The following is a 57,671-nucleotide window of genomic DNA, read 5'->3' on the forward strand; positions in this document are numbered from 1 at the left end:
AATTTCTCCATCTACAATAAACAACCCATTCGGTATGCCTGTTGCTACTTCATAAAAGTCACCATTGATACCAGAAATTACGCGGTTCCCAGGCCTGTCCACATCCTCTGCCATTTCAGTCAATGTGTGAAAACCACGCACTTTGTCTTGACTTGTCCCACCTTGTAGTTGTAAATCCTCGTTTGCAGGGTCAAACTCGACAAAATGCATTTTTTGCAAGCCATGTTCTGTCTCCATATTACGCCAATTGTAATTTACATTTGGAACCAGTTCCACCTGCCGTGTGTCCAATACTTCGCCATATTCTGTTTCAGGCATTGGAGCAGCAGTTGTCGTTATTAGTGGAAAAGAAAGTAAAACCCATGCCAAAAAAAGAAGTATGTAGAATACTTTCGCTTTTTTCCTCCACCCATCTTTGGTAAATTTAAGATCCATCCTTTAACCTCCTAAAATTTAATATTATAATTTCCAACATCTATTCTAGGAAGCTAATATTAAGTAGAACATGTATTTGTATGAATTTTTTGTAAATGTTTACTCATTTGTCAACAAATAGGTAAAATGACATAGGTATAATGTTTTGTTTGTGTTTTTCTTTATACAAGTAATAAACCTGATATGGGAGAATGAACATTCCTGTCCTTTTTTCTAACTTTAAGGAATTGTAGAAACTTACTTATGAGAGGTTTGGTTAACTTCTGTGGTATGTTAAAAATGAAGAAAGTTTTCTAAAATCTCATGAAATACAGACGATAGATCTGTGAAAACGCAATTTAATAGTTGACATTTCTATTTATTTGTGAGACTATAGATAAGTTAACAAAGTGAAGTAACAAATAAGTGTATCTGGCATTCTACGGAAAGTTTTTCGAAGATGCTTATTCACACTGGCGCGACTAAGGGGTCGCAAGGACGTAAGAGCAGGTAGGGCTTATGTTGCTTAAGTTAGAAAATTCCCAGTGGAACATGTACCGCGGTTAAGTGAAATTCAAAAAATGAAATTTCCCACCCTAATTTATAGGGATATTAAAAAATAAAAAATCTTATGTGTTACTTTAGAAATCAAAGGGGTACTCTTATAGTAAGAGTACCCCTTTTCCAATACATATAAATGAAGAAAGAAGGTTTTAACATGAATAATCAAATAGGTACAATCCAAACGCTGGAGGTGCTACGAAAAATCGATACTGGTTATGTTTTAGAAAACGACATACTCCTTCACCATAATGAAACAGCGTCGGAACTTGAAGCTGAGCAAACTGTTGATGTTTTCCTATATCAGGATAAAAAAGGACAAACTGTTGCAACTACACAATTACCAACTATTCAAATCGATACGTATGGCTGGGCTGAAGTTGTGGAAGTCTTACCACACTTAGGAGTATTTGTTAATATTGGTACATCAAAAGAAATTCTCGTATCAAAAGATGACCTGCCATTGTTTGAAAACGTATGGCCAGCAGTAGATGACAAGCTTTATGTTACATTAGGAAAAGATCGTAAAGGACGCCTGCTCGCAATCCCTGCAACAGAGGGAATTTTGGAAAGGGAATTTGAATTTGCACCGGATGATTTATTAAATACAACCATTAGTGGTCGCATCTATCGTACAGACAGAGAAGGCTCTGTATGTATAACTGCTGAAGGTTATCGCGGATTTATCCATCACACCGAACGAAAAGAAGAACCACGATTAGGTGAACTTGTGAAGGGTCGCGTGATTGAAGTGAAGCATGATGGCACATTAAATGTGTCACTAAGACCATTAAAACAGCACAGTATGGGTGAAGATGCTGATGCGATATTAGCACGATTAGATGAAAGTGATGGTGTTATTCCGTTTTCCGACAAAAGTGACCCAGAAGATATCCGTGACACATTTAACATAAGTAAAGCAGCATTCAAACGTGCACTTGGTAAGTTGATGAAAGAAAGAAAAATTGAACAACGTGATGGAAAAACTTATTTAATCACCAAATAACTGCACTTGTCTCAATATTTCGCGCCCTACAAGATCGGCATCTATCGTCAAATAAATAAAATACCTTTAATAGGCAGAAACTGTTGTATCAAAGTTATTTTTGATACAACAGTTGATAAAGTGGAATATATGTATATAAGAAAAGCGCTGAGCACCCGTTTAGAAACGTACCGACTGGAGCGCACCAACTGAGATAAAGGAATCACGTTGAGTTTACGAACCGATGATGACTTATCGTAGGGCGATTCGTGAAGTCGCTAATTTCTGGGCATTTGAAGCTAGACAGGCACCCAATTTTCATGCTTTCTTTCCTTATTATATTAAATGCCACAAGTCTATTCCTCATAGCATGTTTCGTACCCACTCTTCATTAACCAGCTTTGACAAGCCAATCCTATATCGTGAAAAATTTCTGTTTCCACGTTTAATTCCATACTTTTATCTGAACTTGGATATTCAGGTGATTCATTGATAATAAGTAAAGTCTCTTCATCTACCCATTCTATATCAAATTTATTATGGACATCACAATATTCAGTTTGAACAGATCTTATAGACACTTATTCTCGATTTTGCTTTATTTTGTCTATAAGACTAATTCTTAGGGACACTTTTCCTCGGTTTATCTTCCTTCTGTCCGTAAGATTGGTTCTTACGGACAAAGATATCGAATTCATTTCTTTTTTGTCCATAAGATTGATTCTTACGGACATTTATTTTCCATTTGACTTTCTTCTGTCCATAAGATTAGTTTTCACATACTATCGTCTACACTTTATTCTCTCGGATTATTGGCTATACTTTACCAAAACATACATTTTTCACTGCATTCAACACAAGTTTTTGCTCAGTTGGGTGCATTAATCCATCTTTTAAATGTGCCGGAGCTAAACATAAAACATGACCTTTCCCATAATCATGGTACCACCCAGCTATTGATGATCCATCTACCGATTTAGATGTCAAAAATACATTGGTTTCGGCTTGATCACACTCCACAAAATAGTGCTCATCAATTATGGTAAAGCTATCTCCTTCCTCGATTAAATCGGAATTCGCTTCAGGATAATACGTAACATGTTGATGTTCAGTCGGGTGATATTTAAAATAGCCATGAAGCATGGAAGTGTATGGACTGATCTCTTCATAAGACGCCATCCCAGAATGCCAAGCTAACCATCCACCACCATTTTCAACATAGCTGGATATAGCAACTGCTGCATCATCATCCATCCAAGTCTTTACCTCTTCGTCTTCAGGATTTATTCGGTTTTCAGCAAATAGAATGACCGCATCTGGTTTACTTGCTAAACTTTCAACCAATTGATCTACTGTTCGGTATTCTATATCTAGTTGCTCCCTTATTGGCTGGATAGCAGATTCTAATGCTTCCACCGCCCAACTTCTTCTGTGATAAAAGTCACCAAGTACTGCTGTAACTCGTTTGGCCACTTGTGATCCCTCCACTGTTATGAATCATTTTCTAAAAGCTCCGTAATAATCTTTAAATCTTTCAACGTATCCATATAAGCATAACGCCCACCTGGATATTCACCTTTTTGCTGCAATGTCATCCCTTTATCTTCCATCACTGTCACTTTTTCTTTTAAATCGTTGACTACAAAGGCAATATGATGTGGGCCTTCACCATGTTGATCTAAATATTCACGCCATGTACTAGGGTGTTCATCAGGTTCGATCAATTCCAGTTGTAATGAACCCATATCAAAAAAGGCTAGCTTTGCTCTAGCAGGCGTGCTTTCCCCTTTGTATTTCGTTTGTGACTGTTCCAGAGCATCTGTCAGATTAATGGAAGGCTTTTTCATTCCAAAAAAGTCTGCATATGTTTGTGCTGTTCTTTCAATGTCATGTACAAGAATCCCTATTTGAGTAATCACGTTTGTTCCTAACATATTTTTCTCCATTTAATAACCTCCTAAATTTATAGACTAGCCATTTATTGACTAACAGCTGGCTTCACTTCTTCCACGAGCACTTTTTCTTGCCATTTCTTACTACGCCAACGAATGAACATTAAACCGCCACGGAACCATTCATCGACAATTATTCCAATCGTCACACCGATTAATCCATAACCTAAAGGCAATCCTAATAGATATGCTAGTGTTACACTTACTCCCCACATCGAAAGAATTCCTACCATAACTGGATAAGTAGCATCACCTGACGCCCGCAAAGAACTAATAATCACAAGGTTAAAAGTTCGACCTGGTTCCAATATCATTCCTAAAAATAGAATGATTGAACCTAAAGCAATAATATTGGCATCGTCCGTAAAAAATCCAAGTAAGAATTTCCCGGAAAAAGCGATCACAGCTCCAACACAAAGTGCAACAATAGTTGCTATTTTCAAGCCACGGTACATCTCCATGTATGCCTTCTCTAACTTCCCTGCACCGACAAGCTGACCTATGTATATTTGCATCCCCTTGGCAATGGACAAGGAAAATACAGTCATAAAATTCGTTAAATTCTGTGTATATACCCTTGTTGCCAACGCATCAGCACCTAGCATGGTAATAAAGACGGTGATCGTTAATTGACTTAAATTATGTGATAAATGCTCCCCGGCACCAGGTACACCAATACGTAAGATCTTTTTCACATATGCTTTCTTTAACTTGAAGTAATCCTGCACTTTGATTTTGACTGCTGTTTTCTTGTATAACAGGACAAAGATAACAACCATTGCCAATGCTCGACATACAGCAGTTGAAATAGCCACCCCCATTACTCCTAACGTCGGTAATCCGAATGGTCCGAAAATAACGAAGTAGTTTCCGATAATGTTGAGAATATTCATCCCTAGAGCTACATACATTACTTCTTTAGTAAAACCTTGTGCCTGTAAAACGGAGAAAAGAGTCATCACCATTGCTTGAGTAAACAGTGTTCCACCAACAATCAAGATATAAATATCTGCATATTCAATCAATTCTCGGGACATATGGAATATATTTAGAAATTGGTAGCGGAATATGACGATCATGCTACTGATAAAGAAACCAAACAATAAATTAATAAAAATTGCATTCGCGATCGTTTTACTAACATCATTCAGTTTGTTTGCTCCGACAAACTGTGCTACAACCACACCTGACCCCATCGCTGTAAAGTTAAACAATACAAAGGTAAACATCATCATTTGATTGACGACACCAATAGCAGCAACTGCTTCATCTGACACAAAACTGAGCATGAAAATATCTGCTATTCTCATGAAAGTGTTTAAAAATACCTCAATAAAGATTGGCCATGTTATCGCTAGTAAGCCGACCTTTTTCAAAGTTTGCTTTTCGTTGTTCGTTTTTGACATTTTACCCTCACCACTTCAATGAACCGACATTGTAACTTCACCTTTGTTTAACGACTAAACTAAAGCGCTATCATTTATGATTTTACATGATATGATAGATTTACTCTAGCATAATGCTTCACTAGATTTTTCTTTATTGGTTTAGATAAATTCTATTATGCTGTTCATTTACATGAATTATTGTTATTCTTTCCTTAACACTTCTGTCTATTTTGTCTAAGGATCCTGCAAATAGGAGAATACAAGAAGGAGAGTGGGATATGAAGAAATTTCCATTAGTTGCTATGGGGAGCTTATTCGGAATAATGCTAGTTGCATGTAACAATGATAGTGAGAATGAACGAGAGGAAAGTAATTCCAAAGAGGAAACGGTTGCTGCTGATCAATTTGCAGACGAATTTCTTGCAGGAAATTTTGATGTGATTTATCACCAGACAAGCGAATCGTTTCAAGATATGGTGACATTAGATGAATTCCGTGAAATAGGTAGTGAATTTAATAGTGGGGTCACTAACTTTGAACTTCTATCTGAGATGCCTATTCAACATGTAACAGAATACCAATGGATCAGTGACGAAGGAGACAAAGGTATTGTAAGTCACTTTGCAGACGATCAAACAATCGAGGGGATTCAACTTACACCTATCAGTAGTCACCCGAAAAATGATGAAGTATATACAGAAAATACATATCAAATGCCCATGATCGGAGAGTGGTTCACCTTTTGGGGTGGTACAAATGAGCTTGTCAACTATCATTATGCAGTAGAAAGTCAGAGATATGCCTACGATTTACTTATTGTAGAAGATGGATTCACCTATAATGGCGACCCTACAGATAATGAAAGCTATTATGCATTTGGGCAAGATATTGTCGCACCTAGAGAAGGAACAGTTGTCTCCGCAGAAAATGACATACCTGACAATACACCTACAGTTGATACTAATGCTGAGGAGCCACTTGGAAACCATGTTATCCTGGAGCATGAAAATAATGAATACAGTTATATTGCCCATTTCAAACAAGGATCTCTTGAAGTGGACGAAGGCGATCAAGTTAATGCTGGTGATTTGTTAGGAAGCGTGGGGAACTCGGGGAATTCCAGCGAACCTCACATACATTTTCATGTGGCGGACGGGACTGATCTAGAAGAATCTACTTCTATCAGAATAAAGCTAAAAAATGAAGAAGAACCTGTTCGTGGTGACATGGTTGACGGATTTTAATCAGTTATCTTTTATATAATACTTCTAACAGGGGACTAGGAATTTATTCAATAGATAGTTTGGTTTCTCGTCGAATAAAACTCATCTACTCGACGGGAACTCCTAATTTTTTGCGTCCTCCTGTCCTTTAGATTACTTCTATTCGACGCCTGTACAATTTTTACCCTCTTGTCTTTTAAGAAATTCAGACAAATATATGGATAGCATTCTATTACGTGCCCGATATACCAAGAAAATAGCTATCTTTTAATACAATCTATTAATAACTCTCTGTCTTCTGGAAAACTTAATTCTAATTTCTCTAATTCATCTATGTTTATCCAAGCAATATATATCAATTGATCTTGATTTTGAATTTTTCGTTCACCTCCAACAATCTTCACTAAAAAATATTAAACTTCAAAAGAAATGCCAAGTTCCTTATGGCTACCTTTTTTAACCTTTAATTCATCCACTAATTCAATAATGTAACCTGTTTCTTCCTCCAAACTCCCGAATACAGCATTCTTCAAAAGCGTCGTTTTTTTCTTGTCCTTCTGATGGTACAGACCATTCTTGTTTCCCCTTGTAATACCATAAGCAATTCGGCATTTTCATTGATACATACACCTGAGGAACCAAGTCATCTTTGTATGTTTGAATCAACTCCCATCCATTTTTAAATAAAAAACGGCACTAAAAAATTTATCAAAAGAACGGGTAATAATTACTAACCGCGATAATTTCCTTTCTATTAAGAATATCTGTCATTCAAGTGATTTTTAGGTGAATGACAGATACTCTCGCATATTGTATTCTGGATACTTTTTTATGAAAGTTTCTAATAAAAAGGGAATTACAAAATAGAATAGACAAGTCCTGTCAAAAACTAATAACCTATTTCTTCTAAAAACACTTTCCGCTGACCACTTTCCCTTTCTGTCGCACTTTGAATGACAGGATTTTCTCCCTCCACCTTAAGAATGTAATCTAATAATCTCTTCCGTAAATATTTTTTTACCTCCCTGTGAGATTTTAGTTCAATTAAATTGGTCAGCTCATAAGGATCTGCTTCAAGATCATATAAAAATTCTTCCTGATAAACGGATGCTTTATCATGCTTAACAGGGTCGATGGACAGATTGGAAACACTGTACTTCCATCTCTTTGTACGAAGTACTCTACCTACTTGTGATTCACTGATTTGAATAAACACTTCATTCTTCCAATCCGTGTCTTTATTATTTACCAAAGACAAAAAGGATTGTCCCGACAATTCATCAGGTACAGTGATTCCAGCTGCATCTAATAATGTAGGTGCAAAATCAATTAAGCTTACTAGTTCTTTCTTTCGTCCACCCTGAACAAAACCAGGTCCGGTTACAGCTGTAGGTATTCGTACAGAACTCTCATGGCAAGAGCGTTTATATTCTTGGTTACGTGTTTTAAAATGACAGCCATGATCTGAAGTAAACAGTACAATAGTATTATCCTCTATTTGCAAACTTTTAAGTATATCCATTAATCTCCCTAATGCTTCATCAAGTCGTTTTACCATGCCATAATAGCCACCTAATTGCTGAAAAGCCGTGCCACTTAATGCCTGAAGGTCAGGTGGTGTCCATTTAGACGTATATCTTTCACTATATCCTGTTGGTGCTGGGTAATTATCTGTACGATTTTGATGGTGTGGCTCTAAGAAGGATAAAAATAAGAAAAAAGGCTGTGATTTTTTCTCTTCCTTTTCGATAAAACGAATCGCTGCATCTGTCAGCGCATCAACACGATAACCTGGTAAATCAACAGGTTCTTGTTTGTTATTATAAACTCTTGTTTGATAAGGTTCGGACGTATGCTCTAATCCATTGGCCGCAAGCCAGTAATCATAGCCACCTTGCCTTTCTTCACTTACTGGTTCTTCCGCAGCTAAATGCCATTTTCCGATATATCCGGTATAGTAGCCATCCGCTTTGAAGTAATCCGCTAAAGTCTTTTCCTCCGCCGGTAATGGAATACCATTTTTAAAGCAACCTGTTTCTGTTGCATATTTTCCCGTTTGAAAGCAAGCACGTGCAGGCGCACATACAGGTTGGCAAGTAAAAGCATGATATAAGTGTGTGCCTTCTTGTGCAATTCTGTCAAAATTAGGGGTTAAATCTAAGGGATTACCATGAACACCAGTGGTATCCCAACGCTGCTGATCAGTAAAAAATACAATGACGTTCGGTTTAGTAGATTGTTTTTTCAAGTGATTCCCTCCTTATTCCATTTCTGTCACATCTATCAGTTCATGTTTCTTGTAGTCAAAATACTTCCCTTCCAGTAGGCCTACTAACGTATTCGTAATCCGTACCGTAATTTTATTTGCACCTTTGTTTAACTGATCCCCACTCACGTCCCAAGTATAAGGAGTCCAAGCTTTTACACCTAATGGAACATCATTAACCATTACTTCGACAACATCATGTATTTCGTCGATCTCTTCGATATTTATTTGATAAGTAGTGTCTTCAGTGTGAAGCTCTATGTTTCTAGTGAATTCAATGGTCCCTGCATAAAAAGGTAATCGTTCAAAAGGTCCGACCAATGAATAAGCTGTAGTTGGTTTTTCTACCAGAATAGGTGTTTTCTCTTGATTAAACTGAATTCCGAAATCTCCTCTGAAATAAATAGGATCGACAACACCATCCCAATCTTTCTCTACTATTCCTTTGATTGTTATAACATTTCCTCCTTTTTCCAAATAATGTCTTATATCCGCAACGATATTACAGTGATCATAAACAAACACATCTTCAAAAGACTCAGAATCTATCTTTCGAGCATTTATATAGATCGACAATCCTTCTGATATCGCATTGCGATCCATCACAAGTGTACAGTCAGGCGGCATATTATCAACAATAAACATTGACTGATAGTTAACGTCGATCGGATAATTTAAACTAGCTTTCATTGGTGTACCAAATAACTGTGTAAAGGAAACAGGTAACGTATTATTTTGAGCTAAATCTTCGCATTGATCAATGAAAGTTTTGGCAGCTACTTGACTTTGTTTGATATCAGAACCTGCAATGTTCAAATGAAAGGAATCAAATCTCACGATGTTCTTATCCTTTGTATCCAATTGCCATTGTTGCTTACTCTCTATTTCGATGTTTTTCACTTCTTTTTTGCTTATTGTTATTGGATCGGAAATTTCCTCAATTTGAACCATATAGGATTGATACGGTTCAAATGACAAATCGATTTGCCAAATCCCTTCTCTCCATATCGATGTTATGGGTGTTCTTTTCCCTGTTTCTAAATCTATCAAGTAGTAGAGATAATCCTCTGTTGCTTTATAAAGTCCAAGCGATACCCGGTGTCTACCATCTTCCTGATTGGTAATAAAAATCAATTCAGAATCATCCAATTTCCGGTGCTGAACTAAAAAGCTTTGTGATTGATCTTTTACATCCATAAATACTTCGGCACTTATAGTTTTTTCTAGTAAAGATATGTTTGCAGAAATAGGTAGAAAGTAAGCAGCTACTTCATCATCCTCAAATAAATACTTCATTTCTTGATAATGATCAGTATCTCCTTCAATCTCTTCGTATGGTAATAAACCGTTAGCAATAACAATTCCGCCTTGATCGAGAAATTGTTTAATTTTTTCCCAAGCCTGTTTTTCTAAATTTGTCATTGGCGGCAGAATTAATACTTGATAGGTTGCTTTGCCAATTTTGATGTTCCCGTCTGCTATTTCTGCCTTCGCTAAAATTTCTGGATCTAGATGATCATAATCTTTATAAGCCTTGGTTAGCTCCAGACAAATAGTTGCCCAGTCATGCTTTAGACTTTCCAGCATAGCCTTTTCCTTATCACATTCCCCTACATAGGAAAAAGAAGCAAATGGGTTTGCCATTTTAGTCCAGAAGCTTGTTGTCGGATCCAACACAGCAATCGGACGAACTACTTCTCCTTGACTCATGAGATAACTTATTCGCGATACATAATCACCAAGCTTTCGATAATGCTTCCAGTACGGATTTTGGATAAACTGCGAAGGTGGTGCATCATGTTTCACTAAACTATTTAGTGTATAAAAAAACGCATGAAAATTAAAGAAATTAATCCCTAATACTGCTAGTCGATCAATCATCCACTTCGCATCCTGCAATGTCATCGACCAGCCTACACTATGAAAACATTCGATTAACGCCCGATCTCGATTTAGCTGATTACTCAAGGCACTTATCATTTTTGGATTGGCTCTCATACTAAAGAAGTACCTTTTCATAATCCAGTCAAGTGAACGTCCCAGCTTCTCATGTGCACTGTCCCCACCAGGAACATGACTGTAAACTTGCCCTGACATCCTTGCAGACGGCACTTCGGCAACATAGTCGATGCCTGCTTTCTCACACCAGTCGTGTATTTGCTTATGATAATTATCTCTTAGCAAGACATGGATCGACTGAAAGTAATGATAGCGAACTTTAGCATAATCTTTCGCATCAGTGATTAGTAAGTATAAATAGTCTCTAATATCATATCCATAGGTATCTTTTATATATGGAACTAGCTGCGGTGACCATGGAAATCGCCCTAATAAATGGGTTTCATCAGTAAACATTCCCTTCACTGTCTTTCCAAAATGTGTACCCATTTTTTCTAAGTAACGATCATGTGTTACTTGTATAAACGTTTGAATGGCTTCTTTATGCAATGGATCCACAAAAGTTCCATAGTATTTAAAATCTTCTATTTCCTCTTCAATAAAGCAATGAATCTCCCAGCTTCCAATAGGTGCATCCCACTCTAATACTTTCTTAGGTCCGTAAGTAAAGAAACGCCTTTGATTATAGGTAGTTAATCCCGTTTTTTGATAAATATGTTCTACCTGTGAATTGCCAATATGCCCTTTTAAATCAATTGCTTTGTCCCATAGTAGTTTCTCTTCATTTGAAGCCATTGGAACTGCTTTGGCATATAATATTTTCCCCCAAGAAAATTGAATGCGCACCTTCTGTTCTCCGTTAATTTTTTCAGCATGATGAACCAGGTTTGTTTGTTTAGCATCCTTATGCTCTAATGTCACTTCTCCGCCAGCCATCCCGCTTGGATATGGATACTCATCATATAACCAAACATCCATACCATAACTTGCAGCAATCTGGATCGCGTATTCTACCCTGACAAACCATTGATCAGACAAGTAAGGTACGTCCATTCCTTGTCTTGGACAAATATACACGCCTGTCACATGTTTATCTGCCATTTCTTTCAGTTGATGGGAAATCTCTTCTTCTGACAATTCTCCATTCCAAAACCAAAATGGATGGATTCCGTATTCCGGATGTGGATGCTTAAAATCTTCCAGATTCATTTTTTCACCTCTCCGTTAAGCGTTTTCAATTTGAACTATATCGGTTATTCCCATTGCTGACAATAATACATTTTTGATTGTACATAAGACTATTTTTATAAATTTGTCTTATATTGATTACTAAACTTTGCGATAAAGCGAGCGATACTCACTCGGAGTAACCCCTTCGTTTTTCTTAAAAAGGCGATTAAAATAACTATGGCGATAACCAATATTTTGTGATACTTGATTAATTTTCAAATCTGTTTCGATCAGCATTTCCTTTGCCTTGTTTAAGCGAATGTTAGTTAAATAATCAATAAAGTTCCAACCCGTGATGTCTTTAAATACTTTACTTAAAATAGATGGATTCAATTTTACTTGTTCAGCACACTCATCTAATGAGATATCATTCATATAATTTTCTTCTAGTAATTCAATGACTTTCTCGACGATGATTTGTAATCTTTGATTTTTCTTTTGTGACAACTCATCAATCATCGGGTCAATTACTTTCACTTCAAACCAGTGATTGATTTCTTCCATATCTTTAATCGCATTCAATTGCTGATACAAATTAGCCCCTTTATAGACAAAATCGTTCATTAACCCGGATTGCATCGCAACCTGTAGAATACTGCCTAATAATTGAAATGTAGTTTGTTTAAAGAGTGCTTCGTTTGTATACTTAGAATTAATCGATTGAAAAAATGCTTCCAATAACCATTTCGTCTCTTCTTTATCCCTTAACCTGATAGATTGGGATATTTGCTTTTCGATATCAAAAGGATAATCAATAGCTTCGTTTTTCTTCGTTAAATAATCCATTTTTTCAATCTCAATGATTTGATTATTTTCATGGACATTGCGAAAACTCAAGGCATTTTTCGTTTCTTCAAAATGGTTATGAATCTGTTTAATACTTTCAATTCTTCTGCTGATACCAATGGATACGCCCATCTGGCATATTTGATTGGTATATTTAATCAGTTCACTACTTATATCGACAAGCTCTTTTTTTAATTCATTATAAGAGTTGCTATTATCATAAGTAATAAATATACCTAAAGACAGATCGTGAAAATTAATGACATCTGCTTGGATGTTTGCGTTTTGCATCAGTTCTTCGGTAATATTACTAGCCACAAACGTAATAAGCCCTTCATCTTCTCCAAACTTATCCTTGATTTTGGAAAAGCCAAACAGTTGAATATACATTAAGATATAATGATGATGTTTAACTGCCCATCCAAAATGTTCCATCCGCTCGATTAAGGTCCGCTCAGGATAAGAATAGAAAAATCCTTGGATTAATTGTAATAAGAAGCCCTGACGTAAATAAGGAAGCTGTCCTTTTATCCTTTTTTGTAGCTGTTCACTTTCCGTTGACAGATTCTCCCACGCTTGCTCTATTAGTTCAAATTCACTAATGGCTTCCCTGTCGCGATTTCGGTTCATTTTTTCTAATAGCTTTTTTACCGGTGCATACAGTTTATTCGAAACAAAAATAGTTAAAATAATAGCAATGAACAACATACTGAGGCTAATAATGAGAAATAACTTAGAAATAAATACAACTGGTTCGGTAATCGTTGATAAAGGCGCAACAGATATATATTTCCACTCTTCCTGTAACCGCGAAATCGAATCATATGTGACCGTATATCGAAGCCCATCCCATTCTAATACAAAAGGCTCGTTTAAAAAGGCATCCTGATTTAATTCAGTTAATACTTCATTTTCAAGAACAGTTAAATTCCTTCGGCCATCCTCTGTAAAAATCCAATCTGTTTCATTTCTTTGAATAAAAACAGAACCTTCATCATATGGAGATTTAATTAATTCTAGTAATGCTTCTTTGTTAAGAAAAACAATGATAGAAGCTGATTCAGGGGAGTTTAAGGTAGTAAGTTTATGTACTAATTTAATCGGAGCATATCTGCTTTCATATCCTGATTCAATTGGTGTTAAATCTGAAGTCCAAAAAATATTTCGATCATATTCATGTAATAAACGTTCATAATTTTCTTTTTGTTCATCTGTTGTTAAGTGAAAATAGCCATTTTTCGAAAAAACTAACGGCTGAGGTTCATTGATAAATAATTCTACTCTTCCAATTAAAGGGTTAGACCCTTCCATAATTAATAATGTATTATAAATTCGATGCACACTTTCATATTCGGTTACGACATCCACACTATTATACGTATTCATGAAATTCGAGTCAGATGCCCAATGTCCGAGTAACAGCTCAATATTAGTTAAATGCTCATCAATTGTTTCAATTGTTTTATTTAAATAATTTTCATGGACTTCATGCAACTCATTTTCCATTTGCGTTTTACTGACAATAAATAATACAAACGTAAAGATAATGCCTGGAAGACTTGTAACGAATAAAAAGACAATTAAATTTTTGCGGTAATTCTTGTTTAATAGTAAATGAGCAATATAAGTCCGATAACTTCTTAGTTTTTGCTTCAATCATTTTTCCTCCTTCTGCATAAAATGAGACTTACATCATTAGACATTCCTTTATATCCTCCGTTTCTCCCCTTTTCATAAAAGCGTTTTCATTATTTTAGCATACCTATTACTATAAAAAAATCTCTCTACTAGTATATTAGCAGAGAGTTTTTTTAACTCTATTTTTTAACGCGCTTGATAAGCCTCATTCATTTCATCAGTCATTGCTTGCATGTCTAGATCTTGCTCAAGCTCTTCAACAAGGCTATCCCATGCTTCGATTGTCTCTGAACCTAGTATAATCTTTGTTTTTAAGTCTTGTAAGCTTTTCTCTAGCTCTGGTAAATATGTTTGAGCAGTTTCAGAATATAAACCTAAACTTACATCTGGCACACTAGTCTCTTCTCTGGCATCTTGAATTTCCTTGTACAGCTCTTTAGCTTCTTCTGGGAAGGTTTCTTTTACGGAGCTTGCGTAAGGATCAGACACATATACGATTTGGTTAAAATCACCAATCGCGTCTTCTTGTGCCTTCTCTGTATTAATCACTACTTCTCCGTCTTCAACAGTGTGGTGTACACCTTCAATACCATGGCGATGTAATTGGAATACATCATCTTCCATCCAGTCATTAATCATTTGCAATATACTTTTCATTTTTTCTTCCGGTACACTTTTCGAAATTACGTTAACACTAGCAAACCCTGGTCCTGCTGGATTATATCCGTTCACTTCTGGTAGTGGATACAGACTAGTAAACTCAAAATCCGGATTGATACTCTTTAATGTGTCATATACTTCTTGGAAAGCACCTGCTTTTTCACTTATCATACCAGCTTCCCCGCTTTTAAACATTTCCTGTGCCTGACTATTCTGAAGTGATGCAAAATCTTCTGGAATTAATCCGTCCTGATAAGCATTACTTAGAAATTCAATAGCATCACGGGTTTCTGGCAATAAGGATGTATGGATAAGTTCACCATCTACATCTTTCCATTGACCGGTAGCGCCGGTGAAGATACCTTCAAAAACTCCCATATTCCCCATATCTGTTGGGTTAACATAGCCTGCATAACCAATGGTATCGTCTTCACCATTCTGGTCAGGATCATCATGAGTGAATGCTCTCATTACTTCATATAACTCATCTGATGTTTCAGGGATTTCCATTCCCAGATTATCTAACCAATCTTTCCTTAAAGAGAAGAATGTTTCACCTTCAGAAGGCCGTGGACGTGGGATACCATAATTTGCTCCATCCATACTAGTCAATTCCCAAGCGATATCAGCAATACCTTCTTTTATATTTGGGTAATCATCAATATAGGGAGAAACATCCCAAAAAGCACCTTGCTGTGCAGCTTGACGAAAAACCGGGCTAAATGGATCTGGTACTAACATTAGGTCTGGTAAGTCACCTGAAGCTAACATAACATTAAATTTTTCCTCATAGTTATTTGCTGAAACCCATTCAATACTCAAATCAGTATTGGTTCCCTCTTCAATTAGTTGCTCTATTTCACCATCTTGTTCAGGCGGTGTGGGGCTAAAGAAGTGACTCATAATCCTTACCTCAGCAGGATCAGCATCATTTGCAGCTTCTTCTTCACCATTTTCTTCATTTTCCGTTTCATTACTATTCTCATTATTATTGCCACTACTTTCTTCATCATTGCCACTACACGCTACTAAAATGGATAAGAACAATACCGTTAACATAAGCAAAGCTTTTTTTAACATATTAACCCTCCTATTTTTGAACTTTTTTTATTCATACCGATACCTTATTTATTCTTTAATCGATCCAATCATCACCCCTTTAGCAAAGTGTTTTTGTAGAAATGGATATATCATAAGGATCGGTACAATCGCAATAACAACTGCAGCCATCTTTAATGTTTCACTTGGTGGTGGCTGCAGAAGTGGGTCGACATCCCCTAAACTACTGCTGGATGCATCAATTAACATATTCTGCAGCAATACTTGGATGGGCCACTTACTTGATTCATTTAAATATAACAGGGCATTGAAATATTGATTCCAATATTGCACGGCAAAAAACAACCCAAATGCTGCTATCGACGGCAGTGATAACGGTAAAATAATTTTGATCCATGCTGTAAAATCATTACATCCATCGATAGTGGCTGCTTCCACTAACGTATCGGGAATACTGTCATAAAATCCTTTCATTAAAATCACAAACCAGCCATTGGATAATGAGACTAAAATGACTGACCATAAACTATTGATTAAGCCTAACTCTTTAACTAGCAAGTAGTTAGGGATAATGCCAGGATTAAATAAAATCGTAAATAAAACTAATAATAAAATAAATTTTCTACCTTTAAACTTCTTTCTTGATAAGGCATAAGCAAATGATGAAGTGATTACTAAACTACATGTGGTACCTACAACAGTTAAGAATGTACTGACACCCAATGATTGAACAAATGCTCCGGATGAAAGTAAATATTCATAGGATGCTAATGACCAATTTTCCGGGAAGAGAACCATGTTCTTTTGTAAGTATTCAATAGGATCTGTAAAGGACACCACGACTACGTAATATATGGGAAAGATCGTCACAATAGAGATGATTCCCAGAAAAATCAGATTGGAAAAATCAAATATTTTATCGCCTAAACTTTTTTTAATCATTCTCTTACACTCCTTTCCTAATAAATACCTTCTTCACCGAATTTTTTAGACATCTTGTTGGCTATCACTACTAGAATCAACCCTACAAACGATTTAAACAAACCTACTGCTGTACTGTAACTGAACTGACCTTGTTGTATACCGACTCGGTACACATAGGTATCAAATACCTCTGCCACCTCGGAAACAGCACCATTATACATAAGGAACACTTGCTCAAATCCTACCTCCATCACATCTCCTAAGCGCAGTATTAGTAAAATAATAATGACATTTCGAATCGCCGGTAATGTTACATGCCAAATTTGGCGAAATCTATTAGCACCATCAATTCTGGCGGCTTCATAAAGCTCGGTATTTACTCCGGCAATAGCTGCCAAAAAGATAATGGTTCCCCAACCAGCTTCCTTCCAAACCGACTGTCCTGTAAGTAAGAACCAGAAAATATCTGAATTGGTGAGAAAATCAAATTTCTCGAACCCAAAAAACACAAACAGTTGATTTACAACCCCTTCAGATTTCGACAAGAGCATAAAGGTTAAACTAGCAATAATAACCCATGATAAGAAGTGTGGTAAATATACAATCGATTGTACTGTCCGTTTATAGAATTGATTTCTCACTTCATTTAATAAAAGTGACAGAATAATTGGTAAAGGAAAAAAGAAGATTAAATTCAAAAAGCTAATCGCTAAGGTATTTCGTAATAACATAAAAAAGTCTTGATTTCCAAACAACCTTTGAAAATGCTGCCAACCTACCCATGGACTTTCTACATACCCTAAAAAAGGAGAAAAATCTTTAAATGCAATAGTAATCCCCCACATAGGTACATATTTAAATAGAAGAAAATAAATAAGTCCTGGTAGTGCTAACAAATAAAGATATTTATCCTTTGCAATTTGCGAAAAAAACTTCTTTATTTTACTTTTCGATTTCTCCCCCTTTAATGCAAGTTCATCTAATTCTTTAGCCTTCTCCATATTTAGATCCCCCTCCTCAGCTTAAATGGATACGCTTACATAATTGTTCATAAAGTATGATTTAACTGTAACGAGCTGTAATATTTCCTGCAATAATACTCTTTTTATTTCTTGAATTTTGGACATAATACTTTTTTTATTTCTTTGTCTTTTTTTAATAAATGTTGCTCTATCAAGGGAGTACAACGCTGGATAGAGCATAATTAGACTATTCCACGAGAGAAGTGCTCCACTGGTCTAATGGAAAGAAGCCACAAAAAATAGGCCCTTCCAGTAGAATAGAAAGCTGTCTTAACGACTGGAACAGCCTAAATTAAATGAATGTGTTTGTTGTTTATATTCATACATGATGTTACTCTACAATCTTCAATTTGGAAGTGAACCTGTAGAAGCCCATAAAGGATACAAATGCAATGGTAGAACCGATAAAAAACGGAATAAGAAATGAAAAGTAAGTACTGCTTAAATAAATAAGTAAGCCACTTACCACGATAATTTCCATTGTCAAAACTGGATTAATGACTGTAAATAACATAGCATGCTTTAACACAGTCAGTGTTCGTGAATGGAAGTGAACTGTAATAGAGAAGAAGTGAATAGTAAACACAAATAACAGGGCAAGCAAAAGGTAAAATAAATAGGTGAATATCTCAAGAGAATGGAACTTTAAGATGTAATAATAAAATAGCATGGAACACCAAATTAATGTAAGAAAAATCCCACCTTTTAAACTTTCGAAATAATTTTTTTTATAATATTCCCAAAATCCCTTTATTATTTTTATTTCTTCACCTATAATCCATCTTCTAACTATTGCAAATAAAGCTGTAGTAGCAGGAAAAGTAACAAATGGCATTAAAATAAATAACAGCCCTAGAAAAATGAATAATTCCTCTATATCATTGACCATTAACAGATTATACACGACCATTGCCACAGGTAAATTAAAGCAAAACCACAAAAAATTTATACCGGCCATACGAGTTAACCAAAGCGAAATTATGTAAAAAACACCCCAAATCCCTCTCATTTCCATACACGGCACCTTCTTTGAGCATTAGTTTTAAAACAGATAACCGACTTTCACTTACACTCATAGTTCTCCATATAATGTATATGCAAGATTAAGCTTGATAATGGATCCAACTAAAATTGTAAGCGATACCAACTCAGGTTAAGAGTAGCATATACAAGCTAAAAAAGAAAGTTATCCAAGAAGGGCGAAAATCTATGCTGATTTTTTGAATGTCCGGGTTTCCGTACATTTATTTTTGTCCATTCTCTTTATTTAATGTTGAAAGCGATGATGGCATATTTATTTTACTACTTCCTCTACTACTATTTCAGAGCAATCGATGATCGATAGCAACTCATCTACATTTGTAATGTCAAATGGACAAACAACACCTTTTACATTTTTGTGATAAACTACTTTTGCCAATGCCGCTGTTACCATTGCTGTTGTATGATAATCAGAAAAAGTAGATAAAGAAAATATTTTTATTCTTTCTTTGTTATCGACTATTCCTTTTACCTCAACTGTAAGAAAAGCTTGTTCATTTTTATTAAGGTTATGTTTGACTACCATGGAAAGCAATTTGTTATTCACCTTATGCATACTCCCAATCAAGCCCATTTTTCTTAGTAAAGACACTTGTTTATTAAAAGCTTCCTTATTCCAGGAAGTCCAATAATTAATGGGCTCTGCAGTAACATTATCTTTCAACAGCATTGTTTCTGAATGGTAGATTAATCTTACCTCTTTTTCCTTAATAGTAAAAAAGTCCATACTTCTTTTTTTAGAAAAACCAGCTACAACTGTGTTTTGAAATTTTACTGGTTGAGCAATTATCGTCAACATGTCTAATATTCCTGATAACCCCGCTTTAGCATTGGTATTCTGGAGTAATCCGACATTCACTTCCGTTACATCTTGAAAATTTGAAACAGCTGCTTTTACCATTAGACCAGATAATCCAGGAAAAAAACCTGACATAATAACCGAAGCTGTATGATTATTTTCTGCTCTTTCATTTAGCTCCATTACTTTCTCAGCAAATTCATAAAATGGTGTAACGTCTACACATAAGATCCTATTTTCAATACATGATAGTTGAATATTAGGCATTTTCTGTCTTACTAAAATGATGACAATATCAACATTTTTAACAACTTGATTAACATTTTCCTCCATATTTACATCTAAATACTGAAAATGAATGTCTCCATTAAATGAGTCAGCTAACTTCTTTCCTCTTTCAGCTTTATTATTGGTCACAATTAAATGGATGTGATTTTCAAATATCCTTAATAACTCCGTACAAACTAATTTTCCGAGAACACCAGAGGCTCCTACAACCATTATTTTTTCCATGATTTTAATGCCTTCTTCCTGTTATAAACTCAACTTAAATTTATTCGTAAACCAAAATGGATAAACAAAATCATTTTTACTCATACCAAGCCTTAGAAGGTCTATCTTCAGGAAATCCAACTTTTTGACGATAGGCTTTTCTTTCTTCAGTGAAATCAAACCATTGTTTATTACTCTTAGGATCATTTGCATAGTTAACGACACAACGAATTTGATCTTCCACACAAGAATCAATCCAAACACCTAGGGTTTGTTCTAATTGATCAAAAAGTTCTACAGCATTCTTTTCCTTGATTTCGGATAACGAAAAGATATTCAATTGATAAACTAGCCTTTTAGCTAGTTTATCCCCAACTGAAGGAACACTTTGAAAATCAGCTAACCCCTTTAGATTCTTAGCTTTGTCAACTGAAATATCTAGCATCTGAGCAATCTGTTCTTTATTGAAAGTATGTACTTCACTCATTTTCACTTTGGATCTTCTAAGTTTTGATTTTTCAACATCTGTTAAGGGTAATTTAGTATTAGAACTCACTAGTGTACCTCCTTTTGTCCGAAAAGTGTCTGTATTTCTAAATCTATTTTAACATAAATTTACATATGCGAACCCTTTGAAATCAAAGTAAAAGAGAAAACCATACCACCTCTAAATATCAGTGGCATGGTTTATTTCACAGAGTTTTCCCTATCCCTTATTGATCAGTTTCTAATTGGATATTTGTAAAGTTCGCTGTAGTGTAATGGATTAATTGATTAGGGTTTTGGGAGCCATCAACTGCAAATCCAATATAAATGTTGTCGGACATATTGATTTGCTGCTGACCAACTTCTACCCAGTTTTCTCCATCTTCAGATGCATATCCTGTCATCTGATTACCTTCTCGTTCGATTTTTAACCAATATGGAATATCAGTGTTTAATAGTGATGGAACGCCATTTTCTTCCGGTCTATCGTGTTCACCCGGTGCGATGATATCTGCTCCTTTCTCATCTCTCGATGAAAAATGTATCGCATACAATGTATCTTGACGGTCTGCCTTTACAACAGAAGTACTGATCATCGCTGTTTTAGCATCAGGTGATAGTTGATCTCTTACCATTAAACCAGATATCGCATTGTTATTTAATTTGGTGATACTAGAAACTTTTGCAGTTAAAGACCCATCACCTTTCAATTTTTGATAAGCAAATTGAAATTGATCTTGATCTCCGATTATACGACCGGTGCCTTTTACTGTTAGAGCATCATCTTCAAGACTAGCGTTACCTTTAACCGCAACCCCTCCGATATCTTTCGATTTCCATTCACCAGATTGGTTTTTCGTATTCACATAAATAGGAGTAGATGTAGTTTGGGTAGCATTTCCGTTTTTATCAATTGCTTTAGCAGAGACATACCATGTTCCCTCGAGAGCATTTTCCCATGTGAAGGAGAATGACTTTCCTGTACTTTCTCCGATTTTTTGATCATTTCGATAGTATTCTACTTTCTCAATGTCTTGTTTATTTTCCAGTTTCACGTTAAACGTGATATCCTTATTTGTCTCATGAATACTATTTACACGTGGAGAAACTAACGCTACATCCGGATTTTCTGGTTCGTGTTCCATATCTACTAAGGAATTCAGATACAGCTCCAAATGAGAATATCCAGATTCCGTGATCTCTTTTCCATCCTCTGAATTTTCAGGATCGAGTCCATTTTCTATCTCCCACACATCCGGTATTCCATCATGGTCGCTATCCATTGGCGCTTCTTCTGATTTCATTTCCGGGAAACCACCTACCTCCCATTCATTGTTAATGATCCGACCTGTATCATTTTGGACATCGTTAACGATACGTGCATCTACTGGATCTCGTTTCGGCAAAGTAGCACCCGCTCGTTTTAACACGAGCTCATATGCTTCCTCTGCCGGTTTCACATTTAACTCATCCTGATAGGCAACTTGATAAGGTTCGTCTCCAAAGGTAACATCCTCTTTAACATCTTCTACCCCTAAATAATTATCAGCTGTGACAGCTTCATTATGATGCATTGCATTGCCATCAATATAAAACCAGCCTGGTTCACCATCACGGCCAGGACTGATAATTCGCTGGCTGACATTGTCATAAGTTGCCGGACCCGGCTTAAAGTAGTTGTTCATAATGTTATTCCGCTGGTTTTCCCCTCCATACATAGAATTAAATCCCCAATTATAAATAACATTATTAACAAGCTCATCATTTGCTACTGGATGAATCGTATTGCCACCATTACCAAGTGCTGGCGTACGACTAATATGAGTTGCGATTAGATTATTGCTGAACGTCGCATTATGTCCGCCCCAGATTCCGCCATAGCCATGTCTGCCTTTCGAATGGCCAGAGATTAATAGACTCTCACTTATCATACTCCATTGTACCGTGGTATTTTCATTTCGATATAAAGAAAAAGCTTCATCAATCCCCCAACTTGCAGAAACATGATCAATCATGGCATCTTTTATATCTCGTCCGCCAAATGCATCAAACTCGGTGTGAATATTAGCACTACCTGGGCGAAATCTCATATATCTGATAATAATATTTTCTGAATTACTAATATCTGTACCATAGCCTGCTACGGTAATACCGTCCCCAGGTGCTGTTTGCCCAGCGATCGTCAGATTTTTCCTGTTAATTCGCAATGGTTGTTCCAAATGAATAGTACCTGACACACGAAAAACGATCGTACGATTATCTTCACTTACCGCATCTCTCAGTGATCCTTCGATCGGTTCTTCCCCTACGCCATAGTCCTCTGTTGTTGTGACTTCATACACATCATAACCTCTTCCTCCAGATGTGTATTTCCCTCCGCCTTCTGCTCCAGGGAACGCAAGTACTTTCTCGTCTTCAGCTTCTTCTGCTTGTACCATATCAACTTCCATCAATGGAACCAGTAAGATCATGATGATTGCAATCATCCATATGTTCCTTACTTTCTTCAAGTTTTTCATTTCAGCATTCACCTCCATCATTGATTAACTTTATTTTATCAATCGCTAGATTACATTTTTTTATGCTTTGTTTTTGAAACGCTTACATTTCGTTGTTTCTTGTTGCCGATAGTTATTTGGTGACATACCGGTGAATTTCTTAAAGATTCTCCAAAAGTGAACATGGTTAGTATAGCCAACTTTCCTCGTAATTTGATTGATTTTCAGCTTTGTTTCCGTTAGTAACCTCTTCGCTTCGGTAATCCGTACCGCATTCAAGTATTCTGTAAAACTACAGCCAATAGATTGCTTGAATAATTTACTTATCGATTGCTCATGAAGAAAAAACGCATCAGCAAGGATCGACAATGTGATATCTTGATGGAAACGTTCATTGATATAGGTGATCATATCATTTATTAATGCATGTTGATGACGATTTACAGTTGCATGTTCTATAGAAGTTTGACTTCGGATCAGTCGTTCACATTCCATTAGAAGTTGTGACAGAAGTAACTGTAAGTAACGATCACTGTCAGGATGATCGAGGAAATATTCTTCTAACATCTTTTCTAATATGGTTTGAAATATGGTTGGGTTCTTTACAGAGAGCAGATGAGGGCCATTGTTAAACAAAGTAGAAAGAAGGATTTGATCAGCTTCCAAAAGAAAACAATCACGGAAATTCAAGACGATTCGTTGATAGTTATGATCATTAACGATGGTTTTATGTAGGATGTTTTTATTAATCAGCATCATAGTATCTTTTTTTGCTACATATTTCTCACCATCTATCAAGAAGATTTTCTCCCCTTCAAGCAAATAAAAAATCTCATAATCCTGATGAAGATGATAATGTTGCATATCACGGCTATTTTCATACCCACGGGAATAATCGATATAAAATGACTGATTTCGTAAAGACACATTTACCTTCTCTGCCAAAGCTATTCCTCCTCTATTTTTATTCTAGAAAGTAATTTTAGCATATCGAATTACCTATCATATGGGAAGTGCAATAATACCTAAGTCTAAGGTATTGAAATCGTCAGTATAAAAAGGGAATGTCCCGCTTACCTTCAATTATAACCATTCATGAAACACATACTATTCGCCGGACTACTGCCCTTTTTCAATACCTGTTTTCATCTATTTGCTAACTGGAACATATTCCTCCCTCAAAAATATAATAATGTAAGTTTATTTTTGTGATAAGGGGTGCAGCAGTATGCCAGCAATAACAGGGGAAGAATACCGAAATCGAATAAAAAAACGACAAGTAGCACTTTGGCACAATGGAAAAAAAGTTGTTAACATTCTTGAACATCCTGCCTTTAAAGGGATCATTAACAGTCAGGCCACCCTTTACGACCTACAACATAAAAAAGACATCATGACCTATCCTTCACCTGTAACAGGAGATTTAGTTGGTACCTCTTACTTACAGCCAACCACAATGGAAGACCTTATAAAACGCAGAAAAATGATTCAACAGTGGGCGAAGATGAGTGGAGGTATGCTTGGCAGGAGTCCTGATTATATGAATACTGTTTTAATGACTTTTGCTGCTTCGGCTCAACTATTGAATGGTAAAGAAAATTGCTTCCCCCAACATTTAATTCATTTTTATGAAAAGGCAAGAGAAGAGGATTTTTCTTTTACACATACATTTATAAGCCCACAAGTTAATCGATCACAACTTTACTTTGAAGACACTGACGAACCAATCGCAGCGAAAGTGGTTGCCGAGAATGAAGAAGGAATTGTCATTAAAGGAGCTCGCTTACTAGCAACCCAAGGTGGCATTACCGATGAAATAATTGTCTTTTCTCCTGGCGGTATCTCTGATAAAGCTTACGCATTTGCTTTTTCCATTCCAAGTGAAACAAAAGGATTGAAATTCATTAGCAGAGATTCCTTTGTTGGAGGCGAGTCAACTTATAATTATCCACTAAGCTCTCGGTTTGAAGAATCAGATAGCATGGTGGTATTTGATGATGTAGTCGTCCCATGGGAAAGAGTATTCTTTTATAACAATATCGAAGTATCCAACACCTTTAAGAATGCAAGTGGATTTGCCCCCTTTACTTTACATCAAATAGTTAGCAGACAGGTTATTAAAACAGAATTTATGTTGGGATTGGCAAAGGCTATTGTCAATACCATTAATATTAGTGAATATCCCCATGTTCAAGAAATGATGGCTGAAATGATAACAGCACTAGAAACGATGGAAGCCTTATTAATCAAAGCAGAAACCAATGCAAAAAGAGACGAATTTAAACTAATGCGTCCAGAACTCACTCCATTACAAGTAGCGACCTCTACTTTTCAAAAAGTATATGCTCGACTAGCTGAAATTGTCCAACTATTAGGATCTAGTGGGCTTGTGTCTATTCCAACCGAAGCCGATTTTGAGTCCGAGATTAGAGACGACCTAGATCAATATTTGCAAAGTGCCACACTAGAAGCAAAAGATCGTGTGCAATTATTTCGCTTAGCTTGGGATGCAACAATGAGTTCATTTGGCAGTAGACAGACCCAATATGAACGCTTTTTTCTCGGAAGTCCGAATCGATTAGCAAGTGAGTTATACAAACAATATGATTTTACAAAACATACAGACTATATTAAAGATCTTTTGACATACGATTAAAGACGGGAGATGAATGGCTGTTCCCGTCTTTTTTGTACCTTCTAACCGTCTACTGAAGGCTTAAAATGGAATGACTAAGTTCCTATCAGTTAGTGATTTCTGCACTCTCACTCAACCCCAGAACAAGCTCCTGAAAATACCGAAACGGGCCACTTATCCATAGGTTACGATGGTAAACAAAATGAATTTGTCTTTCTAAGTCTGGATTTTGAAATTCAATATATGCTAAATGATCTTCTTTCTCTATTAATCTTTTCGAAATCAGTGCTACGGTTTTCCCGTAAGACAGCATCTTAATAATCGTCGAAACAGAATCTAGTTGAATCATTTCCATTTGTAGCTTTTGTTCTTGCAACCATGATTTGGAGAAATGTCCCGTTGAACTTGATAACCTATGCACGAGCAATGTTTGATGAGATAAATCACTTTCGCCTAAGCCTTCCTTCCCAGCAAAAGGATGTGTCTTGCTAAAGGCCAAGACAATTTTATCACTCGTGATTGGTTCATATACAAGGTCTGGCTCCTTATTTCCCGTTTCCATTACTAACCCACAATCTAGTTCTTGAAATAGTAGTTTTTTCTCTATTTCTGGGGCTGTTTTAACATCCAATGATACCTTGATACGCGGATACCGTTCAGCCAACTGGTGAATTAACTCCGGCATAAAAAGCTGGGCAGGTACACCACTTGCCCCTAGTTTAATCGAGCCGTTTTCCCCATTCTTATAATCTTCCACACTTTTTTCTAATGCATCATTGATTTGACTCAATTGCTTGGCATAATGATAGAGCATCTCTCCCGCATCTGTCAGTCTATACCCTCCCGCATTGGTACGAAATAGCTTAATGCCGTACTCTTCCTCCAATGATTTAATATGGAAAGATACAGTAGGCGTAGATAAACCTAGTAAATTGGCTGTATCCGTCATTTTTCTCGTTTCTACTAATGAGATCAAGACATGTAATTTTTGAATATTCACTTTATCCTCCTAAAGTATTTTAGATTTTCTCTAACAATATGTTGATTTTATCAGATTCTTTTTAATTTAATGTTAACAGTTAGTTAATATTCTCTAAACAATTGTTCTCTACACTTAATAGTGAGGTGAAAATGAGGAGAGGATAACATGATTATTCGCTTAAAAGGCATCGAGAAGATATATGGCAATATCCAAGCAGTAAAACCGATTGATCTTACGATAGAAGACACCTTTGTTACGATTCTCGGTCAATCAGGTTGTGGCAAAACAACATTATTAAAAATGTTGGCAGGGCTGACAGAACCTACAGCTGGAGACATCTTTTTCGATGACAAGACCATCTTTTCTAAATCAAAGAAAATCAATGTAAAACCAAACAAGCGCCAAATCGCCATGGTATTTCAAGATTTTGGGCTATGGCCACACATGACAGTCTTTGAAAATGTTGCATTTGGTCTGCGAGGAAAGGTACCCAAGTCTGAACGAGCTGATATTGTTCACGACGCCCTGTTAAAAGTAAAACTAGATGCAAAGGCAGCCATGAAACCTGGGGAATTATCAGGAGGACAACAACAGCGTGTTGCACTGGCCCGAGCTATTGCCATTAGTCCGAAACTTATCCTTTTCGATGAAGCGCTCAGCGCACTCGATGCAATCTTACGTGAACAGATGCGTGAGGAGATTTTAGCCATTGTTCAATCGATTGGAGCACAAGCGATCTTTGTCACACATGATCAAACAGAAGCAATGGCGATGTCAGACAGCATGATTGTGATGGATACTGGAGAGGTTGTCCAAACAGGTTCACCTGAAGAAATCTATCATACTCCAGCCAATCCATTTGTAGCAAACTTCATTGGCAAGACCAACTGGGTAGAGGATAAAGAGAAAATGATTCGTCCAGAAAATGTTCATCTTTATCCACATACAAATACAACATTAAGATCGGGGGTTGTGAAAAAAAGTACGTATGAAGGTGACCGTTATGTCATCTTTGTCGAAACAAATGGTCAGTTGTGGAAATTTTATGACCATCATCCGCATGAACAAGGCGCTAAAATTAAGCTTTATGTCGAAGAAAATAATATTCATTCTTTAAGAAAACAGGAGGCGTAACCTATGAAAAAATTAAAACGAACTGCAATGGCAGGAATCTTTACTTCCGCATTACTATTAAGTGCTTGTGGAGCTGACTCTGAGGAAGCTTCAGGTGCAGAAAATAACACTTCTACTGATGAGAATACGATTACCGTTTATTCTGCTGGGCCAGGCGGGCTTGCAGAAAATATTCAAGAAGCTTTCGAAGAAGAAACAGGTATCAAGGTCGAAATGTTCCAAAGTACTACAGGAAAAATTCTATCTCGTTTAGAAGCAGAAGCAAATAATCCAGTTGCTGATGTTGTTCTACTTGCTTCTGTTCCATCAATGGAAGGATTAAAATCCGAGGGTAAACTTCAAGCTTATGAATCAGAAAACGGTGAAAGCATGAACCCTGAATGGAGCGATCCTGATCATTATTATTATGGATATAGTGCTGCCGCTCTTGGTGTTGCTTATAACACGAATCAAGTGGAGTCACTTGACGCAGATTGGGATGAGTTTAGCGATCCAGAGTGGCAAGGACGTGTCGCAATGCCTGACCCTACTTCTTCTGGTTCAGCTGTTGATTTTCTATATGGCTTAACGAATCAAAATGATGATGGTTGGGACACGATTCAAAGCTGGCTAGACAACGATTTACTAATAGCAGGAGCGAACAAAGAAGCGTTAAACTCTGTTATCACAGGAGATAATGATGTCGCTGTTTCTGCAGTAGATTATATGACTTATAAAGCAAAAGACAGTGGCGAACCAGTTGATATTTACTATCCGGAAAGTGGCACAGTTATCAGCCCACGTGCTGCCGGTATACTAGCAGATGCCCACAATGTAGAAGGTGCGCAAGAATATATAGACTTCCTTTTATCTGACACTGCGCAACAATTGGTTGCAGATGCTTATATTTTACCTGGTAATAATGAGATTGAATTGAATAACCGCGCTCCTTTAAGTGATATACCTACACTTCCATTAGACTTGGATAATATCGAAGAAAAACAGGTAGAAACATTAAACAAGTTCACATCCATGGATTAAAACTTCTACGTGATGACGTAAGATAATGGAGGAATACGTATGATTCTACGTAGACATGCCCCTTTTACGGCGTTGTTTATCATACTTACTATCTTAGCTGTAGCACCACTTATTGCGGTGCTCGGCTATACTTTTTTTGAGAATGGCACGTTGTCCTTTGACTCATTATTATCGGTTCTACAAAATAATAGCATTGTTCAAACCATGAAAAATTCTCTATTACTAGGTGTATATGTCATTGCACTTACAACATGTATAGCGCTTCCGCTTGCTATTATCAGAACCAAAACCTTCCTGGTCAAAAATGAATGGTTAGATATTATCTTTATCATTCCTTTTATGACACCACCATATATTGGCTCAATGGGTTGGATTTTGTTTATGCAACACAATGGTTATTATGAGCAAATCTTTACTACAGAGGCACCATTCACCTTTTTCAGTGTAGCTGGAATGGTCTTTATTATGAGCATGCACCTGTATCCTTTTCTTTATTTAATGCTGAAAAATGCACTGATGAGAATTGACGGTTCTTTTCAAGATGCAACAATGATTTATGGTGGTAACCCTGTCTTGAACTGGATCCGAGTGATTTTACCATTACTGATTTCAAGCTATGTGATGGCAGCCTTACTCGTCTTTATCAAAACATTAGCTGAATTCGGAACACCTGCAACTTTTGGAAAAAGAATTGGCTATGACGTTTTTACAACAGAGATTCATGCCTATTTATCACGTTGGCCGATTAATATATCAGCAGCCACCAGCTTATCTTTACTATTGCTAAGCGTCTGTATGGTGATTTGGTATATCCAAAATGTAATTAGTCGTAAATATACGTTTGGCACCCATTCTGGTAAATCGATGAGTTCTAACCAGTTGAAAGATTCACTATTGATTCGAGTCTTTTCTAGTGGATATGTACTGATTATCATCGGGCTATCAATTGGTGTACCCTACTTTTCAATCATTGCTACTTCCCTATTAAAAGTTCGTGGAGAGCCTCTCAGTTTAAGTAATGTAACACTCAGTCACTATGCTGAGCTATTCACTGTTGGTTCATCTAGCTTCACAGCGCTTATGAATAGTATTAACTTTGCCTTTGTTGCTTCTACTATAGCCGCTCTTATCGGATTTTGTGCAGCACTATATATTAGAGATGCTAAAAAGAAGTCACAACAGTTCCTTGATTTTACAAGTCTATTGTCCAATATCATTCCTGGTATTGTCTTTGTCGTTGGCCTGATTCTATTCTGGAATGCAGGATGGCTTCCAGCAACTATCTATAATACTAACTGGATGCCTATCGTTACTTATATTGTGCTATTTTTACCTTATTCTGTTCAATATACGAAATCAGCATTGTCTCAACTTCATCCATCTATTCACCATTCCAATGCGGTTTTCGCTCACAACTACTGGATGATTTTATTAAAAGTATGGTTACCGCTATTGGGACAAGGGATATTAGCAGGCTGGATGATGACATTTATTATTTCAATGCGTGAATTAGTTGGTTCTTTACTTATTCTCCCTCCATCAGTGGAAACTAGTGCCACCTTTATTTATAGCCAGTTTGAACAAGGTGATGTATCAAAAGGAATGGCAATGGCAGTAATCACAGTATTATTAACGGTAATTTGCATTTTTCTGATTGAACTCTTACAACGAAAGGCGTTACACACAAACTAATGATTGATGTAACCGTGCTTGGAGGAGTACGAGAATATGGTCGAAACTGCTTTTTAGTAACAGACCAAGCAACCAACACACGCATTATGCTGGATTGCGGCGTCAGAAATGGAAACCCAGAAGTATATCCAGTCATTACAGAAGAAATAGCACAATCGATTCAAGCAGTATTTATCTCTCACATTCATAACGATCACATTGGTGCACTGCCCTTATTAGCGGAAAAGGGCTACCAGGGTGACGTATGGATGAGTGAAGCCAGTCTACAGCAATTGCAAAACATCATACCAAAATGGCAAGGTACATCACTAGATGCTTTGCGTTTTCGCTCTTTTGACAAATGTACAAGAGGGAAGTCGATTACTATATCAGACAGTCTTTCATTCATTTGGGGTTATAGTGGACACATGCTCGGAAGTGTATGGTACAGCTTTTATATAAATGAGCAATCTATCTTTTTCTCCGGGGATATCGCACTTGCTTCCCCGCTATTAGTAACAGATACACCTGCTATGCTTTCTTATGATATCGCATTGATAGATAGTGGGCATGCTACTCAAACCATGCCTTATGAGAAAAGTATCCACAATATCTTGTCGATAGTAAAAGATCCATCTGAAAGCTATCAGATTCCGATTACGATCTCTGGAAAAGCCTGTGATTTGTTATTTTTGCTCTATCAAGCACTTCCTGATAGAAACTTTGTGATCGATCATGGATTAATGGAGCATTTACAAAGTTATCTCCAAAATCCTGATAACATACGGAAAGAAAAAATCAATGAATTAGCTGCACTGATGCACAGTGAGCGTGTAACCATCTATGAGGGAAAAAAAGAAACGGGGATCTATCTATTATTAGATAAAGTAGCTGGCTTTCACGAAATAAAAACTGGTGTTTATCAGGATGAAAAATCACCTTTTTATAAATCACATCCTGATAATCGGGATTTAAAGACATTGGTGAGAACAATCGATGCAGAAGAATATATTTTTTTCCATAGTGTAGAACGTGATTTTGAAATGATTGTAGATCAGTTATGTTCGGAAGATTATATTACTAGGGTACTTGCATGATGAAACAATAATCATTTTATTTTGAGAGAAGAAGGGAGAAGAGCAAACACTCTCTCCCTGTCTATTAATTTAACCGCTCACCAAAAGCCTCTACTGCTTCCACTAATGCTTCTTTGGCATCTGTTGTTATATGCTTCTGCATCGATCTTTTCTCGATTTGAGTTAAATACTTTTCAATAAACTTACTTGCTTGATCTATTGAACCTTTTTCATAATGATGAACTGCTTGTCGATACGTATTTGTCAATTGCTTCGCTAATGGACCAGATAAATCACCTGTCTCCATATAACGATCCATTAAATCCTGCAGAGCTGATGTATCGATCGGAAGCCAAACATCTCTTATTGGTACTTGAGACCAATCCATGTCAGAAGCGAGATAAAAGCTCGTATACGCCGGCTGATTATAGCTCGTATTTTGTCTAGCTACTTCAGCTCGATATTGAGGATCATGCATTAGCGTATAAAGCTTGCGATCCGTCAATTCTGTACTTAAGTAGATTCGAATTGCTGAGCTATCTTCCGTTCTTACAAGTAATTCTTCTCGCCAATCTCCAAAAATATCAGCTACTAAGCTCGGGTTCCCTTTTGTCCAGTTGTTCGTTCTCGTTCCTTCAGCAGTTAGAACTGTTCCCTTTTGCCAGTGGTCAATTGTTGGTGTTTGATCTCTGGAACCGTTAATGATTTGAGTTGTCATATCTCCCGACCACCTAATGCTCATGTTCGTTCCCGGAATACCTTGCCAGCTATCGGCAATTTCTCTTCCATCTGCTGTATGCATACCGACTGCCCATGTTTCTAATCCAGGTTCATCAGGAAGTACGTCACCAATCATGCCACGCCCAGTATCGCGACCAGTATAATCACCATAAATCACTTCACCAGTTGCTGCATCACGGAGTGCGTAGCCATATGGTGCCCAAGCTCCACCTTCAAATACCATGAACATTTCCAAACCAGGCCGATTTGGATCAATGTTAGCTACATGCATTGCATCACCATGGCCTAACCGTGCCATACCCTCCGCTGCTCCTTCTTCTGGCATTTCAGCGAACGTACTATATAACAATGATCCATCATGATCGATTGTTGCACCACCGTAAACAATTTCATGCTTGCCATCTCCATCGACATCTGCTGCACTTAAAGAGTGGAACCCTTGTGTTGTTATCGTTCCAAACTCTTCATCTGTTCCATCTACACCATGAGGCCCATCATTAAAAGGATTACTCATTGGTGTCCAGCCACTATCTACATACCAATTTTCCTTTAAACTCTCTCCATCCCAATCATAAGTAACAATGGTAGATCTCGTATAGTATCCTCTCGCAAAAACGGCTGACGGATTTTCTCCGTCTAGATAGGCGACTCCAGCCAGAAAACGATCAACACGATTTCCTGGTTCAATACGAGACATCGCATAATCTCCCCATCTCAATCCATCGTCCTCACGTGCCGGCTTATAATGGATCGTTTCTAACTCGTCTCCTGTTTCACCGTCAAACACGGATAAATATTCTGGTCCTTCTAAAATAAAGCCCTCGAAGTTTCGAAGATCATTATTGCCGCTCCGTGACGGGGCATATTCATCCATGAAGTAATCAGCTAAACTCTCTGCGTCCTCTCTAGATAATGGATAATCATATTGCGGTTCCATGTCAAAAGCTTCTTCCAAAGTAGCTGGCCAGTCACCTTTTTCTACTTCTTCTTGGTCATGCCAACTCATAAATAAATCAACAACATGCTCATAATAATCATCGCTACTCATCCGGTAATCATCATCGTGGCTAAATCCTGCTTCGATATCTTCTCCAGGCATTGTAATATATTCTTCCGAAGCTACCTCGCCAGCTTCATCGTACTTAATTACCTTTGTTCCAGGGGCAGTTTTAAACATGATTTCCGACTTACCATTCCCATCAAAATCATAAACTAAAAATTGCGTATAGTGTGCTCCGGAGCGAATATTAACGCCTAAATCAATTCGATAAAGTAATTCTCCGTTAAAAGTATAGGTATCTAAGTAGGTATTGCCTGTGTAACCCACCTGTGATACATCCTTAGCGTTGCTCGGCTCCCATTTTACGACATATTCATATTGACCATCACCATTCACATCACCAACGCTCATATCATTTGCATGATACGTGTATGACTCCCCGACCGGTGTTTCACCGTCCGCTGGCTTTTGTAAAGGTAAATCATAATAGCCTTCATCCCATGGAATAGTTGTTTTACTCTCATCGATTTCTTCTCCATCTACTGTTGCACGGACGACATATTGATCATCAGAGGAACCTGCCGTATCTAAATAATTCGTACTATCCTCAACTGTTGCCAGTTTTTCACCATTGCGATATACGTTAAAATCCACACCTGTTAGACCATTATCTGAATATCCGGATACTTCATTTGCTAGAAGGCGCCAGCTTAAATAAATACCTTCAGAGGTAGAAGCAGCTACTAAACCTCTGTCTAAATTCTCTAACTGGATACCTTCTGTTGCATCCGTTTGGTCGTTTGTGTTATGTTCATTTGCTGATACACTTGCTGCACCTGATAGAAGTAAAGTCATTGCTGTGATTGAACTAAATACTTTTTTTGTGAACGATCGATTTCCCAAATAATCACTCCTCTAATTTTTTGAAACTTTTCATACCACACAATCTTAGTAAACGCTTACATTTGTTGGTATAATAAAGTTTGCTTAGCTCAACCTACTCGCCTCCCTCCGTAAACACGATTATATCAGAGAAAGCGGATTCAGTAATTCCAAATATCAGAGGAAAATGATGAAAAAACAGAGGTCAAGCTCTTATAAATAGAAATATGTTAAACTAAAAATGAGTTTGCGTTTATAAAGGGGAATTTGATGACAAAACATACTCTGTTCGGCAAAGTAATTTTTTGGTTAGGTTTTCTTATATTTATTCTAGGCTTTATGTTTAACGAGACATTAGGTATCATTCAAGATGTACCTGCGAGTGTGTATTCCTTCTCTATGCCTGCAATAATCATTGGCATCATTCTAATCATTATTTCTAATGTTTTTAAGAAAGAGAACGATTAGTTATTTTTGCGACAAAACTTAGGAGAGAATGCTTAGATTTACGCTTCCTCTAGTGGTTATTATGGAATAATATCAACTGCTTGAGCACCACTCCGGCTGCCCACTTCCCTTTCCGTGGGGTTTGTCCTTCAGCTAACTTTTTTGAGCAAAAACCCGCTCAAAAAAGTGGATCTTCAGGTCAAACAATTCCCACTGGAGTGGAAGTGGACGGCCTTCGCTATTATCAGTCTCTACAACGATAGCATGGAGTAACTCAGCTGCTTTTATACCCACAGATAACGGTCCATTGTGAAAAAAGTCAACCTATTACTTATGACAAGAATTGTTGCACCTTCTCATAGCGGAGTCTAATTACGGAGACTCCTGCGGGAATAGCGCGAGCCGAAAATCCACTTTGCAAATTGTTCTTCTTTGTAAAGTTAGTTGAGGCCGTGCCTGCGGAAAGCGAAGTAATTAGTCGGAGCGTTGCCAATATACATCAAACATTTCAACATAACTACTTGGCTTAACGCAGTCATTACACTGATTTTATACTTATAAAAAAATGCCCCGGCCAACATTAGGATGGGGCATTTAACTTTAAGTCTTTATTTTCAACTCTCGGTAGGATGCTTGAATATTTCCTTGTTTATCTGTCGCAAATAAAGCAGATCGTTCTTTTTCCAACATAAACTGATATACTTTCCCAGTTGCTGGGTCCTTTATTTTTACGTGACTATCAACGGCATACTCAGAAACAAATGTATACAGATATCCATCTCGGAAAGCCAATTTCCTTCCATAGATCCCCGGAAGATCACCACCTTCAAGCCATTCTAGTTCTGCTTCTACACCTGCACCACTTAATGCTTTTTGGTATAAAGCTATTAACACATCCGTTCGCTCATTCAATTCAATTGGCAGTGGAGACCATAACAACGTACCCTTCCCTATTGCTATTTCTACTAGATTAGTATTTTTACATGCTATTTCTTTATTTACTTCTCCGATTCTGCGATCACCGAACGAAACGGGATAATCAATACCATCAATCGTTAATACTTCTTCACGTACAACATTAGATAATTGATAATCTCCTAATTGTTCTGTTAACTTCTGTGAATGCTTCCAGTACTCATCAAGCCCTAATGGCCCTGTCCATAAAAGGGTTGCACCGGTTTTTTTAACATAGTGAAATATTTTCTCGGTTGCTTCCTTGCTAAAATTATGGGCACTAGGTACAATTAATAATTTCGGCGGTTGTTCCTCCAATGCCTCCAGATGATACTCACCCATTGCTCGAAATGGTACATTCATTTGATAGGCAAGTACCCTCGTTAATTTTGTCGTAGCGTCAAAAGCAAATTTACGATTGGAAAAGTCATTTGAATAAGGAAACACTACGGCAACTTTTTCTAATTGACGATCAACAAACAAATCACGGATTTCACCGATAAATCTTCCAAAATCATACGAGACATCTGCTTCCGGTTTTTGTGTACCATCTGCTCGCAGTGCACCGATATTGGATTCATTGGTATTATTCATGTAAAAGTTCGTATTCCACAACCACTGTACAGCACCAGCCCCACCAGTAGAAAAGGAATAAGCATATTTCCGTTCCAATATATTACGTAACTCTTCTTCTGATCGTTTCGCTTTACTGTCTGCTGTTTCCACATACATAATTCCTGTTTCCTGAATCAGATTCGGTTTAAATGGGGTTTTTGTGAAAATACCATCCCAAACAAGCTGATCCATCAACCACCATGAATGGACTGTTGTATAATCTACAGCTTCCTGATAGAAAAAAGGTGTCGGTCGCTGACTGTATAATGCTTCATCCTGACCGACCGTTACTAATTGCTTGGAAGTAATCGACTTAATCTTTGCCGTTAGTTCTTCTGCCCACTGATTATGCATATCCATCGTAAATAACGTATAATCCAGCCAACGCAGACCTTGCTTCGGTTGCTTCATATCCTCCATGTCAAAATTGATCTCTTCCTGTTCTGGTAATTTCACGGACTCAAAGTTCGGTAATTCCTCTGGTGTCATATCCCAGCGCTCCTGAAGTTTCGTAATCGATTCGTGCCTTTCATGCAACCATTTCACAAATGCGGCATGCTCAAAACGATCCTGTGCCGAGCGTGGACCTTGGAAAAAGCGCTTCGGATCAAACATCGACGGTTCATTAATTAAATCCCATTGCACATTGGTTGTTTCTACATGTCTTGCTACCAATGCACGAATAAATCGTTTCTGTGCTTTTACGCTACGAGGATCCAGATACGGATTCTCACCCTCATAGGCAATAGGTGTAAAAGCGAAGAAATTAAAGGTTACTTCGATATCATACTTTTTAGCAGTAAGTAGAAAAGCATCAATCGCCCGCAATACTTCTTCAGATGGGTGACCATCGATAAACATCATATGGCGCCATGCCGTCCACAGCCCTGTGCGAATAAAATTAATCCCTGCCTCTTTCATCGTAGCCATATCCTGATCCCAAGCTGCTACGTTTGGCATAAAGATAAACTTACGTGCAACATCAGAAGTCATATAGGTTTGCCCAACTATTGGAAAAGTTCTTCCATCTTTCCAAAAGTAGTCTCTTCTAGCTTCCATCACACTTCCCTGCTGTAATAAATTCGGATCATTTCCCCAGAAGCCTTGTGTAAAAATACGCTTTTCACCTGACTTAGAAGTAGCATGACATTCAATGAGGTACTGGCCTTTTTGAATAGGTACATCTACAGGTATCCGCAAAAATTCTAGTTCATCTGTAGCTGTTATTGTTTCACTCCCTGACCAGACTAATTCTGATTCGTGTGTGATTGTCATATCAAATTGCCATTCCTCTGTTTGCTGAACCATTCTCTCGATTTGAATCGTAATGGACGCCTTGTCACCTGGCTCATATGTTGCATAATTTGGTTTTAGCCAGATTTCCGTCACACCTTTTCCAACGAAAGCTACCCATTCCGTAATCGCCTCTAATCCACCATTTTGCCAAAACCGATCATCAACCATTTGATTGATCAATAACCACCTGCCACCAACAAAATCACCCTTCGTATTTTCTACTAATACTGCCGGTGCAGCTACTTCTCGATTATCTTGGGAAATTCCTTTCAACAGTGGATATATATGCGCATCCATCGGGCCACTGGTGCCATTTTCTTCTGGGCGATCGCGAAAACGTGTTACATGCAAGATCAGATTATGTGTCGGCTCAACCGAAAAAAGTGACTCTTTTCCTTCCATAACCGGTATCTTCTTATCAGCAGCTAATTTTTCGATGGGGGCTTCATCAACCGGTAATACTTCATGTATCTGTAATTGACGATGATAAGCTGTTTGTGCTCTTTCTACCTTCCATTCTCCTTGTTCCGATAGGTGCACAGGTTTGCGAAATGGAGCACCTCCGATATGAAGTAAACCATGTCCTTTTTTGAAAAAAGCTAATAAATCCGGCCATGCTTCTTTTGGAAAGTATGGCCCATGTAAATGCATGTAACTATTGAATTGATGATCGCCTAATGCTTCTGGCAATTGCTTCGCATTTACCACCTCAAATGAATCATTTAATTGTTCCAACCAACTATTAGCAGGTCTGACACCATCATATGGAAATCGTTCATCATAAAAAACTAATGTCTTTTTCACCAATAATCCTCCTCTAACCTTTTACAGCACCTTGTGTCATGCCATTGACGATTTGTTTTTCCATGATTAAATAGAACAAAATGGTTGGAATTAATACAAGCGTTAACCCTGCCATTTGTGCAGTATAATTAGTGGTGTACTCACCAGCAAAATTCGCTAAACCTAATGGTAAAGTGCTTAAAGCTTTATCATTAATCAATACTAAGGCAAATGAGAATTCGTTCCAGTTATTAATAAAGTTTAAGATAACAGCAGTGGCTAGCGCTGGACGACTCATCGGCAAAATGATCGACCAGAAAATTCGAAACGGACCACAACCATCCATAATGGCTGATTCCTCAATTTCTTTCGGAAAGGAACTCATAAAACTAGTTAAAAGGAAAATCGTAATCGGCAAATTAAATGCGACATAAGGAAAAATCAGTGCCAAATGTGTATTTAAGAAACCAAGCTTTTGCATTAAGATAAACATCGGTACCAATGTAGCATGAATGGGCACTAGTAAACCGACAACAAAAAAGCCGTATAATAGATTTCTTCCCCTAAATTGAAAGCGAGACAAGAAGTAGGAAGCAAATGCACCGACCAATATGCAAATAAGTAAAGCGACAATGCCGACAAATAAACTATTAAAGAAATATGACCCAATATTGGCGGTTACCCATGCTTCCACATAGTTGGTAAACACCCACTCGTTTGGCAAACCAAATGGATCAAAGGAAAATTCCTGACCTGTTTTAAACGAGTTCATAATCATCCAAAATATTGGATAAGCATTAACTATGGTAAACAAAAATAAAATCAAATAAATCGTACTGCGTTTGACGATTTTTCGCTTGCGTGCCTGTTTAGAAACCGTATCATAATGAACTGCTGATTCACGCATAACCTACACCTCTCTTCTACGGAGTAATTTAGTTGTTATCAGGATAAGAGCAATACTAAAGACAAAGATTAAAACAGAAATTGCGCTACCATACCCGTAACGAAGCCCCTCAAAGGTTTTGCCATACATATAAGTAGCCATCACCTCTGTTGAATTGGCTGGCCCACCTGAAGTCATGACGAAAATTAAATCAAAGGTTTTTAAGCTGCCACTAATACATAGAACAACCGAAATTAAAATAATATTCCATATCGACGGAAGCACCACATGAATAGTCTTTTGCCATTCGGAAGCACCATCTAAATCGGCTGCTTCTAATATTTCACTTGGTACCGTTTGCAAAGCAGACAGAAAAATAATAAAATACAGCCCAACAAACTGCCATATAATCGTGATACAAACAGCAACCATTGCCCATGTTGGATCACCAAGCCAGTTTTGCTGAAGAAACCCTAACCCTATTGCTTCTAAAAAGTTATTAATCATACCATATTCTGAATTGTAGATCATACGCCAGGTAATCGAAATAACAACAGTAGATATAACGACTGGCATAAACCCAATCGTTCGAAAAAATTTAGCACCTTTCATTTTTCGATTCAACAATAGCGCTAATGCTAAAGCTATTGGAATTTGGCCAAATACAGACGCAAGGACAACTAATATATTATTTCTTACTGATACCCAAAAAACAGAATCCTGAAATACTTCTTTAAAATTCGCTAAACCAATAAACTGCATTTCCGAAAAGCCATTCCATGACATCAACGAATAATAGAAAGAAATGAAGATTGGAACAATGCTAAAAATTAAATAAATCACCAAAGCTGGTATAACACCCACCGCGATAATCCACGGTTTCTTTAATAAATGCATGTGATCACTCCCTGCAACTACTAACTTTCCTTCATTATAAAAGGGCTTACATTATTCTAAAATCCTATAAAGTTAACATTATATCTATTTTTCTATGGAATGGAGCCGACGAAATTGCGTAGGAGTAATCCCAACATAGTTTTTAAATACTTGAACAAAATATTTATACTCTCTGTACCCGACATACTCCGCTATTTCAAACACTTTGTTGGAGGTCTCGGTAAGCAACTCTTTCGCTTTATTAATCCGAATCGTATTTAAGTATTCTGAATAACTGTAACCTGTCTCTTGTTTAAAAAGCATACTGAAATAATTGGGGGTAATATAATGAGCCTCCGCCACCTCGACTGCTTTGATATCTTTCTGATAGTTTTTCTCGATATATTGCTTGGCTTGTTGAATGATCCAGTGATTGTCGCACGAGCTCTCTAGATAATCAATCATTTCTTCTAGATCCTCTAATAGTAAGGCATGAAGAGCCTCTACACTATTAAAAATAAGTAAATCGATTTCCTTATTCAGCCTAAAAGTTTGCTGTTCAAAAGTAGTCTCCTGACCTTTTTCTTTGATAGAATCTAGTAGATCCAGAAATACTTTTTTTATTTGCTCAAGGGTTAGCTGTTTTTGTGTTACTTCAGTAAATAGCTGATCTGCCTTTTTCGTTGCTTCTGCCTTGTCCTGTCGAAATACAGCATCACTAATCTCTACAACTAACTGTTTGTCTACGTTGTACGTTTTTTTAGGCGGGATAGCTTCTAAATCCGTCACTACCTTGGTGGCTGTACCACGATAAAAGCTTAACCTCTTGTTTAGTTCGTGATACAGAACAGAAATCTGGTTTAAATCATGACAACTGGAGGAAATAGCGATAAAAACTTCGTTATCCAAGGTTTCCATCATTGCAGAAGTGAGATGGTTGATTGCTTGATCCGAAATCTCCTCGTCATCATAAAGAAATAGGGCTAATTGGTTTTCATGTGTCTCGATAAAAATGGAAGACACCTCGTATTTATCAATAACGTGTTTTATATGTTTTGATGATAATGATGATTGATCTGTTTTATAATAATTTATCGTCTCTAGTAACATAAGACGAAACGGATATGCTTGATCTTGGATTCTTTCTGCGAGATGATAGCTATCAGGCAGATGAAATAGCTGCTGCGTCAAATAGTTGGTTAACAATGTTTCTTGCTTGACCTGCTCCTCCTTCCTCGTATCTTGCATCTGTTGTTTTACCCGCTTAACTAATGCCATTAATTCATCAATATCAACTGGTTTTAATAAATAATCCTGGACACCAATACGAAGTGCCTGGCGTGCATACTCAAATTCCTCATAACCACTAATCATAACAATAGTCACATCAGGGAAACAATCAACAATTGCTTTCGATAAATGAAGGCCATCCATTTCAGGCATATAGACATCGGTAATCACGATATCAACCTTCTCTTTCTCCATTATTTCCAATGCTTTCTTGCCATTAGGAGCAGCACCGACCACATCGATACCTACTTCCTCCCAAGGAACCGTATCGGATAATCCTTGACATATTAATGGTTCATCATCTACGATCAACATCTTTAATGTCATTTCATCTGTCATCTCCTTCTATTAGCTGATTCAGTATTCGCTCATCTTTTATCCAAGGAAGGTTTAATCTGACACATGCACCTTCTTCCACATCTATTAACTCAATTCCAAAATCCTTGCCAAATGAATTGGTAATACGATCATGAACATTTTTCAAAGCATAACTATCTTGTTCTTCTGTCGTATCAAGCAACTTTCTAACCTTTTCCGTATCTATTCCGTTCCCATTATCTAAACAATCAATTATCATTACCTCACCTTTCAGATAACAACGGATCGTAGTATTTTTATTTTCTTGTGATTGTGGAAAGCCATGTTTAAAGCTATTTTCCACAAGTGGTTCCAGAATTAATTTGAGAACAATACTATCGGCTAATCCTGCCTCGATAAAGATGGCATACTGAAAAGTATCACCTAATCGTTTCTTCTGCAGCTCCATATAGCTTTGGACATATTTTAGCTCATCTCTTAATGGAATCCATACTTTGCCCTGACTAAGTGTAATCCGAAACAACGTCGATAAATCCTCAATGCTTTTACTCGTTTCCGGTGCCTTTTCCAATCGAGCTGTCCAGCGAATCATGTCCAGCGTATTATAAAGAAAATGGGGGTTGATCTGACTTTGTAACGCTTTCAATTCTGAATACTTATTTTGAATTTCAAGCTTATATTTATTGTCAATTAACCGCTGAATTTGCTCAACCATTGAATTAAATCGATAACCTAGCTGACCTACCTCATCTTTCGATCGAACTTGCACCTGTGCCGTAAAGTCGCCAAGCTCTAACCGCTTTGTTTCTCTTGTTAATTCCAGAATCGGACGCACAACAAAGAATACAAATCCAGCAAACGTCATTAATCCCATAAACACGGCGATCAAAATCATATAACCAAAAGTAGAGCGGATGTCTTTCATTTCGGATAAAATATAGGTTTCACTAACTACCGAAACTAAATGCATATCAATCGGTTCGATATATCTCGAAACACCATAATACACGTCACCATTTGATTCTAGTTGGAAACTTTCTCCTTCTGATTGAATATGATCGATAAACGCTTGATAGCTAAATTCCGGTCCGATATCTGAAGACGTAATATTTTGTTTCTGATTATGAACAAGAAAGGCTTGGTGCTGTTCACTTGTAAAACCGTCTGTCACATGTTGATAAAGTGATTGTAGATCAAGACGAATGCGGATAAGGCCGATTGGCTCTCGAATATTATATAGATTGTTAATAACTCGATAGAGGCTGATCACTTCTTCATCTTGGCTGGTTCGTAGATTATACAAAGGATAAGGCGTGGTCCACAGTATTTCTCCTTCTCTATTCTTTGCCTGTTTAATCCATCGAGTTTCATTTCCTTCAACAGCCTCGCCTACAGACAGTACTTGTTTGTTTTGTCCTTCGATTTCAACAGAATGAAAGTAATCTTTTTCCGATTGGTGGAAAACGAAAAAACCATTGAGATTGTTACGAACTTGATTCAAATGGTTATAGTCTTCCCCCGTAACAGCCGGCGACGTCATAAAATCCCGAAATTCCTGACTGTAAATCATATACCTTGAGATTTCTTCCACTTCATCGATCACATTATTCAGTTGAGACTCCATATTATTCAAATTCCGATGAGTCGTGGTAATGATCTGTTCTTTTAATATTTTGTTAGATTGATAGAGAACAATTGATCCGATTAATCCGCTTGGAATGGTAACAAGCAGAAGAAAAATAATAACTGATTTCCATTTTAAGCTGTTTTTAATATAGTCAATATATCGCATACTTGATTGCTCCTATTACTCCATGTTTCATTATAAGTAGAGTATAACACTTTCATATGAGCAAAAAGTAGAGTATCCCGTAAGACACTCTACTTATTTACTCAGGCTATCAACTACTGCTGTTCACTTTCTTGTACACGTTGAATGTTTTCAGCTGCTTCTTTCGGAGTCGAACCACCGACCGTTATCGATTGCAGTTCATTTTCTAATTGATCGTTCACCGCCGGGATCAATGTTGCATCATAAACTGGTGCTGGATCAGACTCTGCAATTAAGTCGAGCATTTCTTCTTGTAGTGGATGAAGTTCTGCATCATCTGGCACCTCTACATTTGCAATAATCGGTCGACCAACTTTAATTAGTTCTTCCCACAAGTCTTGATTGTAAACATATTGCAAGAATGTATGGGCTGCCTCTAATTTTTCTCCTTCCAACTCACTGTTGATCGCAACGCCTGTTCCAGCTACAGTTGATATCGTCTTTTTATCATTGAGCGGAATCATGGAAACACCAACATTTTTATCTTCTGGCATATTTTCCAAAATTGCAGAAATACCCCAGTTTCCGTCCATTACCATTGCTGCTCTTCCTTGAAGGAAATAGTCAATCATTTGCGAACTATCTATTGTGTTCAAATCTTCGTTAAAGGCTTCCTTTTTTACTAGTTCATCAATGACTTCCAGTGATTGGACAAAATCAGAATCTGTAAATGCTCTTTCACCATTTGCAACACCTTCTAAGAAATCATTACCGGTAAATCGATCAGCAATCGTAGAAATATAAACCGATTGCAAGACCCATGCATCTGAGTTACCTAATGCCATTGGTGTAATATCATTCGCGTTCAGGTCATCTATGAGTTGAAGAAATTCCTCATATGTTGACGGAAACTCCTCATACCCTGCATCTGCTAACATATCTTTATCATAAAAAATCATATGGGTTGGATTGGTGTTTGCTGGTACTGCATAAGGATTACCATCCACTGAAAAGTCTGCAAAATCCTCTTCATCCAATAATCCTGTTTCTTCTGTCCAATAGCTGACAATGTCGTCAATTGGTTGCACGGCACCACCCTCAACAAGCGGCTCTAACTCTGCTCCCGGCCATACTTGGAACATATCAGGTAATTGTCCACCAGCAGCCTGCGTATTTAAACGCGTTCGGTAATCGGCATTAGGTGTCGTATCCACCTGAAGATCAATGTCTGGATTCTCTTCATCAAATTTTTCTACAATATCCATAAATGCTTGATAATCTGCTCGACCAACATCTTCTGACTTCCAGAATGTCAATTCAACAGCATCGCCATTTGCGTTACTATCTCCATCATCGGATGCCGTTTCCTCTCCACTATCTCCCGAACATGCTGTTAATAAGCTAATGAATAGAATAATCAATCCTAAAAATACATGCTTGCTCCACCTTCTCATAAATCAACCCTCCATTTTGTTATCGCTTTCAGAAGGATTATCTCACATCACATCAATCTAAAAAATCCAACAAAGTTAATATAATATCCAATAATTTATAATCCACAAAAATACATCCATCCTAAGAAAGAAGTTACAAGCTCCTATTAGCATGCTAACTACGACAAAACACGAACATCAAGATGCTCGTGTTTCTGTTCTTTAAATATCCTTGAATCAATTAACCTAGTGCTACATCGAGAATCATCATTAATGTAAACCCAATCATTAAACTCATCGAAGCCAAATCTTTATTACCTTTTTCTTGTGAACTCGGAATCACTTCTTCTGCTACAACGAAGATCATCGCACCAGCCGCAAAGCTTAAAGCGTACGGTAGTAATGGTTCGATAAAAGAAACAGCAAATGCCCCAATGACAGCAGCAATCGGTTCGACCATTCCCGAAAATTGTCCGTATTGAAAGCTTTTGGATCGAGACATTCCTTCTGCTCTTAATGGCATTGAAACGGCGACACCTTCGGGAAAGTTTTGAATACCAATGCCGAGTGCTAATGTGATAGCACCAGCTAAAGAAGCTTCTGTTCCGCCATTCGCAAGGGCACCGAAAGCAATGCCGACTGCCAGACCCTCTGGGATATTATGGAGCGTGATCGCAAGAACTAGCAGTGTACTTCTTTTTCTTTTATTCTGATGAATTCCTTCCGCTTCTTCAACAGGGGTATTAGGATGTAAGTGGGGTAAAATCTTATCAATCCCCCATAAGAAAACACCACCTAACATGAAACCAATAGCTGCTGGAAACCATGCTCCAATTGTGTTTCCTTCAGATAATTCAATCTAAGGACCTAACAAAGACCAATAACTAGCAGCAATCATGACACCGCCAGCAAATCCCAACATACTATCCATTAATCGTTGATTGATGCTTTTCGTTGCAAAAACGAGACTGGCTCCTAATGCAGTCATTCCCCAAGTAAATAATGTAGCGATAAGAGCTTGTATGATTGGATTAAAATTCTGAAAAAAATCAATCATGATGAAGAAAGGGCCCCTTCCTTATTTTTTTATTTTACTAAACTATAAAATTGCTATTGTAATTTAACACATTGCATATATTTAAGGTCTAAATCTAAAACAATTGTATAGTCAACAACAATACCCCTGATTAATCTAAATAAGAATTAATCAGGGGTAACTCTATAAAGTGAGATTATGGATCGTTAGCACCATGATTAAGTGAAATGCTTCAAACATTCACCATAATGTCAAATTTATCTCTCTCTTGTAAATAATAGCTATAGTTACCATGAACAAAAATATTAACTTTTAACTGTGGTTTTGCATGTTCTCTAATGGTAGATATTGTGGCTTTGAACTTTCCTCCATTATTTAGAACTTCATACATAAAACCACTATAAAAAGCTGGAATATAGCCTAAGTGATAGTTAGATTCTGCACTCTTTACCATCACTGCCTTACTATCTTTAGGGTTTTCCTTTTCTATTTCAAATTGAACTTCGTCACCTTCAATTAGTTCATTTAATGCTAATTCCCCTTCATAGTAACGCCAACCAGCAACATAAAAATCAAAATCAAAATGAGATTGTTGGCGATAAATTGGAGCAACAAACTCATAAGGATCGGTTCCTAATCTTCCTCCTGTAGCACGTAATAAATCCATTTCAGAATAATCTTCACTTAACCCAAGTGTTCGCAAAAGCTCTGGAAAGTCAGGTCTTCTTTTATCAGGTAAACGCCGCGCAAAAGCATCAAACAGCCTTTTAGAGGTATACGTTTTATTAATATCTCGAAAGGCGAGATGTGGACGGTAACCATTTTCCATCGCCTCTAGCAAAGTTCTTCTCTTTCCACTTAATTCATAAGAAAAAGTATATTTGCCATCCAGACAATATAAATTACCAATATGATACCTTTGTCTTGTTTCAACATTCTGCCAAACTAGCCATAAAACAAATGGTCGTCTCTTCATTGATTTTCCCTCCCGCCTAACCTATTAATTAACCAATCTCTCCGGTATAATAAAAGTTTAAGTACCCACTCTTTGTATACCTCATTCATAATAGAATCAGGGATATCATCTAATATATTCTGAATGTTTGTTTTATTCAGGATCGTAAATCGTGAGATAACATCCTGTATTTCTCTAGAATAATTCTTCTTAAGTTCGAACAATAACTCTATATGCTTTGGTTTTTGTTTATTTTGGATCCCAATTAATGAGTAACTGCGATTCGTAAATGCTTGAAACATCCGGTCGTCCTTTAACATCTTTGTAAGACGTTCTTGTTTTAAATTGAATCCTAAGGATGCACCATTATCATATATTGGTGCTAAAACATATTGACCTTTAGCCCGAATTATTCCCCAATTATCGCAATGTCTATCTTGATTGCCAATTAACGCATCAAATACGGGTATAGATACGAAAGCAGTTTCTAATTCAAAATATGATAACGCTTGGAAAATATGATGAACGTAATAATGATCTAAAGAATATCTATTAAATTCTTCCATCTTCGGATATAATAAGGTCGCCACCTTCATAAAATTCATCGGATCCATTCGTGAATTTCTTGGCAACAACTCCTAGTGTGTTTTTACGGAAACCAAATTGTACATCCATCATATTTAATCCAATTAATTTACCTATTTCAGAAGCAACTTTTTCTGCCCAAGCCTCTCCTGTATCCTTTGTAGGAATTTTAAACATAAATGACTTATTAGAATATGGCTCAATGATCCAATATTTCTCCCTTGTTCCAGAAATTTGACGTTTATCATCAACTTTCCAATCAATCACATCTAAAATATCCATTTAAACGTTCCTTTATTCAATATATTTTTATTAATTATAACAAATATTAATCGAAAGTTGTATCCATTTACCTAATTATGTGACGGACTGTTATGTATTATTGGTCTTTTTATACCGATTCTATGCAATCGCTTATAATGAATTGCATAGAAGTGGGAAGTGTGTTCTTAGATCGCATAGATAACCTAACTTTGTACTTTCAAAAGGGACAGTACCGAGTTAATGGCACTGTCCTTTTTATTCTTATCTTCCAGTAAGTTTGAATTTGCATCGAACTTTAGTTGAGAGAAAACGATCTATGATTTCTTGATCATCACTAGTTTAAATCAGCAACAAAGATAATCCGGGAATAAATAAAATAAACAGAGCAGCAATAATCAGAACGATAATAAATGGAAAGGTTCCTTGAACAACATTGGAAAAAGGTGTTTTACTCACACCTGATGCAACAAAAAGATTGAGTCCAAATGGCGGTGTTAACATCCCAATCGCTAACGTAACAATCATAATAATTCCAAAGTGAATCGGGTCAATACCAAATTCGTATACAATCGGTAAAAATAACGGAACAAAAATTAATACTGCTGCACTTGTATCCATGAACATCCCAACCACTAACAAAATGACAAATACCATAAGCAAGAAAATAATCTTAGTATCTGCATATTCTAAGAAAAAGGCAGCGATTTCCTTTGGAATATTTTCATAAGTTAGGTACCAGCTAAACACATTTGATGCTGCAATCACTAACATGATCATGGATGATGTAATGACAGCTTTTCGAGTTACACGATATATTTTCTTCCATGTAAGTTCTTTGTACACGAAACACCCAACTAGCAAACTATAAACAATTGCTACAGCAGCCGCTTCTGTCGGTGTAAAAACACCAATATAAATACCACCTAACACAATAACTGGTAACAAAATCCCTAAAAATGCGTTCAAGAACGATCGTATCAGTTCTCCGAAGCTTACTCGTTTCTCTGGCTGATGCCCTTGTTTTTTAGCAATCAGATAGCTGACTACAATTAAAACAAGCCCAATAAAAACCCCTGGCATAATTCCTGCAATAAACAGATCTCCAATCGACACTTCAGCAGCAGAACCGTAAACCAGCAGTGTAATACTTGGAGGAATGATAATCCCTAGAGATCCAGCTGCTGTCATTAAACCAACAGAGAAATTTCTAGAATAATTCGCTTCACGCAAAGAAGGAATCATAACCCCACCAATAGCTGCTACTGTAGCGGGACTAGAACCTGACAATGCCGCAAATAGCATGGAGGACATCACCCCTGCGATCGGTAATCCACCAGTCGTCCACCCAACCAATTTACGAGCAAAATCAATGATTCTTTTCGATGTTCCACCAGACAACATCAAATCTCCAGCGAAAATAAAAAATGGTATTGCCATCAATGTAAAGGAATCAATCCCAGAAAAAAGTGTCCGTGCAAAGACATCTAGTGAAATTCCTTGCTGATACATCGCCACAAAGCTAGCTATTCCAATAGCAATAGCAATCGGTGCACCAACCAACAGCAAAGCGATAAAAATGAATAAAATCATTTCTCCACGACCTCCTCTGGATGCTCTTCCTCATCAGAATAAGACCGCTTCACATCTATATATAGCATTTGAAGAAAACGAAACAGCATCAACCCTCCACCAACTGGGATGGACAAATACGGTATCGCCATTGGTACACCCAATGCTGGCGTAACATTTCCGAGCTCCACTACACTGGAAACCATCTCAACACCTGTCCATATCAAGATCAAGCAAAAAATAATCCCCGCTAAATTAGCAAAGACAGAAAACACCTTTTTTCCTGCCGGCGGAAGAAAGGTGACCAGTGCATCAACTGTCGCATGTCCTTTTTCCCTGACTGCAATACTGCTACCAATCAAAACTAGCCAAATAATTAAAAAGCGGGCAGCCTCCTCCGACCAAATCAAAGAATAATTAAATAGATAACGTAATACAACTTGTATAAAAATCAATATAGAAGCCATTATCATAGAAATAACAGCAAAACCTTCTTCGATATGATTAATAAACTGATTGACCTTGCTCATACAAAGCCCCCTTAAACTTAGCTTATATTAGCAACCATCAAATTAATTACATGGTTATAGTGTAAAATAAGAGCGATCCCTCGCTCTTATCCCACCTTAATGATGTCATTCTATTCAATTAACTCAATGATCTTATCCGCATCCTCAAATTTATCATGGAATTCATCATATACTCCGCTTAAAGCATCCTTAAAAGCCTCTTTCTGCTCACTAGTCAACTCATTTATTTCCACATCAGCCTCTTCTAATATCTGCATATACTCCTCTTCATCACTTTCTGACACATCCCATTGCCATTCCGTTACCTCCATTGCCACCTCTTCAACCGCTTCCTGCAGATCAGCGGACAAACTGGCATAGAAAGACTGGCTAATGATAAGAGGGTATCCCATGTAACCATGTGCACTTAACGTGACATAATCTTGCACTTCATAAAATTTTTGACTAATAACGTTCGACAAAGGATTTTCCTGACCGTCGACAGTACCTGTTTGCAAGGAAGTATACAGTTCAGAAAAATCGATTGATACCCCACCCGCATTTAGGGCTTTAAATTGTGAAATTAATAAAGGACTTTGTGACGCACGCATCTTTAAGCCATCTAAATCTTCTGGCATTTCAATCGGCCTTTTCGAGTTTGTAAAATGCTTAAACCCGCCATCCCAGAAACCAATTAGTTTTAAGTTTTGTTCCTCTAATTTCTCACTTAGATAGTCCCCTAACTCCCCATTTACTGCTTCAAAAGCATGCTCTCGATCTTCAAAAAGATAAGGTAGATCAAATACTTCAAACTCTTCTACAAAAGTTGGAAGAACACCAGTAAACGGAGCATTCATATGAACGGTACCAGATTGCATTTGCTCCAAAATCTCTCGATCACTGCCCAGTTGAGAGTCCGGATAAATTTCTACTGTTATTTGCCCATCCGTTCGCTCTTCCAGTAACTCACCGAATTTCTCTGCTCCCTTCCCTTTTGCTGTAGAAGGGCTGACCACATGCGCAAATTTCAAGACATATGCTTCATCATCTTCGTTATTAGCTTCTGTCCCCTCATTGGTTTCGGTGTTATCACTATCTGTATCGCCACCATCGTTATCTCCATCCGTGTCTGAAGAACCACAAGCAACCAGTGTGAGTAAAATCAATACCATCATACTCATAAAAAGCCCCTTCATACCAAAACCCCTCTCTATAATTATCTCCCCCTACTCATTATATGAAGCTCGTCCTGAAAAATAACTAATTAATAAGGCGAACATTATCTCGTTGTAAATGAAAAGCATACAAAAATCCCTGATCAACTCTTTAAGAATTAATCAGGGATATTACTTTATCTTGCGAACTGCTTGTAATCATAAGAAGGATTACGAAATAGCATTCTCTTCAGCAAGGTGTTCTGCTGAATATATCGATATTGTTCATTGAAATCTTAGTTTATCTCTCTCACTTAACCAGATTGAACAACTTTCAGTATCAAGAACTATTAACAAGTGTGAAAATAATTATTCTATTACAGACTTTTTAGATCCAAATAAATACTGTATTGCATAGTGAATGATTAACCCTATTAAAAAGGATATACAAATTCCAAAAAATGTAGCTTCAGTAGTAAATGTAGTTTCCTCTACTTCAATATTATAAAGAGATAAGCCAAAAATTGTGGGATTTGATGAGACATTTGATTCTAGTAACAGTAGAATAATCGGTGTAATAAAAACAACTAAAACATATAAAAATGTAACACTCAACCCACTCGATATAGCCTTAAATATTTTTGCCACTATTATCCCTCATTTCTGTTAAGATATTTATAATATTCTTTCCGTCTGGTAAATTAGGGTGTAGCATTATCAAGTTGCCAAACGCTAATAATATGAACAAACTTGTAAAAGCAGTATCAATAATATTAAACATTAAAATGGCTACAAATATTGGAAACAAACAACCCGAAATGGCTACAATTAAATTTCTAATGTTATGATCAAACTTTTCGTGAGTAACATAAAAATACTTAAAATTAATTTCAATACCAAAGTAATAGAACGGCTTCCCTTCCAAAATATTAAATAGCATGATAGGAATAATATGTCCTACTTCATGTACAATTAGCACAAGTAATGTAGCAAGCATTAATTGTATCAAAAACGTTAATAACGTCATTTCACGATTGGTCTCCTTAAATAGATAGTTTCAATGATAAGAAATAACATTACAGCAAGTGATATATATGTAAACTGGACAAGGATTGGATGATTAAACAACTGTTTAATAAACATGTCAAAAATATTTACCGAAATTAATAATATAATGATGACATATACTTTGTTTAGTTCATTGATTTTGATTACAAAACCAACCAGAGTAGATAACATCGTAATAAACGCTATGCTAATAAAAGTCTCAAGTATCCCATACACTTCCATTCTAGTAATAGCATAACTAATCATTATAAATACAAAGTAAGTGATACAATTTAATAGATAAATGATCAATAATCTCGATAAAAAATACTGATATTTCCCGACATTCAACGAATAAATTGCTTGCATGTATTCTCTAAAATGAATGCCAATAGTTAACGGCAACAGCAACATAATTTCTTTCAAACCAAAATTAATTAACATTGAATAAATCAGTGAAAAATTAACTAATTCTAAACTATAATAAAGACCGATGACCAGAACCATTAAAATAATGAAGAAAAATCCTTGCTCCACAAAAACTTGATTACGAAAGAAATGGATTGTTTCTAGTTTGCTTTGAAGTAAGAACTTACTGTTGTAGTCTAATTGCTTTGGCGTGTATTTTGGTGAAAGGGTGCCTGCATCTTTTTGCATAAAACAATTATTTAAGAATTTTAAAGAGATTTTAACGAATAAAAGAGAAACGCTAATGCCTAATAAAATGATGACAATGAAATGAAGTAATGAAGTTCCCCCTATTAATACTTCCACAGGGTTAATGATCATAATGAGACCTGCTATTACAGCTACTTTTATGAAAGTATGTAACCAAAACCTTTCCTTCACACCCGTGAACTTGACAATGAAAACATTGATAACCATCCATATTGTAAAGCAAAGAAAATAGCTAATAATAAATATTACGAGTAACAATAATAAATATGCAAGATCAATAGTGTAGTCTTTGATAATCACACTAATCATAATTGGTAGTGAGGCCAAAACTAATAAAATGTAGTAGAAAACGGATGGTAATATGATTCTACTTAATATAATCTGATAAGCTTTTACCCTTGTATTTAAATAGAAAAACACAAAGTCATTTGTTTTAAATATATTTCTAAATATAATGACAAAGAATGTACTTAGGATTAAACTTATCTTAACTAAATTAATAAAAATCACTTTTAGTTCTAATTCCATATGTGTGATTATTTGTAATGATGCCGTCCCGTATATTGCGTAGATTAGGATTAAACCTAAAGCTATTAATAGCGAATGGGATGGATTATTGATTATGAAAGATCTTATCTTTTCAGTAATTTTCTTAACTTCGACATTCTTAACTACCTGATATATTAAGTTCATCTAATAACTCCTCAATATATTTGTAATAGTCTTTATTTACTTTTGTGTATAAATCCTCTAGCATAATATTCCCAAACTTACTTTTTACTTCTTCCTTCGTACTGTTTAATTTCATCACCCCATCTCTTAATATCACAATATGATCAAATAAATCTTTACCAAAATTCAAATCATGTGTCGAGATGAGAATGCCTATCCCTTGCGATTTAAGTTTATCTAAAACCCGCTTTAGAGTGATGATCATATCAGGATCCAAACCGTTTGTCGGTTCATCAAAAACTAGAAAATTAGTTCCTCTAAACAATTGAGATACAATTTGTGTTTTCTTTTTATTTCCATGTGAAAGGTTTCTAATCGGAACGTTCATGTACTTTTCTAAATTAAAAATTTCAATTAAGTTTTCTAAATATTCATTAGTGGTCTCAACTCCATTTGAAGATTGCATTAATTGGAAATATTCCGTTGGTGTTAAATAATCTAACAAGGAAATATTATCTGGTAGATAGGCAATTTGACTTTTAAAATAATTTACATCTTCTTGAGAATCAAAGGAAAATTGGCGATTATCTATGATAAGCTCCCCATCAAACTCAATTAGACCAAATAATGATTTAATAATTGTAGTTTTACCTGCACCATTATGTCCTAATAACAGGTTAATATTTCCAGGTATAATTTCCATTGATATATCATTTAGTTCAAAAGCATTGTATTTTTTTTTCTTAATATATAAAGAAATCATAGTTTACACTCCTACTGTGGTAATTTGGAAAGGCATAGGATTTTAAAACCCTATGCCTTTGGTGGATTACTTACACCAAACTGAAAGGGATACCGGACCTATCTTGAATTTCCCACCGTAATCAGCACCATTACCATATGTTTGACATACCCACATTAAAAGTGCTATACCTACAATTGCAACAACCATGTAGACAACAACCCACCATCCTGCATTTTTTTGAACCTTATCTGAAGCAGCTAATTCCTGACCTACATTTAATACTCTAGCAATAAAATCCAATAATGCAGTAAATAATAGTAAGGATGATTTGTTTATAGCAGTAGTCATCATACAACCCTCCTTTCTTAATTTATTGAAAGTTCCATATATTTTTTTGTAATCCCTGTTGTTTATGGAAATGGAACCATCTATTGTCACACCCTAAGTTTAGGATGTAAACAAAAATTGAATAAGTATTGTGTTATGTCTTGATAAAGGATTGACATTCTAGAGAAGAAAAACTCAATGTTATGAAGTTATTGCTTATTCGAAGTTTTATATCTCGGGGTGATACGTTTTTGACGTTGGACACACTCTGCTTTCATTTATTCTTACTTATAGAATACCACAATTATATGAATTCCATTTTAATATTAGGTAAAAAATGTAAAAAACATATTAATGTATTATTACAGATAGTAATAGTTACCAGAACAAAATTGTTTTCGAAAAATCAATAAATGCAGAAAGAAAGGAGTAATTAATCGTCTACTCCTTTTCCTGCTAGATTATTATTGTTATTTCTTCTATTTTGCAATAGCTTCAACTTTTACAAGAACTTCTTTTGGAAATAGAATCTATTTAGATCTATTCCATATTTACGGAGATTAGTTGATTTATAGTTCATCCGATTAAATTATACATTGCTTTTGAATCGATTGGCCGGTAATCCCTTTACTTCAGGTTGAATAGAAAATAAACTACCTGACAGTGGAAGCTCTTCTAATTCGCCATCGGTCATTCCTTCTCTTGCTGTCGTGATATATAAGGTGTCAAATTCCTTTCCACCAAACGTACAGGATGTAATGTTTTGCGCCGGTAATCCTACCGAAGACAATGCCTCTCCTGTTTCCGGATTCCATTTACTTATTTTTCCTTTTCCCCATCCTGCAATCCATAGCATCCCCTCTGCATCAATTGTCATTCCATCTGGAAAACCATAATCCTTGGGAAACCGAAAGGCAACACGTTGATTCTTTATTGTTCCAGTTTCTAGTACATAATCAAACACATAAATATTTCTGGTCGGTGTATCGATGAAATACATTTGATGGTTACTCATATCCCATGCCATACCATTGGAAGTTCGTAATTCAGATAACTTTGTTTCTACTTCTAGTGTGTTATCCAAACAATACAACGAGCCTTCAGGTTCATTATTATGCTTTTGCATTGTTCCTGCCCAAAACCTACCAGCAGGATCAACTTTTCCGTCATTGAAGCGATTTTCTGGTATGTCTGCTTCCGGATCTTGTATTGCCGTGATTTCTTCTGTTTCCATATCGTAAAAATGAAAGCCATGTTCCGTTGCCAAAACTAATCGACCATCTTCTGCTATAACAACTGCTCCGACTAACTGACCAATTTCAAATGTGTCATTCTGCCTTATTTTGGGATCAAATCGGTGAATTACCCTTCCTGTAATATCAGTCCAATATAAAACGTGCTTGCTTTCATCCCAACAAGGACCTTCACCGAGCAATGCCTTAATCTCATATGCTACATTTACTTGCATCATGTTCCTCCTTCAACTGCCTCCATAAGGTTCTATGCAGGATAATTAAACGCTTTCTTAGTATCAGTATAACATGAGGAAATTGTAGAATAAGCTAACAATTAATAAAGCTAAAGGCATCATTGGTGCGGCTAGTAATAGGGATATCTTGGGGTTTAATTCAGGTTATGTTGTAATTTTACTAATCGCATCAACCGGAAGTACACATTGTATATCTTTCTCTGTACCTGCCGCTTCCGGTGTAGGATGAAAATAATTCATATGTTCGGATACAAATGCTGCATGGTTCGACATTAGAGGATTCGTGACTTGATGATGAGAAATGATGATATGATTATCTGTGAGCTCTACCGCGCGCCATGCTTGCTCATCTAAACAAGCCGCAACTTGCACAAATGTCCAGTTACCTTGGTGCACTATAGAGTTTTGATGGTTATGGCCATTAAAATAAACCGCTTGCCCTTTTTTCTTTTCTAAGACGCGCCACATATCTATGTTGGAGTCGATAGATAATTTATCGATATCAGAGCGGGAGGTTGTATTGTATACCGGATGGTGTGCAAAGACAAAGAGTGGTTTTGTTCCAGATGCTTCGACGACTTCTTCTAACCAAGCCAATTGCTCTTGGTTAATGGATCCACCCCAATCCTCATAATCCATTTCTTTTGCAGTATTCAAAAAGGCAAAAATCGCATTTCCTTTAGCAATTGTATGGTATAAAGGTTGACCAGTTATTTTTAAGACATTTTCAATAGATTGTGCATACAAATCATGATTACCTAATACATGATAGAAATTTCTATCTTTACTATTAATGATCTGATAAACTTCTTCAAGCTCATCTGTAGTACCATAATGAGTTAAGTCACCAAGAGAAATATGTATATCCGCTTCACTACCTAGAAAATGAGCTAGAAAAGAACGATAGAAATCCCACTTCGCTTCTTCCAATCCTTCAACACTAGAATCAACTTTTGGAAAATGCAAGTCACCTATTAGAGCAAATTTCATCTAATCCCTCCTTACTCCAAGGATACCTTACTAATGTTAAATAAACATGAACCTTTAGTAAAAAAACGTAAATTTACTACAAAAGATAAATACCTTTGCTTACTTGGTTAAATTTGGTATCATTTAATCAGAACGTATGTTTTTTGCATAAAAAAAGAGGCATGAACTCTTAATCCATTCCCTTACTCAGTACGCGGACATGTAAGCACCTATGGGAAAATAAGGAGAAGTAAAGGACGAGACTATGGAATTTAAAGAAGCTATCAAAAGTTCATTTGTATTAATTGGTTTTAGTGGAGCAGGAAAATGGAATGGAGATATTGTTTATCCTATTCCGGAATTATTAGAGAAATCATATCGTTTTTTTAGTAAGTACAAGATAAGTAAAATAGTTGGAGTATGTCTCCCTCCAAGAAGTGACCATTATTTCTACACTTGTGGTATGGAGATAGAGTCTGTTGATTTCCACAAAGTTGAACAAGGAATGACATTACATACCTTTCCTTCACAAAAATATG

Annotated in this window: 46 protein-coding genes and 1 pseudogene (2 of these 47 only partly in view); 9 read left to right on the top strand and 38 right to left on the bottom strand. The window is 36.6% G+C overall.

Annotation, left to right across the window (positions count from 1 at the left end):
* Positions 1-435 carry the 5' end (the start) of a phosphodiester glycosidase family protein gene (locus tag D569_RS0100775; protein ID WP_018930483.1) on the bottom strand. 4,938 nt of this gene lie to the left of the window's left edge, so 435 of the gene's 5,373 nt are visible here — the first part of the coding sequence; its start codon is at positions 433-435; its stop codon lies beyond the left edge, outside the window.
* Positions 436-1,132: 697 nt separating this feature from the next.
* Between D569_RS0100775 and D569_RS0100780 the strand changes: the two genes are divergently transcribed.
* On the top strand, positions 1,133-1,981 hold the full coding sequence (locus D569_RS0100780; RefSeq protein WP_018930484.1) for a CvfB family protein: 849 nt from the start codon (positions 1,133-1,135) through the stop codon (positions 1,979-1,981).
* Between the two features lie 335 nt (positions 1,982-2,316).
* On the opposite strand, the gene D569_RS0100785 is transcribed toward D569_RS0100780, so the two are convergent.
* The 4 genes from D569_RS0100785 to D569_RS0100800 all read right to left on the bottom strand — a co-directional run bounded on the left by D569_RS0100785 (position 2,317) and on the right by D569_RS0100800 (position 5,318).
* Positions 2,317-2,541 carry a hypothetical protein gene (locus D569_RS0100785; RefSeq protein WP_018930485.1) on the bottom strand — a complete coding sequence of 75 codons (225 nt, stop codon included), beginning with the start codon at positions 2,539-2,541 and terminating at the stop codon, positions 2,317-2,319.
* A 235-nt stretch (positions 2,542-2,776) separates the two neighbouring features.
* A complete protein-coding gene (locus tag D569_RS0100790; protein ID WP_018930486.1) occupies positions 2,777-3,433 on the bottom strand; it encodes a ThuA domain-containing protein in 657 nt (218 codons plus the stop codon).
* A 17-nt stretch (positions 3,434-3,450) separates the two neighbouring features.
* The gene (locus tag D569_RS0100795) at positions 3,451-3,906 is read right to left on the bottom strand and encodes a VOC family protein (RefSeq protein ID WP_018930487.1); all 456 of its coding nucleotides are present in this window, start codon (positions 3,904-3,906) and stop codon (positions 3,451-3,453) included.
* A gap of 32 nt (positions 3,907-3,938) precedes the next feature.
* Positions 3,939-5,318 (bottom strand): MATE family efflux transporter, encoded by a 1,380-nt coding sequence (locus D569_RS0100800; protein WP_018930488.1) that lies wholly within the window; start codon positions 5,316-5,318, stop codon positions 3,939-3,941.
* Between the two features lie 260 nt (positions 5,319-5,578).
* Between D569_RS0100800 and D569_RS0100805 the strand changes: the two genes are divergently transcribed.
* Positions 5,579-6,544, top strand: coding sequence for a M23 family metallopeptidase (locus D569_RS0100805; protein WP_018930489.1), 966 nt, complete (start codon positions 5,579-5,581; stop codon positions 6,542-6,544).
* A gap of 868 nt (positions 6,545-7,412) precedes the next feature.
* Here the strand turns inward: D569_RS0100805 and D569_RS0100820 are convergent.
* The 11 genes from D569_RS0100820 to D569_RS0100870 form a co-directional block, all read right to left on the bottom strand.
* On the bottom strand, positions 7,413-8,771 hold the full coding sequence (locus D569_RS0100820) for a sulfatase family protein (protein WP_018930492.1): 1,359 nt from the start codon (positions 8,769-8,771) through the stop codon (positions 7,413-7,415).
* Between the two features lie 12 nt (positions 8,772-8,783).
* Positions 8,784-11,897: a glycosyl hydrolase gene (locus D569_RS0100825; protein WP_018930493.1), complete on the bottom strand. Its 3,114-nt coding sequence runs from the start codon at positions 11,895-11,897 to the stop codon at positions 8,784-8,786.
* A 120-nt stretch (positions 11,898-12,017) separates the two neighbouring features.
* Positions 12,018-14,360 (bottom strand): helix-turn-helix transcriptional regulator, encoded by a 2,343-nt coding sequence (locus tag D569_RS0100830; RefSeq protein ID WP_018930494.1) that lies wholly within the window; start codon positions 14,358-14,360, stop codon positions 12,018-12,020.
* A 168-nt stretch (positions 14,361-14,528) separates the two neighbouring features.
* Positions 14,529-16,082 (bottom strand): extracellular solute-binding protein, encoded by a 1,554-nt coding sequence (locus tag D569_RS0100835; protein WP_018930495.1) that lies wholly within the window; start codon positions 16,080-16,082, stop codon positions 14,529-14,531.
* A 48-nt stretch (positions 16,083-16,130) separates the two neighbouring features.
* A complete protein-coding gene (locus D569_RS0100840) occupies positions 16,131-17,003 on the bottom strand; it encodes a carbohydrate ABC transporter permease (RefSeq protein WP_018930496.1) in 873 nt (290 codons plus the stop codon).
* A 17-nt stretch (positions 17,004-17,020) separates the two neighbouring features.
* Entirely contained in the window at positions 17,021-17,986 is a 966-nt protein-coding gene (locus D569_RS0100845; protein ID WP_018930497.1) for an ABC transporter permease, read from the bottom strand.
* A gap of 352 nt (positions 17,987-18,338) precedes the next feature.
* Positions 18,339-19,022: a DUF624 domain-containing protein gene (locus D569_RS0100850; RefSeq protein WP_018930498.1), complete on the bottom strand. Its 684-nt coding sequence runs from the start codon at positions 19,020-19,022 to the stop codon at positions 18,339-18,341.
* A gap of 279 nt (positions 19,023-19,301) precedes the next feature.
* Positions 19,302-20,360 carry a saccharopine dehydrogenase NADP-binding domain-containing protein gene (locus D569_RS0100855; RefSeq protein ID WP_018930499.1) on the bottom strand — a complete coding sequence of 353 codons (1,059 nt, stop codon included), beginning with the start codon at positions 20,358-20,360 and terminating at the stop codon, positions 19,302-19,304.
* A gap of 76 nt (positions 20,361-20,436) precedes the next feature.
* Entirely contained in the window at positions 20,437-20,895 is a 459-nt protein-coding gene (locus D569_RS0100860) for a helix-hairpin-helix domain-containing protein (RefSeq protein ID WP_018930500.1), read from the bottom strand.
* Positions 20,896-21,052: 157 nt separating this feature from the next.
* A complete protein-coding gene (locus D569_RS0100865) occupies positions 21,053-23,344 on the bottom strand; it encodes an Ig-like domain-containing protein (RefSeq protein WP_018930501.1) in 2,292 nt (763 codons plus the stop codon).
* 60 nt (positions 23,345-23,404) lie between these two features.
* Entirely contained in the window at positions 23,405-24,268 is an 864-nt protein-coding gene (locus tag D569_RS0100870) for an AraC family transcriptional regulator (protein ID WP_018930502.1), read from the bottom strand.
* Positions 24,269-24,551: 283 nt separating this feature from the next.
* Between D569_RS0100870 and hpaB the strand changes: the two genes are divergently transcribed.
* The gene (hpaB, locus tag D569_RS0100875) at positions 24,552-25,979 is read left to right on the top strand and encodes a 4-hydroxyphenylacetate 3-monooxygenase, oxygenase component (protein ID WP_018930503.1); all 1,428 of its coding nucleotides are present in this window, start codon (positions 24,552-24,554) and stop codon (positions 25,977-25,979) included.
* 85 nt (positions 25,980-26,064) lie between these two features.
* Here the strand turns inward: hpaB and D569_RS0100880 are convergent, their stop codons facing one another.
* Positions 26,065-26,958 (bottom strand): LysR family transcriptional regulator, encoded by an 894-nt coding sequence (locus D569_RS0100880; protein WP_018930504.1) that lies wholly within the window; start codon positions 26,956-26,958, stop codon positions 26,065-26,067.
* Positions 26,959-27,105: 147 nt separating this feature from the next.
* Here D569_RS0100880 and D569_RS0100885 point away from each other — a divergent pair, with 147 nt between their 5' ends.
* The 4 genes from D569_RS0100885 to D569_RS0100900 are packed head-to-tail and all read left to right on the top strand — an operon-like array spanning position 27,106 to position 31,862.
* Positions 27,106-28,074, top strand: coding sequence for an ABC transporter ATP-binding protein (locus D569_RS0100885; RefSeq protein WP_018930505.1), 969 nt, complete (start codon positions 27,106-27,108; stop codon positions 28,072-28,074).
* 3 nt (positions 28,075-28,077) lie between these two features.
* Positions 28,078-29,094, top strand: coding sequence for an ABC transporter substrate-binding protein (locus tag D569_RS0100890; RefSeq protein ID WP_018930506.1), 1,017 nt, complete (start codon positions 28,078-28,080; stop codon positions 29,092-29,094).
* 39 nt (positions 29,095-29,133) lie between these two features.
* Positions 29,134-30,786: an ABC transporter permease gene (locus D569_RS0100895; protein ID WP_018930507.1), complete on the top strand. Its 1,653-nt coding sequence runs from the start codon at positions 29,134-29,136 to the stop codon at positions 30,784-30,786.
* The gene (locus tag D569_RS0100900; RefSeq protein WP_018930508.1) at positions 30,786-31,862 is read left to right on the top strand and encodes an MBL fold metallo-hydrolase; all 1,077 of its coding nucleotides are present in this window, start codon (positions 30,786-30,788) and stop codon (positions 31,860-31,862) included. The genes D569_RS0100895 and D569_RS0100900 overlap by 1 nt, the downstream gene beginning before the upstream one ends.
* 64 nt (positions 31,863-31,926) lie before the next feature.
* Here the strand turns inward: D569_RS0100900 and D569_RS0100905 are convergent, their stop codons facing one another.
* Positions 31,927-34,437 carry a rhamnogalacturonan lyase gene (locus D569_RS0100905; RefSeq protein ID WP_051084492.1) on the bottom strand — a complete coding sequence of 837 codons (2,511 nt, stop codon included), beginning with the start codon at positions 34,435-34,437 and terminating at the stop codon, positions 31,927-31,929.
* A 297-nt stretch (positions 34,438-34,734) separates the two neighbouring features.
* Here D569_RS0100905 and D569_RS0100910 point away from each other — a divergent pair, with 297 nt between their 5' ends.
* Complete coding sequence (locus D569_RS0100910) at positions 34,735-34,932, top strand: hypothetical protein (protein WP_018930510.1); 198 nt, start codon at positions 34,735-34,737, stop codon at positions 34,930-34,932.
* Positions 34,933-35,511: 579 nt separating this feature from the next.
* Here D569_RS0100910 and D569_RS0100915 read toward each other — a convergent pair.
* From D569_RS0100915 to D569_RS0101005, 20 genes and pseudogenes are all read right to left on the bottom strand, one after another.
* Positions 35,512-38,580: a beta-galactosidase gene (locus D569_RS0100915; RefSeq protein ID WP_018930511.1), complete on the bottom strand. Its 3,069-nt coding sequence runs from the start codon at positions 38,578-38,580 to the stop codon at positions 35,512-35,514.
* Between the two features lie 13 nt (positions 38,581-38,593).
* Positions 38,594-39,466 carry a carbohydrate ABC transporter permease gene (locus D569_RS0100920; protein ID WP_018930512.1) on the bottom strand — a complete coding sequence of 291 codons (873 nt, stop codon included), beginning with the start codon at positions 39,464-39,466 and terminating at the stop codon, positions 38,594-38,596.
* Positions 39,467-39,469: 3 nt separating this feature from the next.
* On the bottom strand, positions 39,470-40,342 hold the full coding sequence (locus D569_RS0100925; protein WP_018930513.1) for a carbohydrate ABC transporter permease: 873 nt from the start codon (positions 40,340-40,342) through the stop codon (positions 39,470-39,472).
* Between the two features lie 84 nt (positions 40,343-40,426).
* A complete protein-coding gene (locus D569_RS0100930) occupies positions 40,427-41,938 on the bottom strand; it encodes a response regulator transcription factor (RefSeq protein ID WP_018930514.1) in 1,512 nt (503 codons plus the stop codon).
* Position 41,939: 1 nt separating this feature from the next.
* On the bottom strand, positions 41,940-43,721 hold the full coding sequence (locus D569_RS0100935; protein ID WP_018930515.1) for a sensor histidine kinase: 1,782 nt from the start codon (positions 43,719-43,721) through the stop codon (positions 41,940-41,942).
* 113 nt (positions 43,722-43,834) lie between these two features.
* Positions 43,835-45,154: an extracellular solute-binding protein gene (locus D569_RS0100940; protein ID WP_018930516.1), complete on the bottom strand. Its 1,320-nt coding sequence runs from the start codon at positions 45,152-45,154 to the stop codon at positions 43,835-43,837.
* A 220-nt stretch (positions 45,155-45,374) separates the two neighbouring features.
* Positions 45,375-46,190, bottom strand: a pseudogene (locus D569_RS23370) (ZIP family metal transporter).
* 211 nt (positions 46,191-46,401) lie between these two features.
* Positions 46,402-47,145 carry an HIRAN domain-containing protein gene (locus D569_RS0100950; protein ID WP_018930519.1) on the bottom strand — a complete coding sequence of 248 codons (744 nt, stop codon included), beginning with the start codon at positions 47,143-47,145 and terminating at the stop codon, positions 46,402-46,404.
* Entirely contained in the window at positions 47,142-47,738 is a 597-nt protein-coding gene (locus D569_RS23375) for a HipA domain-containing protein (protein ID WP_245548468.1), read from the bottom strand. The genes D569_RS0100950 and D569_RS23375 overlap by 4 nt, the downstream gene beginning before the upstream one ends.
* Complete coding sequence (locus D569_RS24770) at positions 47,677-47,991, bottom strand: HipA domain-containing protein (protein WP_245548469.1); 315 nt, start codon at positions 47,989-47,991, stop codon at positions 47,677-47,679. The genes D569_RS23375 and D569_RS24770 overlap by 62 nt, the downstream gene beginning before the upstream one ends.
* Positions 47,992-48,312: 321 nt before the next feature.
* Positions 48,313-49,563 carry a TRAP transporter large permease gene (locus tag D569_RS0100960; protein ID WP_018930520.1) on the bottom strand — a complete coding sequence of 417 codons (1,251 nt, stop codon included), beginning with the start codon at positions 49,561-49,563 and terminating at the stop codon, positions 48,313-48,315.
* Positions 49,560-50,072, bottom strand: a complete 513-nt coding sequence (locus tag D569_RS0100965; protein ID WP_018930521.1) for a TRAP transporter small permease — start codon at positions 50,070-50,072, stop codon at positions 49,560-49,562. The genes D569_RS0100960 and D569_RS0100965 overlap by 4 nt, the downstream gene beginning before the upstream one ends.
* Positions 50,073-50,182: 110 nt before the next feature.
* Entirely contained in the window at positions 50,183-51,232 is a 1,050-nt protein-coding gene (locus tag D569_RS0100970; protein WP_245548470.1) for a TRAP transporter substrate-binding protein, read from the bottom strand.
* A gap of 342 nt (positions 51,233-51,574) precedes the next feature.
* Positions 51,575-51,853: a hypothetical protein gene (locus tag D569_RS0100975; RefSeq protein ID WP_018930523.1), complete on the bottom strand. Its 279-nt coding sequence runs from the start codon at positions 51,851-51,853 to the stop codon at positions 51,575-51,577.
* A complete protein-coding gene (locus tag D569_RS0100980; protein ID WP_018930524.1) occupies positions 51,837-52,232 on the bottom strand; it encodes a metalloprotease family protein in 396 nt (131 codons plus the stop codon). Before D569_RS0100980 ends, D569_RS0100975 begins: the two co-directional genes overlap by 17 nt.
* A complete protein-coding gene (locus D569_RS24200) occupies positions 52,229-53,041 on the bottom strand; it encodes a hypothetical protein (protein ID WP_156822843.1) in 813 nt (270 codons plus the stop codon). Before D569_RS24200 ends, D569_RS0100980 begins: the two co-directional genes overlap by 4 nt.
* Before the next feature lie 556 nt (positions 53,042-53,597).
* Positions 53,598-54,365 carry an ATP-binding cassette domain-containing protein gene (locus D569_RS0100990; protein WP_018930526.1) on the bottom strand — a complete coding sequence of 256 codons (768 nt, stop codon included), beginning with the start codon at positions 54,363-54,365 and terminating at the stop codon, positions 53,598-53,600.
* Positions 54,366-54,431: 66 nt separating this feature from the next.
* A complete protein-coding gene (locus tag D569_RS0100995) occupies positions 54,432-54,698 on the bottom strand; it encodes a hypothetical protein (RefSeq protein WP_156822844.1) in 267 nt (88 codons plus the stop codon).
* A 565-nt stretch (positions 54,699-55,263) separates the two neighbouring features.
* Positions 55,264-56,145, bottom strand: coding sequence for an SMP-30/gluconolactonase/LRE family protein (locus tag D569_RS0101000; RefSeq protein ID WP_245548471.1), 882 nt, complete (start codon positions 56,143-56,145; stop codon positions 55,264-55,266).
* 162 nt (positions 56,146-56,307) lie between these two features.
* Entirely contained in the window at positions 56,308-57,153 is an 846-nt protein-coding gene (locus tag D569_RS0101005) for a metallophosphoesterase family protein (RefSeq protein ID WP_018930529.1), read from the bottom strand.
* Between the two features lie 244 nt (positions 57,154-57,397).
* Here D569_RS0101005 and D569_RS0101010 point away from each other — a divergent pair, with 244 nt between their 5' ends.
* Positions 57,398-57,671, top strand: partial view of a GyrI-like domain-containing protein gene (locus D569_RS0101010; RefSeq protein WP_018930530.1) — the 5' portion only. Its footprint extends 188 nt past the window's final position; the window shows 274 of its 462 coding nt (coding positions 1-274); the start codon lies at positions 57,398-57,400; its stop codon lies off the right edge, out of view.

This window comes from Gracilibacillus lacisalsi DSM 19029 (genome assembly GCF_000377765.1).
Classification (GTDB): Bacteria; Bacillota; Bacilli; order Bacillales; family Amphibacillaceae; genus Gracilibacillus; species Gracilibacillus lacisalsi.

What these genes read in the sequence shown, in the direction of transcription:
- D569_RS0100780 (WP_018930484.1), top strand. Translation starts at nt 1,133, where the DNA reads ATGAATAATCAAATAGGTACAATCCAAACGCTGGAGGTGCTACGAAAA.
- D569_RS0100795 (WP_018930487.1), bottom strand. Translation starts at nt 3,906, where the DNA reads ATGGAGAAAAATATGTTAGGAACAAACGTGATTACTCAAATAGGGATT.
- D569_RS0100800 (WP_018930488.1), bottom strand. Translation starts at nt 5,318, where the DNA reads ATGTCAAAAACGAACAACGAAAAGCAAACTTTGAAAAAGGTCGGCTTA.
- D569_RS0100805 (WP_018930489.1), top strand. Translation starts at nt 5,579, where the DNA reads ATGAAGAAATTTCCATTAGTTGCTATGGGGAGCTTATTCGGAATAATG.
- D569_RS0100825 (WP_018930493.1), bottom strand. Translation starts at nt 11,897, where the DNA reads ATGAATCTGGAAGATTTTAAGCATCCACATCCGGAATACGGAATCCAT.
- D569_RS0100835 (WP_018930495.1), bottom strand. Translation starts at nt 16,082, where the DNA reads ATGTTAAAAAAAGCTTTGCTTATGTTAACGGTATTGTTCTTATCCATT.
- D569_RS0100840 (WP_018930496.1), bottom strand. Translation starts at nt 17,003, where the DNA reads ATGATTAAAAAAAGTTTAGGCGATAAAATATTTGATTTTTCCAATCTG.
- D569_RS0100845 (WP_018930497.1), bottom strand. Translation starts at nt 17,986, where the DNA reads ATGGAGAAGGCTAAAGAATTAGATGAACTTGCATTAAAGGGGGAGAAA.
- D569_RS0100850 (WP_018930498.1), bottom strand. Translation starts at nt 19,022, where the DNA reads ATGGAAATGAGAGGGATTTGGGGTGTTTTTTACATAATTTCGCTTTGG.
- D569_RS0100855 (WP_018930499.1), bottom strand. Translation starts at nt 20,360, where the DNA reads ATGGAAAAAATAATGGTTGTAGGAGCCTCTGGTGTTCTCGGAAAATTA.
- D569_RS0100865 (WP_018930501.1), bottom strand. Translation starts at nt 23,344, where the DNA reads ATGAAAAACTTGAAGAAAGTAAGGAACATATGGATGATTGCAATCATC.
- hpaB (WP_018930503.1), top strand. Translation starts at nt 24,552, where the DNA reads ATGCCAGCAATAACAGGGGAAGAATACCGAAATCGAATAAAAAAACGA.
- D569_RS0100885 (WP_018930505.1), top strand. Translation starts at nt 27,106, where the DNA reads ATGATTATTCGCTTAAAAGGCATCGAGAAGATATATGGCAATATCCAA.
- D569_RS0100890 (WP_018930506.1), top strand. Translation starts at nt 28,078, where the DNA reads ATGAAAAAATTAAAACGAACTGCAATGGCAGGAATCTTTACTTCCGCA.
- D569_RS0100895 (WP_018930507.1), top strand. Translation starts at nt 29,134, where the DNA reads ATGATTCTACGTAGACATGCCCCTTTTACGGCGTTGTTTATCATACTT.
- D569_RS0100900 (WP_018930508.1), top strand. Translation starts at nt 30,786, where the DNA reads ATGATTGATGTAACCGTGCTTGGAGGAGTACGAGAATATGGTCGAAAC.
- D569_RS0100905 (WP_051084492.1), bottom strand. Translation starts at nt 34,437, where the DNA reads ATGACTTTACTTCTATCAGGTGCAGCAAGTGTATCAGCAAATGAACAT.
- D569_RS0100910 (WP_018930510.1), top strand. Translation starts at nt 34,735, where the DNA reads ATGACAAAACATACTCTGTTCGGCAAAGTAATTTTTTGGTTAGGTTTT.
- D569_RS0100920 (WP_018930512.1), bottom strand. Translation starts at nt 39,466, where the DNA reads ATGCGTGAATCAGCAGTTCATTATGATACGGTTTCTAAACAGGCACGC.
- D569_RS0100925 (WP_018930513.1), bottom strand. Translation starts at nt 40,342, where the DNA reads ATGCATTTATTAAAGAAACCGTGGATTATCGCGGTGGGTGTTATACCA.
- D569_RS0100930 (WP_018930514.1), bottom strand. Translation starts at nt 41,938, where the DNA reads ATGACATTAAAGATGTTGATCGTAGATGATGAACCATTAATATGTCAA.
- D569_RS0100935 (WP_018930515.1), bottom strand. Translation starts at nt 43,721, where the DNA reads ATGCGATATATTGACTATATTAAAAACAGCTTAAAATGGAAATCAGTT.
- D569_RS0100940 (WP_018930516.1), bottom strand. Translation starts at nt 45,154, where the DNA reads ATGAGAAGGTGGAGCAAGCATGTATTTTTAGGATTGATTATTCTATTC.
- D569_RS0100950 (WP_018930519.1), bottom strand. Translation starts at nt 47,145, where the DNA reads ATGAAGAGACGACCATTTGTTTTATGGCTAGTTTGGCAGAATGTTGAA.
- D569_RS23375 (WP_245548468.1), bottom strand. Translation starts at nt 47,738, where the DNA reads ATGGATCCGATGAATTTTATGAAGGTGGCGACCTTATTATATCCGAAG.
- D569_RS24770 (WP_245548469.1), bottom strand. Translation starts at nt 47,991, where the DNA reads ATGGATATTTTAGATGTGATTGATTGGAAAGTTGATGATAAACGTCAA.
- D569_RS0100960 (WP_018930520.1), bottom strand. Translation starts at nt 49,563, where the DNA reads ATGATTTTATTCATTTTTATCGCTTTGCTGTTGGTTGGTGCACCGATT.
- D569_RS0100965 (WP_018930521.1), bottom strand. Translation starts at nt 50,072, where the DNA reads ATGAGCAAGGTCAATCAGTTTATTAATCATATCGAAGAAGGTTTTGCT.
- D569_RS0100970 (WP_245548470.1), bottom strand. Translation starts at nt 51,232, where the DNA reads ATGAGTATGATGGTATTGATTTTACTCACACTGGTTGCTTGTGGTTCT.
- D569_RS0100980 (WP_018930524.1), bottom strand. Translation starts at nt 52,232, where the DNA reads ATGACGTTATTAACGTTTTTGATACAATTAATGCTTGCTACATTACTT.
- D569_RS24200 (WP_156822843.1), bottom strand. Translation starts at nt 53,041, where the DNA reads ATGATCATTAACCCTGTGGAAGTATTAATAGGGGGAACTTCATTACTT.
- D569_RS0100990 (WP_018930526.1), bottom strand. Translation starts at nt 54,365, where the DNA reads ATGATTTCTTTATATATTAAGAAAAAAAAATACAATGCTTTTGAACTA.
- D569_RS0100995 (WP_156822844.1), bottom strand. Translation starts at nt 54,698, where the DNA reads ATGATGACTACTGCTATAAACAAATCATCCTTACTATTATTTACTGCA.
- D569_RS0101000 (WP_245548471.1), bottom strand. Translation starts at nt 56,145, where the DNA reads ATGATGCAAGTAAATGTAGCATATGAGATTAAGGCATTGCTCGGTGAA.
- D569_RS0101005 (WP_018930529.1), bottom strand. Translation starts at nt 57,153, where the DNA reads ATGAAATTTGCTCTAATAGGTGACTTGCATTTTCCAAAAGTTGATTCT.